The 57,324-nt window shown below is 72.9% G+C and carries 48 protein-coding genes (2 of these 48 running past the window's edge); 20 read left to right on the top strand and 28 right to left on the bottom strand.

The window, feature by feature from the left end; genetic code table 11:
• The 3 genes from ABT057_RS31335 to ABT057_RS31325 form a co-directional block, all read right to left on the bottom strand.
• Positions 1-558, bottom strand: partial view of a LacI family DNA-binding transcriptional regulator gene (locus ABT057_RS31335; protein ID WP_352347007.1) — the 5' portion only. It extends 441 nt beyond the left edge of the window; 558 of the gene's 999 nt are visible here — the first part of the coding sequence; it begins with the start codon at positions 556-558; its stop codon lies off the left edge, out of view.
• Positions 559-658: 100 nt separating this feature from the next.
• Positions 659-1,489, bottom strand: coding sequence for a class I SAM-dependent methyltransferase (locus ABT057_RS31330; protein ID WP_352347006.1), 831 nt, complete (start codon positions 1,487-1,489; stop codon positions 659-661).
• A gap of 196 nt (positions 1,490-1,685) precedes the next feature.
• Positions 1,686-2,537 carry a LysR family transcriptional regulator gene (locus ABT057_RS31325; protein WP_352347005.1) on the bottom strand — a complete coding sequence of 284 codons (852 nt, stop codon included), beginning with the start codon at positions 2,535-2,537 and terminating at the stop codon, positions 1,686-1,688.
• An 82-nt stretch (positions 2,538-2,619) separates the two neighbouring features.
• Between ABT057_RS31325 and ABT057_RS31320 the strand changes: the two genes are divergently transcribed.
• Positions 2,620-3,126: a cupin domain-containing protein gene (locus ABT057_RS31320; RefSeq protein ID WP_352347004.1), complete on the top strand. Its 507-nt coding sequence runs from the start codon at positions 2,620-2,622 to the stop codon at positions 3,124-3,126.
• Entirely contained in the window at positions 3,123-3,485 is a 363-nt protein-coding gene (locus ABT057_RS31315; protein WP_352347003.1) for a DoxX family protein, read from the top strand. Before ABT057_RS31320 ends, ABT057_RS31315 begins: the two co-directional genes overlap by 4 nt.
• A 25-nt stretch (positions 3,486-3,510) precedes the next feature.
• Here ABT057_RS31315 and paaE read toward each other — a convergent pair whose 3' ends face one another.
• The 12 genes from paaE to pdhA all read right to left on the bottom strand — a co-directional run bounded on the left by paaE (position 3,511) and on the right by pdhA (position 15,279).
• Positions 3,511-4,614, bottom strand: a complete 1,104-nt coding sequence (gene paaE, locus ABT057_RS31310; protein WP_352347002.1) for a 1,2-phenylacetyl-CoA epoxidase subunit PaaE — start codon at positions 4,612-4,614, stop codon at positions 3,511-3,513.
• A complete protein-coding gene (gene paaD / locus ABT057_RS31305; protein WP_352347001.1) occupies positions 4,611-5,126 on the bottom strand; it encodes a 1,2-phenylacetyl-CoA epoxidase subunit PaaD in 516 nt (171 codons plus the stop codon). Before paaD ends, paaE begins: the two co-directional genes overlap by 4 nt.
• Positions 5,120-5,977 (bottom strand): 1,2-phenylacetyl-CoA epoxidase subunit PaaC, encoded by an 858-nt coding sequence (paaC, locus tag ABT057_RS31300; RefSeq protein WP_352347000.1) that lies wholly within the window; start codon positions 5,975-5,977, stop codon positions 5,120-5,122. The genes paaD and paaC overlap by 7 nt, the downstream gene beginning before the upstream one ends.
• 9 nt (positions 5,978-5,986) lie before the next feature.
• Positions 5,987-6,280 (bottom strand): 1,2-phenylacetyl-CoA epoxidase subunit PaaB, encoded by a 294-nt coding sequence (gene paaB / locus ABT057_RS31295; protein WP_352346999.1) that lies wholly within the window; start codon positions 6,278-6,280, stop codon positions 5,987-5,989.
• Positions 6,277-7,215 (bottom strand): 1,2-phenylacetyl-CoA epoxidase subunit PaaA, encoded by a 939-nt coding sequence (gene paaA, locus ABT057_RS31290; protein ID WP_352347023.1) that lies wholly within the window; start codon positions 7,213-7,215, stop codon positions 6,277-6,279. Before paaA ends, paaB begins: the two co-directional genes overlap by 4 nt.
• 94 nt (positions 7,216-7,309) lie before the next feature.
• Positions 7,310-8,176, bottom strand: coding sequence for a 3-hydroxyacyl-CoA dehydrogenase family protein (locus ABT057_RS31285; protein WP_352346998.1), 867 nt, complete (start codon positions 8,174-8,176; stop codon positions 7,310-7,312).
• Positions 8,173-8,922 (bottom strand): enoyl-CoA hydratase/isomerase family protein, encoded by a 750-nt coding sequence (locus ABT057_RS31280; protein ID WP_352346997.1) that lies wholly within the window; start codon positions 8,920-8,922, stop codon positions 8,173-8,175. Before ABT057_RS31280 ends, ABT057_RS31285 begins: the two co-directional genes overlap by 4 nt.
• Positions 8,919-10,100 carry a thiolase family protein gene (locus ABT057_RS31275; protein WP_352346996.1) on the bottom strand — a complete coding sequence of 394 codons (1,182 nt, stop codon included), beginning with the start codon at positions 10,098-10,100 and terminating at the stop codon, positions 8,919-8,921. The genes ABT057_RS31280 and ABT057_RS31275 overlap by 4 nt, the downstream gene beginning before the upstream one ends.
• Positions 10,093-11,784, bottom strand: coding sequence for a phenylacetic acid degradation protein PaaN (gene paaN / locus ABT057_RS31270; RefSeq protein ID WP_352346995.1), 1,692 nt, complete (start codon positions 11,782-11,784; stop codon positions 10,093-10,095). Before paaN ends, ABT057_RS31275 begins: the two co-directional genes overlap by 8 nt.
• Positions 11,785-11,861: 77 nt before the next feature.
• Positions 11,862-13,136, bottom strand: a complete 1,275-nt coding sequence (locus tag ABT057_RS31265) for a dihydrolipoamide acetyltransferase family protein (RefSeq protein ID WP_352346994.1) — start codon at positions 13,134-13,136, stop codon at positions 11,862-11,864.
• Complete coding sequence (locus ABT057_RS31260) at positions 13,133-14,152, bottom strand: alpha-ketoacid dehydrogenase subunit beta (RefSeq protein WP_352346993.1); 1,020 nt, start codon at positions 14,150-14,152, stop codon at positions 13,133-13,135. The genes ABT057_RS31265 and ABT057_RS31260 overlap by 4 nt, the downstream gene beginning before the upstream one ends.
• A 5-nt stretch (positions 14,153-14,157) precedes the next feature.
• A complete protein-coding gene (gene pdhA / locus ABT057_RS31255) occupies positions 14,158-15,279 on the bottom strand; it encodes a pyruvate dehydrogenase (acetyl-transferring) E1 component subunit alpha (RefSeq protein ID WP_352346992.1) in 1,122 nt (373 codons plus the stop codon).
• 120 nt (positions 15,280-15,399) lie between these two features.
• On the opposite strand from pdhA, the gene ABT057_RS31250 reads away from it, so the two are divergent.
• Positions 15,400-15,900: an Lrp/AsnC family transcriptional regulator gene (locus tag ABT057_RS31250; RefSeq protein WP_352346991.1), complete on the top strand. Its 501-nt coding sequence runs from the start codon at positions 15,400-15,402 to the stop codon at positions 15,898-15,900.
• A 27-nt stretch (positions 15,901-15,927) separates the two neighbouring features.
• Here the strand turns inward: ABT057_RS31250 and ABT057_RS31245 are convergent, their stop codons facing one another.
• Together ABT057_RS31245 and ABT057_RS31240 are read right to left on the bottom strand one after the other, a co-directional pair.
• Complete coding sequence (locus ABT057_RS31245; RefSeq protein ID WP_352346990.1) at positions 15,928-17,595, bottom strand: aldehyde dehydrogenase family protein; 1,668 nt, start codon at positions 17,593-17,595, stop codon at positions 15,928-15,930.
• Between the two features lie 5 nt (positions 17,596-17,600).
• On the bottom strand, positions 17,601-18,647 hold the full coding sequence (locus ABT057_RS31240; RefSeq protein ID WP_352346989.1) for a histidinol-phosphate transaminase: 1,047 nt from the start codon (positions 18,645-18,647) through the stop codon (positions 17,601-17,603).
• 325 nt (positions 18,648-18,972) lie between these two features.
• On the opposite strand from ABT057_RS31240, the gene ABT057_RS31235 reads away from it, so the two are divergent.
• Together ABT057_RS31235 and ABT057_RS31230 are read left to right on the top strand one after the other, a co-directional pair.
• The gene (locus tag ABT057_RS31235; RefSeq protein WP_352346988.1) at positions 18,973-19,617 is read left to right on the top strand and encodes a hypothetical protein; all 645 of its coding nucleotides are present in this window, start codon (positions 18,973-18,975) and stop codon (positions 19,615-19,617) included.
• Positions 19,618-19,849: 232 nt separating this feature from the next.
• Complete coding sequence (locus ABT057_RS31230; RefSeq protein ID WP_352346987.1) at positions 19,850-22,747, top strand: helix-turn-helix transcriptional regulator; 2,898 nt, start codon at positions 19,850-19,852, stop codon at positions 22,745-22,747.
• Between the two features lie 7 nt (positions 22,748-22,754).
• Here ABT057_RS31230 and ABT057_RS31225 read toward each other — a convergent pair whose 3' ends face one another.
• From ABT057_RS31225 to ABT057_RS31210, 4 genes are all read right to left on the bottom strand, one after another.
• Complete coding sequence (locus ABT057_RS31225) at positions 22,755-24,935, bottom strand: bifunctional serine/threonine-protein kinase/ABC transporter substrate-binding protein (RefSeq protein WP_352346986.1); 2,181 nt, start codon at positions 24,933-24,935, stop codon at positions 22,755-22,757.
• A gap of 13 nt (positions 24,936-24,948) precedes the next feature.
• Positions 24,949-27,225: a bifunctional serine/threonine-protein kinase/ABC transporter substrate-binding protein gene (locus tag ABT057_RS31220; RefSeq protein ID WP_352346985.1), complete on the bottom strand. Its 2,277-nt coding sequence runs from the start codon at positions 27,223-27,225 to the stop codon at positions 24,949-24,951.
• On the bottom strand, positions 27,225-28,058 hold the full coding sequence (locus ABT057_RS31215; protein ID WP_352346984.1) for a hypothetical protein: 834 nt from the start codon (positions 28,056-28,058) through the stop codon (positions 27,225-27,227). Before ABT057_RS31215 ends, ABT057_RS31220 begins: the two co-directional genes overlap by 1 nt.
• An 88-nt stretch (positions 28,059-28,146) precedes the next feature.
• Entirely contained in the window at positions 28,147-30,543 is a 2,397-nt protein-coding gene (locus tag ABT057_RS31210) for an Orn/Lys/Arg family decarboxylase (protein WP_352346983.1), read from the bottom strand.
• Between the two features lie 369 nt (positions 30,544-30,912).
• On the opposite strand from ABT057_RS31210, the gene ABT057_RS31205 reads away from it, so the two are divergent.
• From ABT057_RS31205 to ABT057_RS31195, 3 genes are all read left to right on the top strand, one after another.
• A complete protein-coding gene (locus ABT057_RS31205) occupies positions 30,913-31,203 on the top strand; it encodes a DUF6355 family natural product biosynthesis protein (RefSeq protein ID WP_352346982.1) in 291 nt (96 codons plus the stop codon).
• Positions 31,204-31,367: 164 nt separating this feature from the next.
• Positions 31,368-32,102: an SDR family oxidoreductase gene (locus tag ABT057_RS31200; protein ID WP_352346981.1), complete on the top strand. Its 735-nt coding sequence runs from the start codon at positions 31,368-31,370 to the stop codon at positions 32,100-32,102.
• Positions 32,103-32,190: 88 nt separating this feature from the next.
• Entirely contained in the window at positions 32,191-32,367 is a 177-nt protein-coding gene (locus tag ABT057_RS31195; RefSeq protein ID WP_352346980.1) for a hypothetical protein, read from the top strand.
• Positions 32,368-32,386: 19 nt separating this feature from the next.
• Here the strand turns inward: ABT057_RS31195 and ABT057_RS31190 are convergent, their stop codons facing one another.
• Complete coding sequence (locus tag ABT057_RS31190) at positions 32,387-32,818, bottom strand: MarR family winged helix-turn-helix transcriptional regulator (RefSeq protein WP_352346979.1); 432 nt, start codon at positions 32,816-32,818, stop codon at positions 32,387-32,389.
• Between the two features lie 166 nt (positions 32,819-32,984).
• Between ABT057_RS31190 and ABT057_RS31185 the strand changes: the two genes are divergently transcribed.
• The 6 genes from ABT057_RS31185 (at position 32,985) to ABT057_RS31160 (ending at position 40,357) form a co-directional block, all read left to right on the top strand.
• Positions 32,985-34,379 (top strand): DHA2 family efflux MFS transporter permease subunit, encoded by a 1,395-nt coding sequence (locus ABT057_RS31185; protein WP_502973995.1) that lies wholly within the window; start codon positions 32,985-32,987, stop codon positions 34,377-34,379.
• 205 nt (positions 34,380-34,584) lie between these two features.
• Entirely contained in the window at positions 34,585-35,847 is a 1,263-nt protein-coding gene (locus ABT057_RS31180) for a PP2C family protein-serine/threonine phosphatase (protein WP_352346977.1), read from the top strand.
• A gap of 91 nt (positions 35,848-35,938) precedes the next feature.
• A complete protein-coding gene (locus tag ABT057_RS31175) occupies positions 35,939-37,480 on the top strand; it encodes a sensor histidine kinase (protein ID WP_352347022.1) in 1,542 nt (513 codons plus the stop codon).
• A complete protein-coding gene (locus tag ABT057_RS31170) occupies positions 37,477-37,926 on the top strand; it encodes a response regulator (RefSeq protein ID WP_352346976.1) in 450 nt (149 codons plus the stop codon). The genes ABT057_RS31175 and ABT057_RS31170 overlap by 4 nt, the downstream gene beginning before the upstream one ends.
• A 238-nt stretch (positions 37,927-38,164) precedes the next feature.
• Positions 38,165-39,283 (top strand): MFS transporter, encoded by a 1,119-nt coding sequence (locus ABT057_RS31165; RefSeq protein ID WP_352347021.1) that lies wholly within the window; start codon positions 38,165-38,167, stop codon positions 39,281-39,283.
• Between the two features lie 147 nt (positions 39,284-39,430).
• Positions 39,431-40,357, top strand: coding sequence for an endonuclease/exonuclease/phosphatase family protein (locus ABT057_RS31160; RefSeq protein WP_502973997.1), 927 nt, complete (start codon positions 39,431-39,433; stop codon positions 40,355-40,357).
• 120 nt (positions 40,358-40,477) lie between these two features.
• Here ABT057_RS31160 and ABT057_RS31155 read toward each other — a convergent pair whose 3' ends face one another.
• Positions 40,478-41,500 carry a LacI family DNA-binding transcriptional regulator gene (locus tag ABT057_RS31155; RefSeq protein WP_352346974.1) on the bottom strand — a complete coding sequence of 341 codons (1,023 nt, stop codon included), beginning with the start codon at positions 41,498-41,500 and terminating at the stop codon, positions 40,478-40,480.
• Between the two features lie 421 nt (positions 41,501-41,921).
• On the opposite strand from ABT057_RS31155, the gene ABT057_RS31150 reads away from it, so the two are divergent.
• From ABT057_RS31150 to ABT057_RS31130, 5 genes are all read left to right on the top strand, one after another.
• A complete protein-coding gene (locus ABT057_RS31150; protein WP_352346973.1) occupies positions 41,922-43,190 on the top strand; it encodes an ABC transporter substrate-binding protein in 1,269 nt (422 codons plus the stop codon).
• Between the two features lie 94 nt (positions 43,191-43,284).
• Complete coding sequence (locus tag ABT057_RS31145; RefSeq protein ID WP_352346972.1) at positions 43,285-44,157, top strand: carbohydrate ABC transporter permease; 873 nt, start codon at positions 43,285-43,287, stop codon at positions 44,155-44,157.
• Positions 44,158-44,189: 32 nt separating this feature from the next.
• Positions 44,190-45,116: a carbohydrate ABC transporter permease gene (locus tag ABT057_RS31140; RefSeq protein ID WP_352346971.1), complete on the top strand. Its 927-nt coding sequence runs from the start codon at positions 44,190-44,192 to the stop codon at positions 45,114-45,116.
• Between the two features lie 316 nt (positions 45,117-45,432).
• The gene (locus ABT057_RS31135; protein ID WP_352346970.1) at positions 45,433-46,284 is read left to right on the top strand and encodes a glycoside hydrolase family 43 protein; all 852 of its coding nucleotides are present in this window, start codon (positions 45,433-45,435) and stop codon (positions 46,282-46,284) included.
• A gap of 113 nt (positions 46,285-46,397) precedes the next feature.
• Complete coding sequence (locus ABT057_RS31130) at positions 46,398-48,875, top strand: carbohydrate binding domain-containing protein (RefSeq protein WP_352346969.1); 2,478 nt, start codon at positions 46,398-46,400, stop codon at positions 48,873-48,875.
• A gap of 46 nt (positions 48,876-48,921) precedes the next feature.
• On the opposite strand, the gene ABT057_RS31125 is transcribed toward ABT057_RS31130, so the two are convergent.
• Positions 48,922-50,256: a Gfo/Idh/MocA family oxidoreductase gene (locus ABT057_RS31125; protein WP_352346968.1), complete on the bottom strand. Its 1,335-nt coding sequence runs from the start codon at positions 50,254-50,256 to the stop codon at positions 48,922-48,924.
• A gap of 98 nt (positions 50,257-50,354) precedes the next feature.
• Positions 50,355-52,523, bottom strand: a complete 2,169-nt coding sequence (locus ABT057_RS31120) for an FUSC family protein (RefSeq protein WP_352346967.1) — start codon at positions 52,521-52,523, stop codon at positions 50,355-50,357.
• 370 nt (positions 52,524-52,893) lie between these two features.
• On the opposite strand from ABT057_RS31120, the gene ABT057_RS31115 reads away from it, so the two are divergent.
• A complete protein-coding gene (locus ABT057_RS31115; RefSeq protein WP_352346966.1) occupies positions 52,894-54,084 on the top strand; it encodes an MFS transporter in 1,191 nt (396 codons plus the stop codon).
• Between the two features lie 16 nt (positions 54,085-54,100).
• On the opposite strand, the gene ABT057_RS31110 is transcribed toward ABT057_RS31115, so the two are convergent.
• The 3 genes from ABT057_RS31110 to ABT057_RS31100 all read right to left on the bottom strand — a co-directional run.
• A complete protein-coding gene (locus ABT057_RS31110; protein WP_352346965.1) occupies positions 54,101-54,904 on the bottom strand; it encodes an SDR family oxidoreductase in 804 nt (267 codons plus the stop codon).
• Between the two features lie 125 nt (positions 54,905-55,029).
• Positions 55,030-55,989 carry an alpha/beta hydrolase family protein gene (locus tag ABT057_RS31105; RefSeq protein WP_352346964.1) on the bottom strand — a complete coding sequence of 320 codons (960 nt, stop codon included), beginning with the start codon at positions 55,987-55,989 and terminating at the stop codon, positions 55,030-55,032.
• Between the two features lie 160 nt (positions 55,990-56,149).
• Positions 56,150-57,324: the 3' portion of an MMPL family transporter gene (locus ABT057_RS31100; RefSeq protein WP_352346963.1), read on the bottom strand. It continues 949 nt past the right edge of the window; 1,175 of the gene's 2,124 nt are visible here — the last part of the coding sequence; the start codon falls outside the window, past its right edge — the gene reads right to left on this strand; its stop codon occupies positions 56,150-56,152.

The raw sequence follows: 57,324 nt of genomic DNA, 5'->3' as shown, positions 1-57,324 counted from the left end.
CAGCACGAGGCCGATGCGCTCGTGCCCGAGGGAGGTCAGATGGCGCCAGGCCTGCTCGACGGCGACCGTGTCGTCGCAGGACACCCCGGGCAGGCCCAGGTGCTCGATGGCCGCGTTGACCAGCACTACCGGGATGTTGCGGTCGGCCAGCAGCCGGTAGTGGTCGTGGGGCGCGTCGGCCTGCGCGTACAGGCCGCCGGCGAAGACGACGCCCGACACCTGCTGCTGGAGGAGGAGTGCGACGTAGTCGGCCTCCGAGACCCCGCCCTTGGTCTGGGTGCACAGCACCGGTGTGAGTCCGAGCTGGGCCAGCGACCCGCCGATGACCTCGGCGAACGCGGGGAAGATGGGGTTCTGCAACTCGGGCAGGACCAGGCCCACGAGCCGGGCGCGTTCGCCGCGCAGCTGGGTGGGCCGCTCGTAGCCGAGGACGTCCAGGGCGGAGAGCACCGCCTGCCGGGTGGCCTCGGAGACTCCGGACTTGCCGTTGAGCACCCGGCTGACCGTGGCCTCGCTGACCCCGACCTTCTTCGCCACTTCCGCAAGTCGTCGCGCCATGCGCGCAAGAATAGCGCAAGAAACGCAAGTAGCTTGCGAAACTCGGCGGGGCCGGTCGGAGGATGCGACGGGTGACCTGCCTCTGCCCGGCGCTCTGGTCCTACCGCCAGACGAACACCTCGGTGCTCGGCCGGCGTTCGGAGAACACACCCGACGCGGAGGCGTCCCGCAGCAGCCCGCGCAGGTCCGCCTCGAAGTCGTCGCGACGGGAACCGAACAGGTGCGGGGCCGAGTACGACATGGAGAAGACCCAGGCGACGACGTCGTCGGCCGTGCGGTCCAGGGCCTGTCCGCCGGGAACGACATGGCGCTGCGGACCGGAGAACCCCGCCCGGGCGAGCACCGCGGCCTCGTTGCCGGGTGTGCCCTGCGGAAGGGTGCCGCGGCCTGCTCGCCGTACCGGTCCGAGGTACCGCCGCACCAGGTCCTCGACGGCGGCGTGGGGCACCGCCGGGTGCTGAAGGCCGTCGACGGTCAGGGTCTCCGTCTGCAGGTCCGAGACCTGCACCCAGGCTCCGCCGGGCCGGAGCATGCCCCGCACGGTCGCCGCCACCAGGTCGCGGTCCATCCAGTGGAAGGACTGGCCGAAGGTCGCGACGGTGAACGTGCCCAGTCCCGAGGGCAGTTCCTCGGCCCGGGCCCGCACGAACCGTGCCTTCCCGCTCAGCCCCCGTTCCGCGGCGCCGCGTGCGGCCTCGGCGATCATCCCTTCGTCCGGGTCCACGCAGACGATCTCGTCGAAGAGATGCGCGAGCCTCAGGGCGAGGGTGCCCGGCCCGCAGCCCACGTCGATCAGACGCCCGTGCCCGTCGAGCCCCAGTGCCCCGGCGAGCACGTCCACCAGCCCGGGGGCGTACGGCAGCCGCCCCCGCTCGTAGTAGCCGGCACTGCCGGCGAACAAGCTGTCGTCCCACTCCCAGCCGGCCACCACGCCCGCTCACCGCCCTCACCGAGATCCGTAACGGCCCGGCCGACGATGATTCCACGGCACGACGGCCGACCGACACCGTGTTTCCGTGCCCTTCAACCGGAACCAGCGCGGCACGCGGCCCGAACGGCCGTCACCCCGCCGGGGTTCGGCCGATGACGGAATCCACCGGCAGGTGCGCCGTCTCTCCCCGGCCCGCTCAGCCGCGGTAGACCGCCGTCGCGATCCGGACGAACGAGCGGAGCACGGGGTTCGTGTCCGCCTTGTTCCACACGAGGACCACACGGCTCGGCGCCATGTCGACCAGCGGTACGACGGTCAGCCCCATGGGCCGGTCGTGCCCGAGCGGCGTCAGTCCGACCGTGCCGTTCCAGAGCACGGCCTGGAGGCACTCCTGGACGGCACGGACCACCGGCCCCTCGCGGGGCTCGCCGCCGTTCCAGTACGCCTGCCAGAGCGGATCGGTGCCCTCCGGGAACTGGAACCAGCGCCGGCCGGCCAGGTCGGCCAGACTCAGGCTGTCGTGGCGGGCCAGCGGATCGTCGGCGCGCAGCACCGCGCCGACCGGGTCGGCCTGCAGTTCGCACACCGCCAGGCCCGTCTCGTCGAACGGCCCCCGGGTCAGGGCGACATCGACGAGTCCGGCACGCAGCCCGCAGGTCGGATCGGTCAGATCGGTCTCACGGATGCGCACCTCGACGCCCGGATGCCGTCGGCGGTGGGCGGCGGCCAGCCGTTTCACGGCCGGATCGGTGCTGTCTCCCAGGATGCCGACGGTGAGGGAGGCGTCCCCGGCCGCCGCGGCGACCCGTGCGCGTGCCCGGTCGGCCTGGTCGAGCAGGGCGCGCGCCTCGTCCAGCAGCACGGCTCCGGCCGGGGTGAGCGTCACGCCGGCGGCCGAGCGGCGCAGCAGCGCGGCACCGACGTCGGTCTCCAACTGCTTGATCGCCCGGCTCAGCGGAGGCTGGGTCATGTGCAGCCGGGTGGCGGCCCGTCCGAAGTGGAGTTCCTCGGCCACGGCAACGAAATAGCGCAGCGTGCGCAGCTCCATGATCGGCGAAGATACCCGCACGGTATCGGCTGCACCTAATCGGTCCTGGACCGCCCCCGCGCCCGGCCGTTGAAATCGGAGCATGACAGACGAACCGATGACCAGCGAAGCCGCTGCTGCCGACCCGGCCGTGTCGGTGGTCGGTCCGGGCGGGGGCGAGACGATCCTGCTGGGCACCACCCGACTGCGCATCCTCGAGGACGGCAGCACCACGGGCCACCGGCTCGGAATCGGCGAGACCGTCCTCGCCCCGCACACGGACGGCCCGCCGCAGCACCGCCACGCCCAGCACGACGAGGGCTTCTACGTCGTCTCCGGCACCGTCCGGTTCACGGTCGGGCACCGGTCGTACGACGCGGTCGCGGGCACGCTCGTGATGGTCCCGCCCGGCGCACCGCACACCTTCGCCAACGTGAGCGACCAACCCGCCGTCATGCTCACCACGTTCACCCCCGACCTGTACGTGCAGTACTTCCGTGACCTGCGCGACATGATCGCCGGCGGACGGGAATCCATCCCGCAGGCAGGCCTCCGGACGATGGGCCGCTACGCCACCGAGCCCGCCACCGAGTACGGACGGACGTCATGACCGTCGCCTACTGGATCATCGCCGCCCTCCTCGCCCTCTTCTACGTCTACAGCGGCGGTATCAAGGTGATCCGGACCCGCGAGCAGCTCCTGCCGATGATGGCCTGGGTGGAGCGCACGCCGATGCCGGCCGTCAGGGCCATCGGGCTGCTCGAGGTGCTCGGCGCGTTCGGTCTCGTCCTGCCGCCCCTGACCGGCCTCGCGCCCGGCCTGGCCCTGGCCGCGGTCATAGGTTTCGTGCTTCTGCAGATCGGCGCGAGCGGGGCCCACCTCAGGCTCGGGGACCGCCGGATAGCCCTCAACGTCACGCTCCTGCTCGCGGCGGCGGCCGCCGTCTGGCCGGCGACCGGATGGCTTTGAACGGCCGTCCGGGCCGCACAGGACATCACGCGTCGAAGTCGACGGTGAGGGTGTCGGAGGCGGCGTAGGTCTGGCAGGTCAGGACGTAACCGGCGGAGACCTCCGCAGGTTCCAGTGCGTAGTTGCGGCGCATGTCGGCGTCGCCGTCGGTGACGAGGGCCCGGCAGGTTCCGCACACGCCGCCCTTGCAGGCGAACGGGAGGTCCGGGCGGGCCTGTTGGGCACCGTCGAGGATGCTGCGGTGGCGCGGCGCGGCGAACGTCGTCGCCCGCCCGTCGAGGACCACGGTGACCTCGCTCGCCGGGGCCCCGCCGGTGGCGTCGTCGGGGTCGGACGCGGGCGTGGCGGGCGGTTCCTCGTCCGCGTGGAACAGTTCCTGGTGGACGCGGTCCGCGGGCACGCCGAGTCCGGCGAGGAGCACACGGGCGTCGCGCACCATGCCGTGCGGGCCGCACAGCCACCAGTGGGAGACCTCGCGTACGTCGAGGAGGGCGTCCAGCAGCGCGGTGAGCCGCCCGCTGTCGAGACGGCCGGAGAGCAGCTCGGCCTCGCGCGGCTCACGGGACAGCACATGGGCGAGCTGGAAACTGGCGGGGTGGCGGTCCTTCAGGTCGGCGAGTTCGTCCGCGAACATCACGGTGCCGGCGCGCCGGTTGCCGTACAGCAGGGTGACACGTGCGGACTCGTCCGCGGCGAGCACGGACGCGGCGATGGACAGCATCGGAGTGATCCCGGACCCGGCGGCGACGAGCACCTGGTGGCCGAAACCGCCGTCGCCGGCCGGATCCGGGGTGAACGCCCCGGCCGGGGCCATGACCTGCAGGACGTCCCCGGGGCGCACGCCGTGCACGAGCCAGGAGGAGAACAGCCCGCCCGGCACCACCCGGACACCGATGCGCGGCGCGGTTCCGGCCGGTGAGCAGATCGAGTACGACCGGCGCTCGTCACGGCCGTCGATCTCGCGGCGCACGGTGAGGCACTGACCGGGCCGGAACGCGAACGCGTCGGCCAGCCGGCCGGGGACGTCGAAGGTGAGCGCGGCGGCGTCGGCGCACAGCGATTCCACGGCCGACACCCGAAGGGAGTGGAAGGCCGGGCGGCGGCGGGACCGAACGGGGGGCAGGGTCATGGCAGGTCCTTGACGTGGGGAAACGGCTCCAGACAGGTGCGACAGCGGCGAAGTGCCGTACAGGCCGTGGCGGCGAAGCGGGAGACCTCCTCGGTGTCGGCGGAGGCACAGCGCGGGCAGGGGACCTCGGCCGGCGCGGTCGTGAGGCTCAGCCAGACCGGGCCCGCCGCCGGATCCGGCGCGCCGCGCGGTCCCGGCGGTGCGATGCCGTGCTCCGTCAGCTTGCGGCGGCCCTCGGCGGTGATCCGGTCGGTGGACCACGGCGGGTCGAGCACCGTGATCACCCGCACCCCGGGGAAGCCGGCCGCGCGCAGCCGGGCCGCCACCTCGGCACGCATCTCGGCCACGGCCGGGCAGCCCGAGTACGTCGGGGTGAGCCGTGCGACGACGGTTCCGTCCGGTGTCACCTCGACGCCGTGCAGCACCCCGAGGTCGGCGAGCGTCAGCATCGGCAGTTCGGGGTCGGGGACCTCGGCGGCGATGCGCAGGGCATCCTCGAGCGCGGTCACCACGACGCGTCCGGGTGGGCGCGGGCGACACTCTGCAACTCGCTGAGCAGGGGCGCCAGATGCGGGGTGTGGTCCCCGCCGCGGCCCGAGCCCGGGACGGCCGGCGCCGGGACACCGGACCCGTCCAGCCGGGCCTCGGCGAGCACCGCGGACAGTTCGTCCCGGGTACGGGCGGCGACGGCGGCGGGATCGGCGCCGAAGCACCTCGCCACGCCGTCGGTCAGCAGTTCGTCCAGCCAGGGCGCGACGGTGTCCCACGCGGCCGCCGTACGCAGGCCCGACTCGGCCGTGCCGTCACCGAGCCGCAGCGTCCACTCCGCGGCCCAACGGCGGTGGTAGGCCAGCTCCTTGACGCTCTTCGCCGCGATCGCGGCCAGCACCGGATCGGCCGCCGCGGTGAGCGCCTCGCACACCGCCAGCCGCCACACCGAGAGCACCAGCAGCCGCACGACGGTGAACGCGAAGTCGCCGCCCGGAAGTTCGGCGAGGCGCACGTTGCGGAAGTCCACCGGGTCGCGGAAGTAGGCGTAGGCGTCCTCGCCGCGGCCCGTGCCGTCGGCCCGGCCCGCCCTGGCGTACAGCAGCCGGGCCTGCCCGAGGAGGTCGAGACCGATGTTGGCCAGCGCCAGTTCCTCCTCCAGCTCCGGGGCCCGGGTGCACCACTCGGCCAGCCGCTGCGCCGACACCAGCGCGTCGTCGCCGAGCGCCACACAGCAGGCGGCCAGTTCCTCCGCGTCGACCCCGTCGGGCACCGTCCGGCCGACACCGTGCAGCGGGTCGGTGAACCCGGTGCCGAACGCCCAGCGCGCGCTGTCGCCTTCGGCGTGGTCGGCGTACAGGTCCTCGTCTCTCATGCGCTGCTCCTAGATGTGCGGGACGTCGTCGGGGATGTCGTAGAAGGTGGGGTGCCGGTAGACCTTGTCGCCACTGGGCGCGAAGAAGGGGTCCTTCTCGTCGGGCGCGGAGGCTGCGACGGCGTCCGAGCGCACGGCCCAGATGCTCACGCCCTCGCCCCGCCGGGTGTAGAGGTCCCGGGCGTGCAGCAGGGCCATCTCGTCGTCGGCGGCGCGCAGGGAGCCGACATGGACGTGGCTGAGCCCCCGCCTGCCGCGCACGAACACCTCGTACAGCGGCCATCCCCGCTTGTCGGCGGTCATGCCGCGGCTCCTTCCCGCAGCCGGCCGGCCCGCTTCGCGGCGTGCGCCGACGCGGCCCGCCGTACCCACGCGCCCTCCTCGTGGGCGGCCCGGCGGCGGGCGATCCGCTCGGCGTTGCACGGTCCGTCGCCGGCGACGACCCGCTTCAGCTCGTCCCAGTCGGGGGCGCCGAAGTCGTGGTGGCCACGTTCCTCGTTCCACCGCAGCTCCGGGTCGGGCAGGGTCACGCCCAGCTTCTCGGCCTGCGGGACGGTCATGTCGACGAAGCGCTGCCGCAGGACGTCGTTGGAGTGCCGCTTGATCTTCCAGGCCATGGACCGCGCCGAGTTGGGGGAGTCGTCGTCGGGCGGCCCGAACATCATCAGGGACGGCCACCACCAGCGGTCCACCGCGTCCTGCACCATCTCCCGCTGTGCGGCGGTGCCGCGCATCATGGTCAGCAGCAGTTCGTAGCCCTGCCGCTGGTGGAAGGACTCCTCCTTGCAGACGCGGACCATGGCACGGCCGTAGGGACCGTACGAGGTGCGGCACAGCGGGACCTGGTTGCAGATGGCCGCGCCGTCCACGAACCAGCCGATCACGCCGACGTCGGCGAAGGTGCGGGTCGGGTAGTTGAAGATCGAGGAGTACTTCTGCCGGCCGTCTATCAGCTGTTCGGTGAGCTGTGTGCGGTCCGCGCCGAGCGTCTCGGCCGCCGAGTAGAGGTACAGCCCGTGCCCGGCCTCGTCCTGCACCTTGGCGAACAGGATCGCCTTTCGGCGCAGCGAGGGCGCCCTGGTGATCCACTCGCCCTCCGGCTGCATGCCGATGACCTCGGAGTGGGCGTGCTGGGCGATCTGCCGGACGAGTGTGGCCCGGTAGGCGTCGGGCATCCAGTCCCGGGGCTCGACGCGTTGGTCCCGGGCGATGGTGTCCTCGAAGACGGACGTGTTCATGGAGGTGGGTGCGCCTTTCACGGTGCTCCTTTCGCGGATGTCACGCCGGACGGCGTGGAGTGTTCGCCGACTGCTGTTCGTGCGCTGCTGCCGCTCACCGCCATCGGTAGAACCCCTGACCGGTCTTGCGGCCCAGCTCGCCGCGGGCGACCTTCTCCCGCAGCAGCCGTGGTGGCGCGAACCGCTCGCCGAGCGTCGCGTGCAGGTGCTCCGCGATGGCGAGCCGTACGTCGAGTCCCACCACGTCGGTCAGGCGCAGCGGCCCCATCGGATGGCGGTAGCCGAGGCGCATGGCCGTGTCGATGGCCTCCGGATCGGCGACGCCCTCCTCGGCCATGCGGATCGCCTCGAGACCGAGGGCGAGGCCGAGGCGGCTGCTGGCGAACCCGGGTGAGTCCTGGACGACGACGTCCTCTTTGCCGAGGGCGTGCGTCCAGCGGATCGCCGCGCCGAGGGCCGCCGCGCCGGTGTCGGGGGCCAGGACCAGTTCGACGAGGGCGGAGACGGGCACGGGGTTGAAGAAGTGCATCCCCAGGAAACGGCCGGGCAGCCTGAGGGCCGCCGCGAGTTCGGTGACGGACAGCGAGCTGGTGTTGCTGGCCAGCACGCATCCGTCGTGCACCGCCTGCTCGGCGGCGGCGAGCACCTCGGCCTTGAGAGCCGCGTTCTCGGGGACCGCCTCGACGACGAGATCGGCGTCGTGGGGCAGTTCGGCGATCGCCGGCACGACGGTCACCCGGTCCGGCACGCCGAGCTCCGACGGCCGGGCGGGCGTCCCGTGCTCGGCCGCCCGCCGCAGTCCCGCCGCGATCCGTTCCAGCGCGGCGGCCGCCGCGGAGCCGTCGCGCTCCACGACGACCACGCGTGAGCCGGCGGCCGCGAAGGACTGCGCGACACCGGCCCCCATTCGGCCGCCGCCGATCACCCCCACCACGGCGGGCGGTGCCGAAGCCGGGTTCATGTCCGGTCTCCCTTCTTCTCCAGGAAGCGCGTCATGCGTTCCTCCTTGTCGGGTGCCTCGAAAAGCACGGCCTGGGCGAGGTCGTCGGCCACCGGATGGGCCCCGGCGGAATCCGTGACGAGCTTGGTGAGCCGCAGGGCGAGCGCCGAGGACCGGGCCATCCGGTCGAGCAGCGCGTGTGCCTCGCCGAGCAGCCGGTCCGCCGGTACGACGTCCAGGACGAGCCCGCAGCGGAGCGCGGCCCCGGCGTCGAGGCGGCGCCCGGCGAGCAGGACCTGCTTGGCCACCGACTCGCCCACCAGTTCGCGCAGCCGCCAGCACGCACCGGCGGCGGCGAGGATGCCCAACCCCGGTTCGGGGTTGCCGAACACCGCGTCGGGACCGGCGATCCTGAGGTCGCAGGCGTACGCCAGCTCGGCGCCGCCGCCCAGCGCCCAGCCCGGCACGGCGGCCACGGTGGGCAGCGGCAGCCTGCGCACCCGCTCGAACAGGCGGCTGTTGATGCCGTGGAGGGCGTCCTCCCGGCGCCGGGCGCGGAGTTCTGCGATGTCGGCGCCGCCGGCGAAGACCCCGCCGTGGCCGGTGAGCAGCAGCAGGCGCGGGTCGCGCTCCAACTCGGCGCAGACGTCGTGCAGTTCGGCGATCATGCGGGCGTCGATGGCATTGCGGGCCTCGGGCCGGCGCAGGGTGACGACGAGGCGGTCCGCGTGCTCCTCGACGAGGAGGGTGGTGCACGAGGCGCTCACAGCCGCTCCACCAGCAGTGACACGCCCATGCCCACACCCACGCACATGGTCGCCAGGCCGCGGTGGCCGTTCTCGCGTTCCAGCCGGCCGAGCAGGGTGAGCACGATGCGGGCGCCGGAGCAGCCCAGCGGGTGGCCGAGGGCGATGGCGCCGCCGTCGGCGTTGACGCGGTCCTCGTCGAGCGCGAGCCTGCGGATCACCGACAGCGCCTGGGAGCCGAAGGCCTCGTTGAGTTCGACCGCGTCCAGGTCGCCGACGCTCCAGCCCGCCCTGTCCAGCGCCTTGCCGGTGGCCGGGACGGGACCGAGCCCCATCAGGCGGGGTTCGACCCCGGCCGAGGCGGCGGTGACGACCCGGGCCCGTGGCGTGAGGCCGTACCGGTCGACGGCCGCCCCGCTCGCCACCACCAGGGCCGCCGCCCCGTCGGACAGCGGCGAGGAGTTGCCCGCGGTGACGATCCCGTCGCCGCGGAAGGAGGTGCGCAGCCGGCCCAGCTGCTCCAGGGAGGTGGAGGGCCGGGGGCCCTCGTCCCGGGAGACCTCGCCGTCCTTCACCGGCACCGGGACGATCTCCCGGTCGAGGCGGCCCGCCTGCTGGGCGGCCACGGCCCGCTGGTGGCTGCGCAGCGCGAAGGCGTCCGCCTCCAGGCGGGTGATGCCGTCCAGGGCGGCGAGTTCCTCGGCGGTCTCGCCCATCGACAGGGTGGTGCCGGCGGAGAAGCGCGGGTTGGTGAACCGCCAGCCGAGGGGGGTGTCGTGCACCTCGCCCGGCCGGGCCCAGGGGGTGCCGGGCTTGGCCATGACCCAGGGGGCGCGGGTCATCGACTCCACCCCGCCGGCCACGACCAGGTCGGCCTCGCCCGCGCGGATCGTGTGGGCGGCGGACGCCACGGCCGTCAGTCCCGACGCGCACAGCCGGTTGACGGTGTGTCCGGGCACCGTGTCCGGCAGCCCGGCCAGCAGGGCCGCCATCCGGGCCACGTTGCGGTTGTCCTCGCCGGCCTGGTTGGCGGCGCCGAGGACCACCTCGTCGACGGCCTCGCCCGGGACCCCGGAGCGCGCCACCGCCTCGCGGACGACGAGGGCGGCCAGGTCGTCGGGGCGTACGGCGGCCAGGGCGCCGCGGTGGCGGCCGAGCGGGGTGCGGGCGCCGTCGATCAGATAGACCTCGTCAGACATGGAGGTTCTCCTCGGCGGGTGCGTGGCGGCGGGACTGCAGGACCGAGAAGCGGCCGGTGACGAACGCCGGGTCGGTCAGGGTCGCGTTCGCGGCCGGGTTGGCCGCGGTGCCGTGGAAGTCGCTGAAGGCGGCCGACTGGTTGGGGAACACCTCGCCGGTCAGGTTCTCCGAGAGGTGCACGCCCGCGTCCAGGGCCGTCGCCCGTGCCGCCCCGAGCACGTCCTCGCCGGTCGCGTACACACCGGCGGTGAGCGCGCCGTGGCGCCGTACGGTGTCGTGCAGGACGCGCAGGGAGTGCGCGGTGTCATCGGTGGCGATGACGAAGGAGACCGGCCCGAACCACTCGCTCGTGTAGGTCTTCTCGTCGGCCTCCGCGTCGAGCAGGGCCACCAGCGGGGTGCGCACCACGGCGTCCGGATGGTCGGGGTGCGCCACGGCCCGCGAGGGATGGGCGGTACGGCCCAGGGCGGCCGCCTCCTCCAGACGCGCGAGGACTCCGCCGTTCACGACCGCCCCCAGCGTGGCGGCGGCCCGGGCCGGGTCGGCCAGCAGGTCGTCCAGCGCGCGGCCCAGGTCGGCGGCGAACTCCTCCGCCGTGCGCGGGCCCCGGTCGGTGGGGAACCCGTCGCGGGGGACCAGGATGTTCTGCGGCGTGGTGCACATCTGCCCGCTGTAGAGCGACAGTGAGAAGGCGAGGTTGCGCAGCAGGCCGGCGTAGTCGTCCGTGGAGTCCACGACGACCGTGTTGAGCCCCGCCTTCTCCGTGTGCACGACGGCCTGGCGGGCGTTGGTCTCCAGCCAGTCGCCGAACTCGCTGGAACCGGTGAAGTCCACGATCCGCACGTCCGGGTGGGTGGCCAGGGCAGGGGCCGTGCGTTCCTCCGGGCGTGAGGCGGCCAGCAGCACCACGTCCGGGTCGAAACCGGCCTCCGCCAGTACCTCCCGTGCGATCCGCACGGTGATCGCCAGCGGCAGCACGGCCCGCCGGTGCGGTTTGACGATCACCGGGTTGCCGGTGACCAGACTCGCGAAGAGCCCCGGATAGCCGTTCCAGGTGGGGAAGGTGTTGCAGGCGACCAGTACGGCCACGCCCCGGCCGACCGGCGTGTACGTCTTGTCCATGACCAGCGGGCCGCCCCGGCGCCGGGGTTTGGTCCAGCGCGCGGTGGCCGGATGGCGCCGCTGCGCCTCCCAGGCGTACGCCACCGCTTCCAGACCACGGTCCTGGGCGTGCGGGCCGCCCGCCTGGAAGGCCATCACGAAGGGCTGGCCGGTGGTGTGCTGGACGGCGTGCGCGATCTCGAAGCTCGCCGCGTTCAGCCGGGCCAGGATCTCGGCCGCCACGCCCGCCCGGACGTCGGGGCTCGCGGAACGCCAGGCAGGGGCCGCCGACCGGGCCGTCGCCACGGCGGCCTCGGGCGCCAGATGCGGATAGCGGATCCCGAGCGGGAAGCCGTACGGCGACACCTCCGCGGCCGGGACGGTGCCGGTCGTCGGGTGTCCGTCGAGCCGGAAGGGGCGGTCGAGGAGGCCGCGGAAGGCCGCCTCGCCCGCCTCGGGCGCTCCGGCGCCGTACCCGGAGGCGCTCGGGATTTCTGGGTAGGGCGTCCAGTGGCCGCGGTCGGCGGTGCGGGCCACGGCCTGTTCGAGCAGGTCCGCGTGGCGGGCGTGGAAGGTTGACATGAGGACTCCAGGCCGAACGTTCGGTCGGTTTACGGGTGTGGTGCGCCGCGGCGCGGGGCGGGGGAAGCGCGGGCTCGTCAGACGTCGGCGAGCAGGATCGCCGGGCGTTCCACGCAGTCGGCCACGAAGCGCAGGAAGCCGCCGGCGGTGCCGCCGTCGCAGACGCGGTGGTCGAAGCTGAGCGACAGCTGCGTGACCTTGCGGACGGTGAGCGTGCCGTCCACCACCCAGGGTTTGTCGACGATGCGGCCGACGCCGAGGAGCGCCGCCTCCGGGTGGTTGATGATCGGCGTGGAGCCGTCCACGCCGAACACGCCGTAGTTGTTGAGGGTGAAGGTGCCCCCGGTCAGCCGGTCGGGCGGCAGGCTTCCGGTCCGGGCGAGCTCGGTCGACCGGGCCAGTTCCGCGGCCAGTTGGACCGTCGTCAGACGGTGGGCGTCGCGGACGACGGGGACGACCAGGCCGCGGTCGGTCTGGGCGGCGAAGCCGAGGTGCACCTCGTCGTGGCGCAGGATCTCCCGGCGTTCGGTGTCCACCGACGAGTTCAGCTCGGGGTGGCGGCGCAGACCGGCGACACAGATCCGGGCGAACAGGGCCAGCAGTCCGACACGGCGGCCGGGTTCGGCGGCCTCGAGAGCCTTCTTGGCCTGCAGGAGTCCGGTCGCGTCCACGTCGACCCAGGTCGTGGCGTCGGGGATCTCCGTGCGGCTGCGGGAGAGCTTGTCGGCGACGGCCTTGCGGACACCGCGCAGGGGGATGCGCACGGGGCCGTCCGAGACGATGACCGGGGCGGGTTCCGGCGTGTTGCCGACCACGGCCCGTTCCACATCCCGCCGCAGAACGACCCCGGCGGGACCGGTCGGCGCCAGCGCGGTGAGGTCGATCCCGTGGTCCCTCGCCAGCCTTCGCACCAGCGGTGAGATGACGCGGGGCGCGTGCTCCTCGGCCACCGGCGGGTGCGCGGCCGCCACCGGGGCGGTGGTGCGTCGGCGGCGACGGCGAGGTGCCGGATCGTGCCCGGTGCCGTAGCCGATCAGCACGTTGCCGGAGCCGGCCTGCTCCTCCTCGCGGTACCGCTCGGCGGCCGGCTCCGGCCCGCCCGCTCCCACCGTGATCAGCGGTTCCCCCACAGCCAGGGCCGTGCCCGCCTCCGCGTGCAGCCGCAGCACCGTGCCCGCGTACGGCACCGGCACCTCGACCGCGGCCTTGGCGGTCTCCACCTCGACCACGATCTGGTCGATCGTCACGGTGTCGCCGACGGCGACCTTCCATTCGACGATCTCCGCCTCGGTCAGCCCCTCGCCGAGGTCGGGCAGCCGGAACAACTGATCGGCCGGCGTCACGGTGGTCATGCGGCCGCTCCCTTCGACAGGTGCCGGGTGTCGGGCTCGTCCGCGAACTGCAGCCGGTCGACGGCGTCGAGGATCCGGTCGACGCCGGGCAGGTGCGCGTGCTCCAGCTTCGGCGGCGGATACGGGATGTCGAAGCCGGACACCCGCAGCACGGGCGCGGCCAGCGAGTGGAAGCAGCGCTCCTGCACCCGGGCGGCGATCTCCGCGCCGACCCCGGCGAAGCCCTGCGCCTCCTGGACGACCACGCACCGGCCGGTCCTGCGCACCGACTCGGTGACGGTCTCGTCGTCGAAGGGGACCAGCGTCCGCAGGTCCACGACCTCCAGTTCGATCCCGTCCCCGGCGGCGGCCTCGGCCGCGGCCAGGGCCACCGGCACCGACGGGCCGTAGGCGACGACGGTGGCGTCACGCCCCGCCCGCCGGATCGCCGCCCGCCCGAACGGAAGTGCCCCGCGCGTCCCGAGGTCGGTGTCCTCGCGCGACCAGTACAGCTTCTTCGGCTCGAGGAAGACCACCGGATCGGGGTCCGCCACCGCGTCCCGCAGCAGCCAGTACGCGTCCTCGGCGGTGGCCGGGGTGACCACCTTCAGGCCGGGCGTGTGGGCGTAGTAGGCCTCGCTGGAGTCGCAGTGGTGCTCCACTCCGCCGATGCCGCCGGCGTAGGGCACCCGGATCACCATCGGCAGGCCGACGCGTCCGCGGGTGCGGTTGCGCGTCTTGGCGACGTGCGAGGCGATCTGCTCGAACGCCGGATACGCGAAGGCGTCGAACTGCATCTCCACCACGGGCCGGAACCCGCCCATCGCCATGCCGACCGCGAGCCCGACGATGCCGGCCTCCGCCAGCGGGGTGTCGAAGCAGCGCTGCTCGCCGAAGTCGCGGGTCAGCCCGTCGGTGATGCGGAACACCCCGCCGAGCGGCCCGACGTCCTCCCCGAAGACGAGGACCCGTCCGTCCTCGTCCAGCGCGTCGCGCAGGGCGGTGTTCAGTGCCTGCGCCATCGTGACCTTGGCCATGGTCGTCAGTCCTCCTGGGCCTGGGTGGTTTCGGCGAGCTCGGCCGCCAACTGGGCACGTTGCTCGCGCAGTTGCGGGGTCGGCTCGGCGTAGACGTGGTCGAACAGCTCCAGCGGGTCCGCCGCGGAGTCCGCATTCAGGCCGGCACGCACCCGGGCCGCCAGCTCCTCGGCCTCCTCCCGCAGGGACACCACGTCCCCGTCGGTGAGCGCGCCGCGCGAGCGCAGGTAGGTCTCCAGCCGGTCCACCGGGTCGGCGGCCCGCCACTGTTCGACCTCGTCCTCCTCCCGGTAGCGGGTGGCGTCGTCGGCGTTGGTGTGCGCGTCCATGCGGTAGGTGTGCGCCTCGACCAGGACGGGACCGTGCCCGGCGCGGGCGTGCCCGACGGCCGCGTTCAGCACCGCCAGCACGGCGACCAGGTCGTTGCCGTCGACCTGCTCGGAGCGCACTCCGTAGCCGATGCCCTTGTAGGCGAGTGCGGGCGCCGCGGTCTGCCGGGCCAGCGGCACCGAGATCGCGTACTTGTTGTTCTGCACGAAGAACACGACCGGCGACCGGAACACGGCCGCGAAGTTCAGCGCCTCATGGAAGTCGCCCTCGCTGGTCGCCCCGTCCCCGACGAGTGCCATCGCCACGCCGTCCCCGCCCGTGCGGCGCAGGGACTCGGCCATGCCGGTCGCGTGCAGCACCTGGGTGGCCAGCGGGGTGCACTGCGGGGCGACCCGGGTGGCGGCGGGGTCGTAGCCGCAGTGCCAGTCGCCGCGCAGCAGCGTCAGCACCTCGACCGGGTCGAGGCCCCGGGTCACCAGGGCGACGCAGTCGCGGTAGGTCGGGAACAGCCAGTCGTCGGGGCGCAGCGCGAGCACGGCGCCGATCTGGCAGGCCTCCTGGCCGCGGCTGGACGGGTAGACGGCGAGACGGCCCTGCTTGGTGAGAGCGGTCGCCTGGGTGTCGAACCGGCGGCCCAGGACCATCCGCCGCCAGGCCTCGCGCAGGGCATCGACCGGGGGCTCGGCGTAGTCGGCCGGCGGCCTCGCGACGGGGGCGCCGTCCTCGGCCACGAACCGCACCGGCGTCAGGGACGGCAGGAGACCCTGCACCGTCTGGCGGAGGCTCTTCACAGACATGGAGGGCACTCGCTTTCTCTGGACACTTGACAGGAGAATGGTGGCCATAGCGGAATATGTGTTCAATAGCTCGGCCATATCGGCGATGAACTGCCGGTGTGAAAGGTCAGGGAGGGCAAAGTGTCCGAGGAAATCTCGCTGCCGGGGGTGCCGGCCGGACGAACTGCCGTCCCGCTCGACGACATCGACCGGCAGATCCTCAGCCGGCTCCTCGAGGACGGCCGGATCTCGGTCCGCGCCCTCGCCGAGCAGGTGCACATCTCCCGGGCCAACGCCTACACGCGCATCGGCCGGCTCGTGGCCGAGGACGTCATCACCGGATTCACCGCACAGCTCAACGCCCAGCGGGCCGGGCTGGGCACGAGCGCCTACGTCACGATGAGCATCGACCAGAACGCCTGGCGGGACATCTCGCGCGAACTGCGGGCGATCCCCTACGTGGAGCATGTCGCCCTGGTGACGGGCGACTTCGACGTCCTGGTGCTGGTGCGCGCACCGGACAACCTGGCGCTGCGCAGGGTCGTCCTGGAGAGCATCCAGGGGGTGCCGGGCGTGCGCTCCACCCGCACCTGGCTCGTCTTCGACGAGGTGCGGGGGCGCGGCGCCACCTGGACGGACTGAGGACCCGCCGAGGACGGACCGGGGCGGTCACACGTTGATCAGCTCGGCGGCCGCCACCTGCGGCGCGTGCCTGCGCGAGCGCACCACCCGGAACCGTCCGGTGATGAAATGGGCACCCCCGCCCGGCAGGTCCGCGAGCGCCGAGGACGGGTCGGCGGGCAGGTCGTCGAGGTTCTCCACCAGATGTACCCCGGCGTCCAGCGCCGCCGTCTCGGCGGCCGCCAGCACCAGCGGGTCGGTGGAGTGCACCGAGGCGTACAGCGCGCCGTGCCGCGCCACCGTGTGCCGCAGCAGCGCCAGACTCTGCGAGGTCGAGTCGGTGCCCACCAGGAACGAGATCGCCCCGGGCCACTCGCGCGTGTAGACCCGCTCGTCCGAGGCGCGCAGCCGCACCAGCAGCGGGCTGCGCAGGTCGGCAGCCGGATGGTCGGGGTGGGGCACGGATCCGGAGGCGTGCAGGACCGGGCCGTGACGCGCGGCCTCCGCCAGGGCGTCGCGGACCTCGCCGGCGGTGACCGCCCCCAGCACCCGCGCCGCGCGGACGGGATGTCCGAGCAGCCGGTCCACGGCGTCGCCGACGTCGGCCCCCAGATCCCGCAGCGTCCGGTGCCCCTCGTCGGTGGGGAAGCCCCCTTCGGGCACCAGGATGTTCTGCGGTGTGGTGCGCACCGTGCCGTTGCACCGGCACGAGGAGAGGGCGAGACCCCGCACCAGGCCCCGGTAGTCGTCGGTCGAGTCCACCACCACCGTGTTCAGCCCGGTCCGGTTGGCGAACACCGCCGCCTGCCGGGCGTGCTGCTCCAGCCAGTCGGCGAAGCGCGCGGAGCCCGTGAAGTCGACGATGCGCACCGCCGGGTCCGTGGCCAGCCGCCGGTGCACCTGCCGCTCCGGCTCCGCCACCGCCAGCGTCACGAGGTCAGGGGAGTGACCGGCCTCCGCGAGCACCTGCCGGGCGACCCGCACCGTGATCGCCAGCGGCAGCACCGAGCGCGGATGCGGGGCCACGACGACCGGATTGCCGGTCACCAGGCTGGCGAACAGCCCCGGATAGCCGTTCCACAGCGGGAAGTCGGGACAGCCGACGAGCAGGGACACCCCGCGCGGCACCAGGGTGCAGGTGCCCCGCAGCGCGAGCGTCCGCCCACCCCGTTCGGCGCTCTCCCAGCGCAGGTCGGCCGGGACCCGTTCCGACTCGGCGAAGGCCTGCGCCACGGCTTCCAGGGCACGGTCCTGGGCGCGCGGACCGGCCGCGCGGAAAGCCGCCTGGAGGGGCTGACCGGTGGTGTGGTGCACCGCGAGGGCCAGCTCGTGACTGCGGGTGTTCAGCCGGCGCAGGATCTCCACGGCCACCCCGGCGCGCTGGTACGGCCCGGCCGTCCGCCAGCCGGCCGCGGCCCGCCCGGCCGCCGCGACCAGTTCCGCGGGATCGCAGCGCGGGTAGGAGATGGCCAGCGGGACGCCGTACGGCGACGACTCCGTGCGCACCCGGCCGAGCTCACCGGGCTGCCCCAGGTCGAAAGACCGCCCCAGCAGCGAACGGAACACCTTCCCCGCCGTGCGGGTCGATCTCATGCCCGCGTCGGCCGCGTCCTGACCGGTCGCCTCGGTGAAGGGGCGGCGGCACTCGCCGGCGGCGATCGCGCGCACCACGCTCTGCAGCAGTTCGCGGTGGCGCTCGTAGGGACCGGGGCGCATGGCCGTCAGCCTCTCCGGCTCGCCGCGAGCGCGAGCAGGGCGTCGTTCTCCTCCGGCAGCCCGATCGTCACCCGCACCCCCTCGCCGAGGAACGGACGGACCATGACCTTCCCGTCCGCGCAGTGCAGGGCGAAGTCCCCGGTGTCGCCGCCCAGCGGCAGCCAGACGAAGTTGGCCTGGGAGTCGGGCACCTCGTGGCCCAGCGCCCGCAACCGCCCGGTGACCCGGTCGCGTTCGGCGACCGTGAGAGCGGCCCGCCGGGCGACCTCCGCGCGCTCGCCGAGGGCGACGACGGCGGCCCGCTCGGCGAGCGCGCTCACACTGAAAGGGACCTGCGTCCGGCGCACGTGCGCGGCGATCCCGGGGGGCGCGACACAGTAGCCGACACGCAGTCCCGCCAGGCCGTACGCCTTCGAGAAGGTCCGCAGCACCGCCACGTTCGGCCGGTCCCCGAGCAGGGCCAGACCGTCGGGGACCACTGCGGGGTCGGCGTACTCCCGGTACGCCTCGTCGACCACGATCAGCACGTGGCGCGGCACCCGGTCCGCGAACTCCGTCAGAGCCCGCGCTCCGACCGCCGTGGACGTCGGGTTGTTGGGGTTGCACACGAAGACCAGCCGGGTCCGGTCGGTGACCGCCGCGGCCATGGCGTCGAGATCGAGGGCGTGGTCGCGCAGGGGCACCCGCACCGCCGTACCGCCCGCCACGGCGGTGAGGATCGGGTACGCCTCGAACGACCGCCAGCCGAAGACGACCTCGTCACCGGGCCCCACGACCGTGTGCAGCAACTGCCCGCACACCTCGGAGGAGCCGGCGCCCACCGCGATCCGCTCCGGCTCGACCCCGTGGTGCGCCGCCAGCGCCTCGACGAGCGAGGCGGCGTGCAGATCGGGGTACCGCGACACACCGCCGGCGGCTTCCGCGAGGGTGTCGGCCACCCCGGGCAGCAGGCCGTAGGGGGACTCGTTGCTCGCCAGCACGACGGACCCGGGCGGTTTGCGGCCCGGGACATAGGCGGGCAGCTGGGACAGGGACGCACGGACACGCACCATGCTGGACTCGCTTCTGCAGCGCTGGGGCCCGAGGCCTGGGCGTCGGGCACTTGACAGGGAAATCGTGAAGAGTGGACGACAATCGCTCAACTGTTTGGCGAATTCGGCTACGAATCGCCGAACATGGACCATCCGATCGGCAAACCGTCTTCCGGCGGACGCCTCGGGACCTTCGGTACGAGACGGACGGCGGGCCGTCCGCAGGGCGTCTCGCCGTCTCCATGATCACGGGACGGACACAGCGGGCCCTCGACGCCCCCGGCGCGGGCGGGGCCGCACCAGACTGCTCGCCGCCCGACCCGCCCCGTTCCGATCGAGGGAGACCATGCACAACACCCGGACCCGCCTGCGCCCCGGAGCCCTGACGGCGTGCGCGGCGGCTCTCGCGCTGTTCACCGCCGGCTGCTCGAAGGCCTCCCCGGACGCGCAGACCGGCGGCTGCCGGGCCGACGGCCACTGGTCGGGACGGGAACAGGCGGGGTGGCTGCGAAGCGCGGTGACCTTCAGCGGCACGGCCGGCGGGACCGACCCGTCGTACGAGGACGCGTCCGTCACCGTCCGGACACCGCGCACGGGCGATGCCCGGCCGCTGTGCGAGCCGCTCGCGGTGCAGGTCGAGTTCTGGACCCTCACGACGACGACGGCGGGCACGGAGACGTCCTCCGTCATGCGCTACCGGCTGGCCACGGACGGCGGCAGGACCCGCACCGTCGGCTTCCCCTCGGGCCTTCCCGCCGGACGGGAGGCCGCCTGCGTCGGCGTCCTGGTCGCGGTGTACGCGGGCGCGCCCCTGACCGGCGCGGAACTGCCGCGGAGCTCGCCGGACGGAGACGTGCGGTTCGCGACCGGGCGGATCGGCGCGTACCGGCTGCTCGGCCCGCGGGAGCCCGCCGCGGACTGCGCGGCGGACCGGCCGGCCGCGAGCGCCTCGCCCACCGGCTCGGGGAAGTGGGACGTCCACCATCCGTGACCGGCGCTCCTTCCCTCGGTGCCGGGGGAACCGCGCGCTCGCTTCCCGTCGTGATGCACCTACGGGCGTCCACACTCGTGGTCCCACAGGAGAGCAGAGGGGAGCGGTGTGGGGTGATTGGGCAAGATATGACGGGTCCATGAAGACATCGCCCGCTTGCGCGGGTACGGTCACCCAGGGGCGGCCGCCCGGAAACGATCACACGGCTTCGGCGGGGAATGGAGAGGCGCTGGTGCCAGCGTTGGACGGGACGACGACGATGCTGGTCGGCAGGGCCGAGGAGCTCCAGCGGCTCGACTCGGTGATCGGGGGCCTCGGGCAGGACGGCGTTCCCGCCGTGATCGACATCGTCTCGGACGCCGGCATGGGGAAGAGCCGGCTGCTGAGCGAGTTCTGCGCACGGGCACGGCGGCGCGGGCTGACCGTGCTCCGCGGCAGGGCCACGGAGTACGAGCGGCACACGCCGTTCCAGACGTTCACCGACGCGTTCGCCGACGCCGACCGTGCCTTTCTCGACTCGGAAGCCGTCCCCGAGGCGGCGGCGCCGGTGCTGCGCGGCGCCGACGGAGCCCGGACCGCCACGCCGGGCGCGGACCACCGCGACCGGTTCGGCCTCTACCGTGCCGTCGCGGACGTGCTCACCGGGCTCGGGGAGCGCGGCGGCCTGGTGATGGCCCTGGACGACCTGCACTGGGCGGATCCCGCGTCCCTGGAGTTGCTGGACCACTTGATCCGGCACCCCGTGAGGGGCCGGGTGCTGCTGGTCGTGGCCCGCCGGGAACGGCAGACACCGCACTCGCTCGCCGCCGCCCTGACCCGAGGCGTCGACACCGCGGCCGTACTGCCCATGGCGCTGCGCCCGCTGCCCGAGACGGAATCGATCGAGGCGCTGGCCCCCGACCTCCCCCCGGCCGACGCCAAGGAGATCTACGCGTCCAGCGAGGGAAATCCGCTCTGGCTCCTGTCGCTGCTGCACGCGTACCGGCACGGCACGCCCTCGCGCGGCACCACCGTCCGGACCCCGGGCGACACCGTGTCCGGGGTGCCGAGCGGGCTGGGAGCGCTGCTCCTGGACGAACTGACCGCGCTGACCGCCGCGCAGCGCCGCACCGTCGAAGCGGTCGCGGTCCTCGGCGACCACGCCACACCCGCGATGCTGGGTCTCACGGCCGGACTCCCCACGGCGGAGGAACTCGACGACTGCGTCGACGCCCTGGCGCGGCGCGATCTGCTGCGCCGGGCATCCGACGGCCGCTGGACGCTGCGCCACCCGCTGCTGCGGGCACTGGTCTACGAGAACACCGCCGCATCGCGCCGAACCGGGATCCACCGCGGCGCGGCGGACGAACTGGCCCGGGCCGGCGCCCCGGCCGCCGAGCGGGCCCATCACATCGAGCGGTCGCTGACCGGCTGGGACCCCGCGGCCGCGGCCGTGCTGAGCGAGGCCGCCGCCCAGTTCGCGCACACCGCGCCCGCGACCGCCGCCCATCTGCTGGACGTCGTCCTCCGGCTCATGCCGGACACACCCGTGTTCGCACAGCGGCGCGGGGAGCTGACCCTCGCCCGCGCCAGAGCCCTCGGCGTGGGCGGCAGCCTGCGGGAGAGCCGCGATCTGCTCCACACACTGATCAGCCGGTCCGAGCCGGACGGCACATCGCTGCGCGGGGACGCGATAGCGCTGTGCGCCATGATGGAACGCCACCTCGGACACTCCCCGGAAGCGATCGCCCTGCTGCAGCGGGAACTGGTCCGCCGCCCCGGACCCGAGCCCCGCCAGGCGGTCTCCCTGGGGCTGGCCCTCGGCATGGCCGCCCTCAACACCGTCTCCTACCCCGACGTGCGCGACGACATCGAGCGGACGCTCGCGGTGGCCCGTACCCACGGCGACCTCATGGGAGAGACGGGGACCCTGGCCCTGGCAGCGCTGGGAGAGGCCTACGAAGGGCGGACGGCGGCGGCCCGGGAGTTCGCCGACGCCGCGGCCGCGCTCGCGGACGGTCTGACCGACCCCGACCTCACCGGACCGTGCGAGTCGCTGGTCTGGCTGGCCTGGGCGGAAGCCCTGCTGGAGCGGTACTCCGACGCGGAACGCCACGCCGAGCGGGGCCTGGACATCGCCCGTCGCAGCGGCCAGGTCCATGTCCTGCCCCACCTGCTGAGCAGCAGGGCCTTCGTGCACCTGAACACCTGCCGGCTGCCGTCCGCCCTGGAGTCCGCCGAGGAGGCGGAGTCCGTCGCACGAGCCGTCGGCAGCAGCGACCTGCTGGCCTTCACCCTGTGCTTCAAGTCGCTCATCCTTCTCCTGCGCAGCCCCTTCGGGGACACCACCGCCCTGACGACCGCGGAGGAGGCCGTGGCCGCGGCAGGCGCGAGTGACCACTGGTGGGCCTCGCTGGCCAGGTGCGTGCTCGGCCACACGGCGTTCGTGAGCGGCGACCCGCACCGCGCCCAGGACACCATCCTGCAAGCCGGCGGCCCCGAACTGCTGGGGTTGCAGCCGTCCACCCGCCCCGGCCAGCTCGACACCCTCGTCGGCACCGCCCTCGCACTCGGCGACGCCGAGCAGGCCGCCCGCTGGGCCGCGCGAGCCGGCGCGGAAGCCGACCGGATCGGTCTGCACGGACAGCGCGCGGCGGCACTGCGCGCCGAGGCGGCGCTCGCCCAGCACCGCGGGGACAGCCGCGCCGCCGCACGCCTCTTCGAACGCGCCGCGCAGGCGTACGCCCCGTCCGGCGCGACGCTGTGGGAGGCGTACTCCCTGCTGCTGGCCTCCGTCCAGGCACAGGCCGCGGGCGACCGTCCGGGCGCCCTGGCGATGTGGGAGCGGGGCCGCCGTATCGCCGACGGCGGCGGTGCGCGCCTGCTGTCCGACCTCGCCGCACTCGTGCGGCCCGAGACCGAGGAGGCCTCGCACGTGCCCACCGAGCTCGACCAGCTCACCGCACGCGAAGGGGAGATCGCCGAACTCGTCGCCGAAGGACTCAGCAACCAGGCCATCGCGACGAAGCTGTACCTCAGCCGCCGTACGGTCGAGACCCACCTCTCGGCCATCTACCGCAAGACGTCCGTGTCGTCCCGTTCGGCGCTCGCGGGCCTCATGACGCGGGCCGCCCTCGGCCGGCGGGCCTGAACGGATCTCAGGCCGTGGCGTCCCGGTACTCGCCGAGCCAGCGGAACGCGCCCCCGCTCGCCCGGAACAGGTACATCGCGTCCGTGTAGCGGTAGGTGTGGGAGTCGTAGCGCAGTCGTTTGGTGATCCCCCGGTAGTCGGTCTCGCGCAACCGGCCCGTGATCGCGCCCCGCTCCGCACCCGACGCGCCCAGCTCGGCCATCGCCTTGGCCACGAACAGCGTCGCGTCGTACGCCTCGGCGGCATACCAGGGCGGAGCGGTGCCGAAACGCGCGCGGTAGGCGGCGACGAAGGACTTCGCGGCCGTCACCCGGGCCGGATCGAGGAAGGCGGTGGCGAACACCCAGCCCTCGGCCGAGTCGCCCGCCGAGGCGAGGAAGCGGGGGTCGAGCGCGCGCTGAGTGGCCAGCCGCGCACCGGAGTACCCGGCGGAGCGCAGCGCCCGGGCCAGCCGCGCCGCCCGCGCGTACCCGCCCCCGAACACCACCGCGTCCGCGCCCGCGGCCGTCACCGACTTCGCGAGGGCACGGAAGTCACCGTCCGTGTCGTCCCCGGCGGCGAGGGTGCGCCGGACCGTGGTGCGCTGCCCGGACCGCACCGCGTCGGCGACGCCCGAGCACAGCCGCCAGCTGAAGTCGCCCTCGGCCGCGTCGTCGACCAGGACCGTCGTGCGGGCCGCGACGGTGCGGACCAGGTACGCGACGACCGGCGCCGCCAGGGTCGCGTCATTGGGGCGGGTGGCCGCGTACACCCGGTACGTGGTGGGGGACACCTCGTCGAGTCCGACCGACACGCCGACCATCGGCAGCAGCGCCTGCTGGTAGAGCCCGAGAGTGGCCTTCGCGCAGGCGTCGGCGGTCGGCCCGAGCACCGCCCGGACCCGGTCGTCGGCCGCCAGCCGCCGGGCGACCCGCTGTGCGCCGGTCGTGCCGCCCTCGTCGTCGTGCACCTGCAGCGCCAGGTCGAAGCCGCGGCCGGACCGGGAGTTGAGGTGGCCGACGGCGAGCCGGACGCCGTTCTCCTGGGCGCGTCCCGTCGTACGGCCGCTGCCGGACAGGTCGGCGTGCAGGGCTACGACGAGCCGCGGGAGCCGGGTTGCGCCTCCCTGTCCCGAGGTGCGGCCGGGACCGCGTGTCGTCCACCAGGCCGCCGTTCCACCGGCCGCCGCGACCCCGGCGGCCGAGCCCAGCACCAGGAACCGGCGGCGCGTGGCACCTCCGCCGCGTACGGGATCCGTGTCGACCGCCGTCGTCGCCCCGGCCGCCCCGGACACCTCGGTCGCCGTGACGGCGGGCAGGGCGAGCACGGCGGCCGAACGCCGCGCGATCAGCCGGGTCAGCGGCTCCGGCAGCCAGCCCTCGGCCTCGCCCGCCCCGGCCTCGCCCGCTCCGTCCAGAGCGCGCCGTATCCCGGCCACGGCCGGCCGGGAGCCGGGATCCTTCGCCAGGCACGCCCGCAGCAGCGGCAGCAACGGCTCCGGCACGCCGTCCAGGTCCGGCTCGTCGTGGACCGTACGCATCAGCGTCTCGGCGGCGGAGCCGTGCCCGAACGGGCGCTCGCCCGTCACCGCGTACGCCAGCAGACAGCCGAACGAGAACACGTCACTGGCCGGCCCGATCTCCCGGCCCCTGCCCTGCGCCTGTTCGGGGGAGAGGAACCCGGGGGAGCCGACCACCATCCCGCTGGCGGTGAGCGCGGTGTCCTCCGGCATCCGGGCGATGCCGAAGTCGATCATCCGGGGCCCGTCGACCGCGAGCAGTACGTTGCCCGGCTTGACGTCCCGGTGCACCAGACCCGCCCCGTGCACCGCGTCCAGCGCCTCGGCCAGCCGCGCGCCCAGGACGCGCACGGACCCGTACGGCAGCGGCCCGCACTCCGCCACCGCCTCCGCCAGCGACGGCCCCGGCACGAACGCCGTGGCGAGCCAGGGAGACTCCGCGTCCGGGTCCGCGTCGAGCAGCGGTACCACCCAGGCGTCGACGACCCGGCCCGCGGTCTCCACCTCGCGGCGGAAACGGGCCCGGAATCCCGGGTCGTCCGCGTGCGGCGCGCGGATCACCTTCACCGCGGCCAGCGCACCGCCGGGGGAGCGGGCCAGGTACACCACGCCCATGCCGCCCGCGCCCAGCCGGAGCAGCAGCCGGTAGCCCCCGATCCTGGCGGGGTCGGCTCCGCGGAGCGGCTCCATCAGCGCCGCCGCGTCACGTCGACACCTGGTACGGCGCCACGCCCTGGTAGGCGAACCGGCCGCCGTCGACCTTCCACAGGTAGACGCCGCTGCCGTCGATGACCAGTGCCCCGGTCGTCCTGTCGAACGCGAGGTTCCTGCTGATGCCCTTGTAGGTGGCCGAGCGCAGCGCCGTCGTCAGGTTCTGCCGGGTGCGGCGCCCGGCGGTCAGTCCGCCCAGAGTCCGCAGGGCGAGCTGCGCGACGTCGTACGTCTCCACGGCGTACCGTGCCGGATCCGCGTCGAAACGCTTGCGGTACGCGGCGGTGAACGCCTTCGCCTCGGGCGCCGCGGTGGCGTCCATGACCGGGGCGACGATCGCCCAGCCGTCGGCCGCGTCCCCCGCTGCGGACAGGAAGCGGTCGTCGAGCACCCCTTGGGCGGCGGTCCGGGCCCCCTTGAACTCACGACTCGTCAGCTCCCGGGCCAGCAGCGCGGCCCGGTCGTGGTAGCCGGCGAAGACGACGGAGTCCGCGCCACCGGCGAGCAGGGCGTCCAGGGTCGGCCCGAAGTCGGTGCGCAGGGCGCTGACCACCTTCGGCACGGCCGGCTGCCGTTCCTTCCGCAGGATGTTGGCGAGGGTGCTGCTGATCTCCCAGCCGTAGGTGTCCGCCGCCCGGTCGTCGACGATCCCGACCGTGCGCGACTTCGCGGTGCCGCGCAGATACGCGTCGAGGTAGAACGGCAGGATCGTGTCCGTCACCCGGGCGTGCAGGAAGGACCGGCTGCCCATCACCCCCAGCACGGTCGCGCCGGGCGACACCGCGATCAGCGGCAGCGAGGCGGCGTCGTACGTCGCCAGCGCGGCCAGGGCGGTGGCGTCCGTGGTGGGACCGATCACGGCCAGCACGGAACGGTCGGCGACCAGCTTTTTGGCCGCCGCGACCGAGCGGGCCGGATCGCCGCCGTCGTCCACTGTCTTCACGGCGAGCGTGAACGGCTTGTCCGCACGGGAGTTGAACTCGTCGACCGCGAGCCGCAGCCCCCGCTCCTGAGCCCGGCCGACCGTCTTCTGGTCGCCGGACAGGTCGGCGTGCAGACCGAGGGTGTGCACCGGACCGGTGGCCGCCGGGGTCGGTTCGTCGTTCCCGCCGTCACCGGAGAACGCCGCCCACACGGCCGCTCCGCCCCCGGCCGTGACGGCCGCGGCGCCTGCCGTCAGCAGGAGGAACCGGCGTCTGCCGACGCCACGGGACGCCGACTGCGAGGCCGTGCCGTCCGCCGGTGTGGCGCCGCCGGAGGCGGTGCCCCCGCCCGAGGTGCCGGCGGACGCGGGGTCGACCTCGGTGTCGTCGATCGAGGGCAGCGCGAGCCCGGCGGCCGACCGCTCCGCGATCAGCCGGACCAACGGCCCGGGCAGCCAGTCCTCTTCGCCGGGAACCGCGTCCTCGGACGCTTCGGGGCGCACGGCCCGCAGGGCCTCGCGCGGATCGGGAGGGGAGGCGGGTGCGCTCGCCGTGAGGGCCTCGGACAGCGATCCGGCCGTGGGCCGCAGCTCCGGATCCTTCTCGAGACAGCCGCTCACCACCTCGGCGAGCTCCGCCGGGACACCCTCCACGTCCGGCGCGTCGTGCACCGTGCGGTACAGCAGCGCGTCGATCGTCCCGGTGCCGAACGGAGGACGGCCGGTCGCCGCGAAGGCCAGCACACAGCCCAGGGAGAAGACGTCTCCGGCCGCTCCCGGGTCCCGCCCGCCCCGCGCCTGTTCCGGCGGCAGGAACCCCGGCGTGCCGACCACGACACCGGTCGAGGTGAGCGCGGGGTCCTCGGGATCGCGGGCCACACCGAAGTCGATCAGCCGTGGTCCGTCGAGCGCCAGCAGCACGTTGCCGGGCTTGACGTCCCGGTGCACGAGACCGGCGGCATGCAGTTCCCCGAGCGCCTCGGCGAGCCGGGCACCCAGCACCCTGAGGCTCGGCGCGGGCAGCGGACCGTGCGCGGCGACGGCCTCACCCAGCGAGGGGCCGGGGACGAACGCGGTCGCGAGCCAGGGCTGATCCGCCCCGGGATCCGCGTCCACGAGGGACGCCACCCACGGGCTGGTCATCCGGCGGGCGGTGTCCGCCTCGCGCCGGAACCGCTCCCGGAAGTCGCCGTCCTCGGCGTACTCGGCCTGGATCACCTTCAGCGCGACCAGGGTTCCGCCGGCCGAGCGGGCCAGGTACACCACACCCATGCCGCCCGCGCCGAGCCGTCCGAGCAGCCGGTAGCCCGCCAGCCTGGCGGGGTCGGAGGTACGCAGCGGCTCCATCACTTCCCTTTCAGCCGCTGCTCGACGCGCGTCAGCATCTGAGCCAGGGCCTTGCTGCCCAGTTCGTTGAGTTCCTGATCGGTGTGCCCGGTGCCGCCCGTCACGGAGACGGCCACGACGACCGTGCCCAGCCGGGCGACCATCCACCGGTACGACTGCGCGGTACCGCCGTCCTCGGCGAACTGCCCCGCCTCCAGCACGGAGTCGTCGGCGTACTCCTGCTCCCGGGCGCCGAAGGGCGTGCCCAGCGACATCAGACCCGTGATCCGCTCGCTGGACCGGGGCCGCTGTTCCGGGCAGCGCAGCACCTCTTCGAGGGTGGTGCTCAGCTGTTCGTCGGCGCCGAGGACGGAGGCGTGCACGCTGGCGACGGCCGTCACCTTGACCGCGCTCCTGCCTCCTCCCGCCGGCAGCCGGCTGTAGCGGGACGTGCTCGCCAGCACCCCGCGCGGCAGCTTCTCCCGCTCCCACCGGCAGCTCTCGTCCAGCACGGCCCAGGTCCCCGGCGTGCTCTCGGCCGGATCCTGGGCGACGAAACCCCGGCCCCAGTCGGCCGGGGCGAGCACGACCGACCCGGCCAGCCGGCCCCCGTCCTGCGAGGTCCGGGGGACGAGGGAGGCATCGGGCGTGAACACGGAGGAGGCGGGGGAGGAGGCGGACGCGCCGCCCGACGGGGTCGCCGCCCCGGCGCCCGGCGAGGCAGAGGCCGTCGCCGCGTCGCTCTGCCGGGAGGGCCCGCTGCCGGTCGCCTGGGCCGAGCATCCGGCCAACAGACTCCCCGCCACCAGCCAGGTCGCCCAACTACTTCGTGTTCCCCGGGCGTTGCCTGTCACTCAGTCCCCTCAACACCGTGCGCCGCTTCCGAAGATCACAACCTAGACGTCGGGCGGGCAACGAACCTCAGTAGAACCACGTAACCGGCTACGTATTCCGCCACTTCGGCTGCCCGCGCTGAGCCGGTGGCACGGTGCGGCGGGCCCGCCCCACCGGCCCTGACACGGCGTCGGCCGTCGGGCGCAGACACTCGATGAGGTAGTCGCCGCTGTCCGGGTCGAGGGTCACCCCATGGGTCTCGCTGCGGAAACCGGGGAAACGACGGTCGAAGGACTCCAGGGCGCAGAGGTAGCGCAACAGCGGGCCGTCGGGTGCGCCGACGCTCTCGCCGGGCATGAGGACGGGAATGCCGGGCGGGGTGACGGTGACCATGGCGGCGGCCACCTGCCCTGCCGCGTCGGCGAGCCGCACCCGGTGCGTGCCGCCGCGGATCAGCCGCTGGTAGCACAGCTGGGGCGGGGCGACCGGCTCCGGCAGCTCCCGGAACGCGCTGTCCAGCAGCTCGACCAGGCCGGTCGAACGCAGCTGGTCGTGCATCTCCTGGCACAGCTCGCGCAGGGTCAGCCCGGCGTAGCGCCGGGGGTGTTCGGCGACCAGCGCGGGCAGCACACGGTCGAGGCGGGCGTTCTCGTCGTGGAGGGCCTTGAAGTCCATCAGGGCGTCGAGGAGGGTCCCCCACTTGCCCTTCGTGATGCCCATGGAGAAGAGGACGAGCGTGGTGTAGCTGTCGGTCTTCTCCACCACGATGTTCCGCGTGGCCAGATACGCGGTGAGCACCCGGGCCGGGATGCCCCGGTCGGCGGTCTCCCCGGTCGCGTCGATGCCGGGGCAGGTCAGGGTGACCTTGATCGGATCGAGCAGGCAGTAGCCGTCGGTCAGCCCCGGGAACCCGTGCCAGGCGGCGCCGGGCTCCAGCTGCCAGCACGACGGCTCGGTGCGCAGCAGGTCGGCGGGGGCCTCGTCGAAGGGCAGGCGGGCGCCGGTGCCCGGGTCGGTGACCGTCTCGGGCTGCCACACCCCGAAGAACCACGGCGGCCGGTCGCCGGCCTCCTCGATCCTGCGCCGGATGCGGACCATCTCCTGGCGGAACCGGACCGCCTCGGTCACGGCCTCGTCGAGCAGCCAGTGGCCCTGCGGACCGTCCATCATGGCGGTCGCCACGTCCAGCGAGGCGATCATCGGGTAGAGCGGGGAGGTGGTGCCGTGCATCATCAGCGCCTCGTTGAACCGGTCGTGTTCGACGGGCGCCCTGGGGGCGGGCCTGACGTGGATCATCGCGCTCTGCGAGAGGGCGGCCAGCAGCTTGTGGGTGGAGTGCGTCGCGAAGACCGTCGGCCGGTCGGGGCCGGGGAAGGTGTCCTCGTCCACCGACATGCCGTACCGGCCTGCGTAGAGCGGGTGGAACCGGGCGTACGCGAACCACGCCTCGTCGAAATGCAGCCGGGGGGAACTCGCGGCGAGCGCCCGCGCCGCCGCCGAGGCGTCGTAACACAGGCCGTCGTAGGTCGAGTTGGTGAAGACGGCGTACTGGGCGTGCGGCGGCGCGGCCTGCCCGGTCAGCGGGTTCGCCGCGATCCGGGCCGCGACCGAGTCCGCCGCGAGCTCCGCCGGGGGGAGCGGTCCGGCCAGCCCGTAGCCGTTGCGGGTGGGGACGAGATAGACCGGGCGCGCACCGGACACGACCAGCCCGTGCAGCACCGACTTGTGGCAGTTGCGGTCCACCAGCGCGATCTCGTCACGGGTTGCGCTGAAGTGGCCGACCACGCGGTTGCAGGTGGAGTCCCCGTGCAGCACGAAGTAGGTGAGGTCGGAGCCGAACACGCGGGCGGCGTTGCGCTCCGCCTCACCGATCGGGCCGGTGTGCTCGAACAGCGAGCCGAGTTCACCGACGGAGATCGACAGGTCGCTGCGCAGCAGCCGCTCCCCGAAGTAGTCGTGGAAGGCCCGCCCCGCGGGAGACTTCAGCAGGGCGACACCGCCGGAGTGGGCCGGGGTGTGCCAGGAGTACTCGTGGGCGTCGTCGAAGCGGCGCAGCGCCCGGAAGAAGGGCGGCAGGACGGCATCCCGGTAGGTCCTGGCGGCGGTGGTGATCCGGCCCGCGATGAACCCCGGCGTGTCCTCCAGCGGCCACACGTATCCCACCACCGACTCCGACACCCACAGCGGCAGGTCCCGTACGCCGTCGTCGGTCATGACCAGGAAGACCGGCAGGTCCCGGAACCGCCGGCCGATGGAGCGCAGCACCCCGGCACCACCGGGCTCGCCCTCGCGGCGCCCTCGGTCCGGAAGGTCCCAGGCGACCAGCGCCGCGGTCAGCCCGGCCTCCGTGCGCAGCACCGCCTCCGCGTCGGCGACGTCGACCGCCCAGCGGACGTCGAACCCCCGCGTCTCGATCGCCGTGCGGATGCGCACCAACTGCCGGGCGCCGGCGCTCTCGTCCCGTGGATGCTCCGGTACCGCGACCAGAATCCCGCTGTCCGCCATGCGTCCCCCTCCTCCCGGCGCCGGCGCGCCGCCCCGCCCAGTCTGCGAGCGGACGGGCCGCACACGCGTCGGCCCGGCCCCAAACCACCCGCAGGACGGAACGAGGCCGACCGCGGCTGACCACGTCGGCAGGACAGGCCCCGGTCTCCGGTCACAGGCGTCGGGTGGTCCGCGGCCAGGGCGTGACACCCTGACCCGGGCCGCACTCACCGGAATGGCGTAGCGCCGAAACGATCCACTGGGTGAACGGCGCCCGTTTCGGCCAACAGCCGGTGGCCGGGCGAACATCCTGGGGCGGATGTCCGATCGGCCTGCGGATCCGGGTTTCCCCCGGGACGCGGGTTCCCCATCCGGTTGAGGAGTTCTGTCATGCGTGTTCGCCGATTGATGACGGGTGTTCTCGGTTCCGCCGCCCTCGTGTTCACGTCGCTGGGCGCGACGACCGCCGCCGCGGGTCCGGCGGCCGCCAACCCGTGCGGCTTCTACGAGACCGCCTCCGACGCCTACTACAACCACTGCACCTCCGACGGCTCACGGGTCGTCATCAAGGTGGACGTCGCCTGGGCGTCCGACTACGAGCGATGCGTCGGCCCGGGCACGACGTGGCTCGGTTCCGCCGACAAGATCCAGGGCGCCCACTACGTCGGCCGCACCTGCTGATCTGCCGTCACCCGAGGGGCAGGCACGGAGGAGGGGGCCGGGCCGCCGCGTCTGTGCTGCCTGGGTGCACCGCACCCAGGCAGCACACGTCCTGGTGGGCGGTCACCGATCCGCCGAGACTCGGTGCCGTACCGAACGTGCCCCACCGAAACGGGAGAACAGGCATGACGCACGCAGGCAAGGTCGTCGCGGTCACCGGAGCGAGCAGCGGGATCGGAGAGGCGACCGCCCGCCGGCTCGCCGCCGACGGCCACCGACTCCTCCTCGGAGCGCGGCGCACCGATCGTCTCGAGACGCTCGCCAAGGAGATCACCGCCGCGGGTGGCACCGCGCACTACCGTCGGCTGGACGTCACGGACGCCGCCGACGTGCGGTCGTTCGTGGCCGCCGCCCGCGAGCGCCACGGCCGACTGGACGTGATCGTCAACAACGCCGGCGTGATGCCGCTCTCGCCGCTCGACGCGCTGAAGGTCGACGAGTGGGACCGGATGATCGACGTGAACGTGCGCGGTGTACTGCACGGCATCGCCGCCGCGCTGCCCGTGATGCGCGCCCAGGGCGGCGGGCACGTCGTGAACATCGCCTCCGTCGGCGCGTACGAGGTCTCACCCACCGCCGCCGTGTACTGCGCCACCAAGTTCGCCGTCCGCGCCATCTCCGAGGGGCTGCGGCAGGAGTCCGCCGGGGACATCCGGGTCACCCTCGTCTCGCCGGGCGTGACCGAGTCGGAACTCGCCGACGGCATCTCCGACGCCGCGGCCCGGGAGGCCATGAAGTCGTACCGCGCGGTGGCCCTGCCCGCCGCCGCCGTCGCGGACGCCATCGCCTACGCCGTGTCCCAGCCCGCAGAGGTCGACGTCAACGAACTCGTCGTGCGGCCCGCGGCAAGCGCCCAGTGACCGTGGAAGGGCCGGTGTGTTCCGCCGAGTCGGGGGCAACCGGACTTCACGCGGTACGACGGCTCGGCCGAAAGACGGGACGGACACCATGCTGGCGATCATCTCTGCGATTCTCTTCTTCTTCGCCTTCCTGATCAACGCGGCGGAGATCTCGACGAACGACACCTTCACCTCGACCAACGTGATGCTGCTCGGACTCACCGTCCTGGCCCTGCACCTGGCGGGCGTCGGCAGCGGATGGTCGGTGCGCGGCCGCAGACACTGACACCCCGGCACCGGCACCGTCAGGAAGTGGCCTCACGGATGCGGGTCAGGAGGGTGCGCAGCTGGGCGCGGTCATCCGCGCTCAGCGCGGCCGTCGCCTCGGCGAGCGCGAGGCGGTCCACCTCCTCGGCCTCGCGGTGGCATTCCAGCCCCTTTTCGGTCAGGCGCAGCAGGAACGCCCGCCGGTCGTGCGGGTGGCGGACCCGTTCGACCAGGCCGTCGCGTTCCAGGCTGTCGACGATGCTGGTCGTCGTCCGTGCCGCGACGCCCGTCATCTCGCTCAGGTCCCGCATCCGAAGGGGCTCCTTCGCCCGCGCGAGCATCCGCATGGCGCGCAGCCGGGCGACGGACGCGCCACCGGTCCGCAACCGGGCCTCCACGAACCGGCGGAGCTGGTGGGTGGTCTCGTAGAGCTCGTCGACCAGGACGTCGCTGCTGCCTTGCACTGCCATGCCGCTCCCCGTCTCCCCGGTCCCCGGTGCACCGGAAACCCGATTCTATGAGCATCCACATAGTGAGTATGCTCAGCATGTGTCGCCGTTCCCTCACCGTCCCCGCCCCTCCATACCCTCCCTCCGTCTCGGCCAGCGGCTGGTCGTCCCCGTCATGTGTGTCAGCGTGACCTTCATCGCGATCGTCGACGGAGCGATCACCACCGTCGCGCTTCCCTCGATCGCCCGCCAGTTCCGGCTGACCACGGCCGCCCTCGACGGGGTGGTCGTCGTCTACCCCGTCTGCCTGGCCATGGCCATCCCGGCCTCCGCCTGGCTGGTGGAACGATTCGGCGGCAAACGTGTCCTGCTCACCGCGCTCGCCGCCTTCCTCGGCTCGTCCCTGCTGTGCGGCACGGCCGCCGGTCTCGCCCAACTCGTCGCCTTCCGCGCGGTCCAGGGACTGTCCGCCGGCGTCCTCTTCCCGGCCTCCGCGGCCCTGCTCTTCGCCACCTTCACCTCGTCCGAACAGGTGCGGATCTCCCGCTACATGATCGTCCCGCAGCAGATGGCCCCGGCCGCGGCTCCCGTCCTCGGCGGGCTGCTGGTGGACCACCTGTCCTGGCGCTGGGTCTTCTACGTCAACCTGCCGGTGGGTGTCCCGGTGGTGCTGTTCGGCATGCTGTTCCTGGCCGAGCACCGCGGCCGCCCGCCCGGCCGCTTCGACCTGACCGGGCTGCTGCTGAGCGCGGCGGGCCTGGGAGCGGCGATGTTCGGCCTCTGCGAGGGCCCCAACCGAGGCTGGTCGAACGGCGTCGTGGTCACCGCACTGGTCCTCGGCGCGGTCCTGCTCGCCGCCGCCGTCACCTTCGAACTGCGCACCACCGAACCGCTCCTGAAGCTCCGTCTCTTCGCGGACCGTCTCTTCCGCGACACCAACCTGATCAACCTGGTCGGTCTGATTCCGATCCTCGGCGCCATGTACCTCGGCCCGCTCTTCCTCCAGCAGGCGCAGGGCCGCACCGCTCTCGAATCCGGCACCACCACCTTCCCCGAGGCCTTCGGCGTGCTGCTGACCGTCCAGGTCGCCGGCGTCCTCTACGCCCGCGTCGGTCCGCGGATCATCGTCGGCTGCGGCCTGGCGGGCGTGAGCGTGGTCCTGCTGCTCTTCGCCACCTGCGACCAGGACACCGGCCTGTGGACCTTCCGCGTCTACATGTTCCTGCTCGGCATCGCCATGGGCGGGGTGTTCATGCCGACGACCGTGGCCTCGCTCGCCAACATCGCCCGGGAGGACCTGGCCCAGGCCTCCACGCTGAACACCGTGGTGCGCCAGACCGGAGGGGCTCTCGCGCCGGCGGCGGTGACCACGGCCCTGGTCCTGGGCACCCCGGCCGCGGCCGCCACGGATCCGCCCGTCGCCGCCTACCAGCACGCCTATCTCGCCCTCGCGGCCATCGCGGCGGTGACATCGGTCTTCGCCTTCACCCTGCCGGACGCCCCGGCCCGCGCCGCCGCGGGCGGCACCACCGTCTCGAGCCGGTCCGCCCGTCCCCGGCCCCGCCATGAGAAAGCCGGCTGACGGGTCGTGACGGCTCCAGGGCGTCCGGATGCCGACGCCCGCCCCTTCGCGAACATCCCGTCACAGCGGCACCATGGGCATCGGCCGGCGTGCCGTACTCCCGGCCGGCGCCACGCGGTGAGCGGGCCGCGGGCGCGAGTATGCTCATGACAGTTGTCGGTCGGCAACAAAAGGGTTGGGCGCGCAGGGTGGGGAAGCCGGGACAATGGTGACGTCGCAACCGCAGGCCGCAGGCGCGGCCGCCCCCGGCATCGACGGCGCCGGGCTGGTGCGGCAGTGGCGCGAGCCGTCCGTCCTGCTGGTCGAGGACGATGCCGGCGACGCGTTACTGGTGGAGGAACTGGTCGCCGACAGCGCTCTGACGATGCGTCTGCGGTGGGTGCGCTCGATGGCAGAGGCCCGCGCTGTGCTGGCCCGGGAGACGCCCGACTGCGTGCTGCTGGACCTGCACCTTCCGGATGCGCACGGGCTTGAGGCGGTCTCCCGGATCCGGACGCACGCCGACCAGGTCGCGGTGGTCGTGCTCACCGGGACGGCCGAGGAGGAGACCGGACTGGCCGCCGTGGCGGCGGGCGCCCAGGACTACCTGGTCAAGGGCCGGGTCGAACCGGACCTGTTCGGGCGGGCCGTGCGCTACGCCATCCAGCGCAAGCAGGCCGAGCTGGCGGCCGTGGCCCTGCAGGCCAGCCAGATGCAGGCCCAGGAGAACGCTCGCCTGGAACGGGGCCTGCTGCCGCGTCCGCTGCTGCGCGGCGACGGCGTCGAAGCCGTGGCCCGCTACCGTCCCGGCCGCTCCCAGGCCCTGCTGGGCGGTGACTTCTACGACATCGTGCAGAGCACGGACGGCACCGTCCACGCGCTGATCGGGGACGTGTCGGGGCACGGGCCCGACGAGGCCGCCCTGGGAGTGGCCCTGCGGATCGCCTGGCGCACCCTCGTGCTCTGCGGAGTGACCGGCGCGCAGCAGGTGACACGGCTCGAGGAGATCCTCGTGGCCGAGCGGGCCCGGACCGAGGTCTTCGCCACCCTGACCAGCCTCACCGTGACGCCGGGCGCCGGGCATGTGCGGATCACGCGAGCCGGACATCCGGGGATGCTGCTGCGCACGGCGTCCCACGTGGAGTGGGTGGAGGTACCGGCCGGGCCCGCGCTCGGCGTGCTGCCCGGCCGCGCCCGCTGGCCGGTCGAGGAACTGCACGTGCCGGACAGCGCGGCCGTGGTGCTGTTCACCGACGGTCTGTTCGAGGGGCATGTCGGCCGCGGCACCGAGCGGCTGGGGGAGGAGGGCCTGCTGCGCCTCGCGCGGGACGTGGGCGCGCTGGGGCCCGAGGCCTTCGTCGACGGGCTGATCGAGCGTGCGGAGGACCTGGCGGAGGGGCAGGGCGGCCTGGACGACGACGTGGCCGTCCTGCACCTGCGCTGGAACACGGGACGGCCGCAGGCAGGACGGGGTCGGAGAACAGAGTGAGCGGAGCACAGTGAGCAGGGACGAGACCCGCCGGACGTGGAGCGGCCGCCGGCTGACGGTCCAGGGGTGGTTCCACCTGGTGCTGTCCCTGATGATGCTGCTGGTGGTCGCCGGCAGCCTGGTCGGGGCGGGTCTGCTCGGCCGGACCGCGGACACCAGCGACCAGTTGGCCGACCGGGTCCTGCCGGCCCGGACCGAGGCCTACCGCCTGCAGTCGGCCCTGGTGAACCAGGAGACCGGCGTTCGCGGTTACGCCATCGCCGCCGACCCCCAGTTCCTCGAACCGTACTCCCAGGGCAGACGCGACGAGGCCCGCTCGGCCGCCCGGCTGCGCACCCTCGTCGGTGACCACACGACCCTCCTCGCCGACCTGAAGGCGGTCGAGGAACAGGCCGCCCACTGGCGCCGCACCTACGCCGAACCCCTCGTCGCCGGTGTCACCGTGGGGCACCCGGGGACCATCGACACCGCGACCGCCGAACGGGGCAAGAAGGCGTTCGACCGGCTGCGCGCCCTGGCCGCCGCGCAGGACGCCGACCTGGCGCGCACCGTCCGCGACGGCAAGGACCGGCTGGAGCGGTCACGGACCCTCCGCACCGTGATCCTCACCGCCATGGTCGTGACCTTCCTGCTGACCGGCGCGGTCCTGGCCGTACTGGTCCGGCTGCTGGTGGCCAGGCCGCTCGCGGCACTGCGCGAGTCCTCCCGGAGGGTCGCTCGCGGCGACTTCGGCCATGTCATCACCGGCGGAGGCCCCAGGGACCTGACCGCGGTGGCGCTGGACGTGGAGTACATGCGGCAGCAGATCGTCGCCGAACTCGACGCCTCACGCCGCCGGCGGGACAGCCTCACCCGGCAGGCCGAGGCCCTCGACGCCCAGGCCGTGGAACTGCGGCGCTCCAACGCCGAACTGGAGCAGTTCGCCTACGTCGCCTCCCACGACCTGCAGGAGCCGCTGCGCAAGGTGGCCTCCTTCTGCCAGCTGCTGGAGAAACGCTACGGCGAGAAGCTGGACGACCGCGGCCGGCAGTACGTCGACTTCGCCGTCGACGGCGCCAAACGCATGCAGGTGCTCATCAACGACCTGCTCACCTTCTCCCGCGTCGGCCGAGTCAACGACGCCCGACTGCCCGTCGGCCTCGACCAGGCGCTCGACCGGGCCCTCGGCAACCTGGACACGGCGGTGACCGAGGCCGGTGCCACGCTCGAACGGCCGGAGAAGCTGCCCGAGATCGTCGGGGACCCCCTGCTGCTCGCCATGCTCTGGCAGAACCTGGTCGGCAACGCCGTCAAGTTCCGCCACCCCGACCGCACTCCGCACATCCGCATCACATGCGAGGAGCATCCCGAAGACGCCGGCACCTGGCTCCTGAGCGTCACCGACAACGGCATCGGCATACCGCAGGAGTTCGCCGAGAAGGTCTTCGTCATCTTCCAGCGGCTGCACAGCCGGGACACGTACGGCGGCACCGGCATCGGCCTCGCACTCTGCAAGAAGATCGTCGAGTACCACGGCGGCCTGATCTGGATCGACACCGTCAACGGCGAGGGCACCCGCTTCCGTTTCACGCTCCCGGCCGTCGCACAGACGCCGGACGCCCCGCACGACACCGAGGAAGAGGCCCTGGAATGACCACACCCGCCGCCACCCCGATCGACGTCCTCCTCATCGAGGACGACCCCGGCGACGAGCTCATGACGCGCGAGGCGTTCGAGGACAACAGGATCGGCAACACCCTCCACGTGGTCCGCGACGGCGAAGAAGCACTCGACTTCCTCTACCGGCGCGGCGAACACACCGACGCGCCGCGGCCCGATCTCGTCCTCCTCGACCTGAACCTGCCCAAGTACGACGGCCGTCAGGTGCTCGAGAAGATCAAGTCCGACCCCGACCTGTCCCACATCCCCGTCGTGGTCCTCACCACCTCCGCCGCGGAGGAGGACATCCTGCGCAGCTACAAACTGCACGCGAACGCCTACGTCACCAAGCCCGTCGACCTCGACCAGTTCATCGCCGCGGTGCGCCAGATCGACGACTTCTTCGTCCAGGTCGTCCGTCTGCCCCGCATCCACCGCTGACGACGTCCCGCGATCCGGTCCACCGAGGGCTTCGCCGGGCGCGCTCCTCATCCCCGTCACCGCGGCCGCAGTCGAGACCTTCCCGGGGAATCCGGTTGCGGCGGACCCCTGTGCCGGGTGAGCCACCCGCATGGAGGAGACCACCGGGCCGGCGCAGCGGACGGGGCCGCGGCGAGCCGACCGGGTGGTCACGACGCGCCCGGATCGACGGCACGGTCCGGCCGTGCTCGCGGCCCTGATGCCGGCCGCCTTCACCTTCAACACCGCGGAGAACCTGCCGGTCGGTCTCCTGGAGCTGATCTCCGGGAACCTGGGCGTGTCGGTGCCGGCGGTCGGTCTGCTGGTCACCGGCTACGGAGTGACGGTCGCCGTCGCGTCCGTGCCGCTCGCCCACGTCATGCGGGCGGTGCCCCGGCGGCATGTGCTCACGGGCGTGCCGGCGGCGCTGGTGGTGTCCAGTCTGGTCGCCGCGGCGGCCACTTCCTACGGTCTGCTCCTGGCGGCCAGGCTGCTGACCGCGCTCGCGCAGGCGCTGTTCTGGGCCGTGATGGGGCCGGTCGCGGTGGGTCTGTTCGCGCCCGGCGTCCGTGGACGCGTGGTCGGCGCGCCGTCCGTCGCCGGTTCGCTCGCCCTCGTGCTCGGCGTGCCGGCCGGGACCTGGCTGGGCCGGCACAGCGGCCGGCCGGTACCCGTCGCCGTGCCGGCGGCGCTGGGACTGCTCTCTCTGATGACGATCGCGGTCCGGCTGCCGACGACGCCTCCGCGGGAGGAGAGCGCCGCCTACGGAACGGCTCCCGACGTCCGCCGGTTCGGGACCGTGCCGGCGGCCGGGGCCCTGTCCGCCACGGGGGCGTTCGCCGGATACACCTACATCGTGAAGTTCCTGGGCGACGTGCGCGGATTCGCCCCGGGCACGGTCAGCGCGCTGCTCGTGGCGTTCGGCACCGCGTGTCTGGCCGGGGTGGGCATTGCCGGGGCACTGCTGCACCGGTTCCCGCAGGGCGTGCTGGGCGCCGCCGTCGCCACGCAGGCGGTGGGCATGCTCGGCCTGTACGCGGCCGGCACCGATCGCGTGGCGGCGGTGGGGTTCCTGGTGTTGACGGGCGGTGCGCTCGGGCCGGTGTTCATGGCCGCCCAGAACGCGATGCTGCACTGCGCACCCGGCCGGACGGAGATCGCGCCGGCGGCGAACTCCGGTTCCTGCAACGCGGGTATCAGGGCGGGCGCGGCGATCGGGGGAGCGGTCCTGCCGCTCGCCGGTGTGCGGGGCGCCTTCCTCGTCGGCGGGCTGCTGACCGTCGGCGCCTGCGCGGTGCTGCTCGGCGGGCGTGCGCCGGTGAGGCGCACGGCGCCGTGAACGCGTGCGGGGAGCGGAACTGTCCCGCCCGCGGGGTTCGTCTTCGGGTGGACGGGATCAAGGGGTGGGAGTGGCATGGCGGAGCGGGTGGGACCGTGGGGTGCCGGTGGGGCCGCGAGGTGGCGGCCGGTCCGGGAGCGGGGGTGGGTGACGGCCGCCGTGGCGGTGCTGACGGCCGGACTGCTGGTGTTCCCCAGGGCCGTGCCGAACTCGGCGGGCCGTCCGGGAAGTCTGCTGGAGGCCTTTCTCCCGTGGCTGGGTCTGGTGGTCGCGGTGCTGTTCGTTCTGGCCCTGCTGCGGCGCTCGCCGCCCGCCCTGGTGGCCGTGCTGCTGCCGGTGGCGGCTTGGACGCACGCCTTCGGGGGACTGCTGCTGCCCGGGGCGGAGGGCGGCGGGCGGGACCTGGTGGTGGCGCAGCACAACGTGAGCGACGACAACACCGATCCCGCGGGCACGGCCCGCGCCCTGGCCGGCGCCGGGTCCGATCTCATCGCGCTGGAGGAGCTGGTGTCCCCGGCGCTGGAGGTCTACGCGAGGACCCTCGCCCCCGAGTATCCGTACCACGCAGTCCGGGGCACGGTCGGACTGTGGTCGAGGCATCCGCTGAGCGGTGCCCGGCGGGTGGACATCAGACCCGAGGGGATCACGGGGGCGTGGAGTCGCGGACTTCGGACGGCGGTCCGCACGCCGTACGGCGAGGTCGCGGTGTACGTCGCCCACCTGCCCTCGGTCCGGGTCGGGGCCGGTGGCCTGGCGTCCTCGAGGCGCGACGAGAGTGCCCGCCTGCTGGGCGGCGCCGTCGCCGCCGAGAAGCTGGGCACGGTGATCCTGCTGGGCGATCTCAACGGCACGGTGGACGACCGCGGGCTGGCCCCGCTGACCTCCCGGATGAACGTGGCGGAGCGGGGTTTCGCCTTCAGTTTCCCCGCCGCCTTCCCGGTGGTCCGGATCGATCAGGTGATGGCCCGTTCGGCCACCGTCGGCCAGATCCGTACCCTGCCCGCGACGGGCAGCGACCATCTGCCGGTGGTCGCCCGGATCACCCTTGTGCGGCCGGGGCGGGGCGGTGGGTGAAGGCGACGGATGCCGACGCGGGACCTCCTCGACGGCGCCACGGCCGAGAGCGGTGTGACAGCGGTCACTCGGCCCGCGGGCTGAACCCCGGGCGCCGGGCGTGGCGCCCGGCCCGGCGGGTCACACCCCGGTGCCCCCGGACGGCGGAGCGGTGGAGTTGCGGACCACGAGCTCGGTGCCCACCTCCATGTGCTCCATGAGCAGCCGCTGCCCGTCGATGACGGACAGCAGCGCCCGGGCCGCCTTCTGGCCCATGTCGTGCAGCGGCTGACGCACGGTGGTCAGACCGGGGAAGCTCTGCGCCGCCTGCGGGAGGTCGTCGAAGCCGACGACGGAGAAGTCGGTGGGCACGGTGAGTCCGCAGGCCCGCGCCGCGTCGATGGCGCCGAGTGCCATCAGGTCGGCCCCGGCGACGACCGCCGTCGGACGGTGATCGGTGATCAGGCGGGACGCGGCGCGGAAGCCGCTGGCGTAGGAGAAGTCGCACGAGGCGACGAGCTGTTCGTCGACCTTCAGCCCGGCGATCCGCATCGCGTCCTCGAAGCCCTGGAAGCGGATGGACGTGCTCTCGAGGTCCTCTTCGCCGCGCAGGTAGGCGATCCGGGTGTGCCCCAGGTCGATCAGGTGCTGGGTGCCCTGGCGCATCCCGTGGTAGTTGTCGACGCTCAGCCGGGGCAGCGGTACGTCCAGCCGCCGGGGGTCGATGATGACGCAGGGCAGTTTCTGCCGGCGCAGCAGTGCGACGGTCTCGTCCTCCAGGACGGGCGCGATCATGAGGACGCCGTCGACGAGGCCGCGGGCCAGGAACTCGATCCGGTCCTTCTCCCGCACCGCGTCGTGGTACGAGGCGTTGACCAGCAACTCCTGTTCCGCGCTGGCCAGTTCGTCGGCGACGCCACGGAGGATCTCCAGGCCGTACTGGCTGGTGAGATCCAGGGCGATGAGGCCGACGAGGCCGCTGCGGCCGGCCTTGAGGTTGCGGGCCGAGACGTTCGGCCGGTAGCCGAGCCGCCCGGCCACCTCCATGACACGGCGCCGGGTCTCCTCGGAGGCCCCCGGCTTGCCGTTCATGACGTTGGACACGGTCATCGCGGAGACACCGGCCTCCTCGGCCACCTGCGCGATGGTCACCCGCCCTGCCACCCCAACTCCTTCTGCTCGGTCCGCGAAGACATCGGAGCCAGCGCAGACATTAGAGCCTGCGGCTCGGCATCCTCGCCACCTACTCGGGGAAACTTTAACGATAAGTTGCGTAGGGCGTCAATGAACGCCCAAGTGGGAGCGGGATTCGACCCTTCGAACAGGGCGTGCGCGAGGGTCGCGGGGATGGGTACCGGCCAGGCGCGGCAAGCCTGACGAGGGCAGACGGCCACGGAAAGTTACGTATAGATGTCCGCTAAGTTTTGCGTTACAGTCCCGGCCAACGGCGCGTAACGTTCGCCGCAACTCGGGTCGACCGGCCCCTTTCCGTACGTATCAGCGCTGTACCCACCCGGCGCGGGCTGATCGTCCACAACCCCTTCAGACATGACAAGTCGGTCCGTACCGACAGGTGAGGTGTGCAATGAAGCGCTCTGGGAGACGTCTCGCGGTCGCCACCACGGTCGCCGCCATGGCGATGTCGCTGGCCGCGTGCGGCGGCGGATCGTCCGGTGCGTCCGCCGACGGCACCGTGACCATCCACGTGGAAGCGTGGAAGGGCGGCGGGGCGGAGCCCGCGAACGTGGCGGAGATCAACAAGGCGTTCGAGAAGGCCAACCCGAAGATCAAGGTCGACTTCGAGTACATCACCGCGAACGACACCTACACGCAGAAGCTCCAGCCCGAACTGCTCGGCGGCAAGGCCGGCGACGTCATCATGGTCGACACGGACAAGATGAAGAAGTGGGGCGCCTCCGGCTACCTCGCCGATCTGTCCGAGGAGTCGTGGGCCAGCCGGATCACCCCCGACGCCAAGGCCTTCGCGCAGTCCGACGGCAAGACCCTCGCCATGCCGATGGAGCTGATCGGCATCGGCCTGTACGCCAACATGGACCTGCTGAAGAAGGCCGGCATAACCGAGGTCCCCGCCGACTGGCCGACGTTCCTCGCGGACCTCGCCAAGGTCAAGAAGGCCGGCATCGACCCCATCGCGCTGCCCGACAAGAGCGGCTGGACCGGCAGTTCCGTCTTCCAGGCCGCCGGGTCCACCCTGGTCTACCAGCAGAACAAGAAGTGGGACGCCGACTTCCTGGACGGCAAGGCGTCCTTCGACCCCGACTGGAAGGCTTCGCTGGAGGAGCTGAAGACCCTGGAGGACAAGGGGTACGTCGACTGGAAGAACGAGCTCGGCGTCGACGAGTGGGCCCAGGGCCCGCAGGACTTCAGCGCCGGCAAGAGCGCCTTCTGGTACCAGGGCGCCTGGCAGGTCTCCAACATCAAGAAGGCCGGCTTCCCGGTCTCCTTCGCTCCCTGGCCGGGCGGCGCCGCGGGCACCAAGCCCAACGGGATGCTCTTCTCCGGCACCATGTGGGCCGTCAACTCCCAGTCCAAGCAGGGTGACGCGGCGCGTGAGTACGTCAAGTTCTGGTCGCAGAACCAGAATCTGTCCAAGTACCTCGAGGCCGAGCACGCGGAGTCGCCCTTCACGGGCGGCCTGACGCCGGAGAGCACCGAGACGACGGCCTTCACCACGGCCTTCAAGGACGGGCGTTACCGGATCCTCCCGTCCGACTCCTGGTACGCCGCCGCGGCCGAGACCGCCATCGGCTCCAAGATCCAGGCCTACCTGCCGGGCAAGGCGTCCGCCGCGCAGACGCTCAAGGACATCCAGACCGCGGCGTCCGCCAAGTAACCGGCCACCCCCTGGTCAGCCGTGGTGGGGGTGCGGGGTCAGCGGCTCACTGACCGCCCCCACCACGGCCCTTCAGGGCAAGAGGAGGATCCCCGTGTTCCACCGACGGCGTGCCACCATGGCCGCCTTCCTGCTTCCGGCGATCACCGTGTACGGCGTGTTCATGCTGTACCCGCTGGCCCGCGGCGTCTACCTGAGCATGACCGACAGCCTCGGCGGCCCGATCGCCGACTTCGTCGGCACCCGGCAGTACCGTGCCATGGCCGACGACCCGGCCGTCTCCGCCGCCCTCTGGCACACCGTGCTGTACGCCGCCGTCGTCGTGGTCGTGCAGAACGGCCTCGGCCTGCTCTTCGCGAGCATGCTGTTCCGCCGGCCGAAGGTCCGCAAGTCGCTCAGTGTCGTCCTGCTGACACCGACGCTGATCTCGCCGGTGATGGCCGCCTTCATCTGGTCGTACCTGTTCGCCCCGACCGGCGGCATCAACGCCCTCCTCGACCTCGTCGGACTGCACGGTCTCAACCACGTCTGGCTCGGCGACACCTCCACCGCCCTGTACTCGGTGGCCGCCGTCAACATCTGGATGTTCACCGGCTACTCCTGCGCGATCTTCCTCGCCAGCTACATGAGCATGCCCACCGAACTCCTCGAGGCGGCCGCGCTGGACGGCGCGGGCGGCTGGCGGCGCTTCCGCAGCGTCGAGTGGCCGCTGCTCGCCCCCGCGCTCACCGTCAACGTGACCCTCAGCCTGATCGGCTCGCTGAAGGTCTTCGAGTTCCCGCTCGTCCTGACCAACGGCGGCCCGGCCGGAGCCACCGACACACTGACACTGCTGGTGTACCGGAACGTGTTCGGCGGCGGGAAGTTCGCCTACGGCGTCGCGCTGTCGGTCGTCCTCCTGGTGACCGTGGTCGTCCTGTCCAGCGCCACCTCCTCCCTGCTCCGGCTGCGCGAGCGACGCATCTGACGGCCTCTCAAGGAATCTGACGGATCGCCACCATGACTTCAGACATCACCACGCCGGACGCCCCGCCGGTCTCCGGGCCCCGGACCGCGACCCGCCTCCCCGCCGGCGGTACGACATCCAGGGCGCCCCTCGGCCGGCTCCGCCGTCTGGCCGGCGGCCTCGGCACCGTCCTGCTCTGCCTGGGCACGCTCCTGTTCGTCCTGCCGTTCCTCTTCACCGTCGTCACCTCGCTGCGCACCGCCGCGGACGTGGCCCGCTCCCCGCTGGGCCTCCCGCACTCGCTGACCCTGAAGAACTTCTCGGACGCCTTCAGCCAGATCCACTACGGGCCCAGCACCCTCAACACCGTCCTCATCACCGGCCTTTCGTGTGTGGCCATCACCGTGATCGGCTCGCTGGCCGCCTATCCGCTCGCCCGGATCACCCAGCACTGGTCCACCGCGGTGTACCGGCTGTTCATCCTCGGCACCTCGGTGCCCGTGTTCGTGGTGGTGGCGCCGCTGTACCTGCTGATGCGCGACCTCGGCCTGCTGGACACGTACGCAGGCGTCGTCTGCATCTACACGGCCCTGAACCTCCCGGTCGCCGTGTTCTTCTACACCAGTTTCATCCGCTCGATCCCGGTCGACCTGGAGGAGGCGGCGGCCCTCGACGGCTGCGGCGCCTTCCGTACCTTCTTCACGATCCTCCTCCCGCTGCTGCGGCCGGTCACCAGCACGCTGCTGACCTTCGTCTCCCTGCAGATCTGGAACGACCTGCTCGTCCCGCTGGTGTTCCTGCAGGACCCCGGCAAGCGGACGGTCATGGTGAACGCCTACTCCTTCATCGACCCGCACACCGTGCAGCCGACCACCCTCTTCCCGGCCGCCCTGCTCGGCGTCCTGCCGCTGCTGGTCATCTTCGTCTTCTTCCAGCGCCAGGTGGTCGCCGGGATGTCCGCCGGGGCGGTCAAGTCATGAATCCCCCGGACCCGGGCCGAGCGGGGAGCCCGCGACGGACGCACCTGCCGCCCGCCCTCCGCCGGAACATCTCGCCGACGACCCGCAGGTCCTGCCGCTGACCCGAGCGACCACTCCGCACCGCACCGGCGGCCTCCGCACCCGGCCTTCCGCACCCGGCCCTCCCGCACCCGGCGTCGTCCCCGCACCGGCCCTCCCGTTCCCACCGCCCGCCGCGCACGTCCGGCCTGCCGGTCCGCGGCCGCCGGCGATCCCACGACCTCACCGTCCAAGGGGCCCCGACCCCTGCCCGCTGTCCTGGAAGGACCATCCACCGATGTACGTGGTCTCCTACTTCACCGACGCCGACGAGGCGCTGCACCTGGCCTACAGCCACGACGGCCACGCCTTCGTGACCGTGAACGGCGGCCGGCCCGTCCTGCGCGGCACGGTCGGCACCGGCCGGCTGCGGGACCCGTTCATCGGGGTGGGCCCCGACGGCCGGTTCCATCTGCTGGCGACCGACGGCTGGACGAGCCCCCACATCGTCCACGCCACCTCGGCCGACCTGCTCACCTGGTCGCAGCAGGAACTCCTCCCGGTCATGGCCGGCGTCGAGGGAGCGCTCAACGCCTGGGCCCCGGAGTTCTTCCTCGACCGCGGGACCGGGCTGTACCACGTCATCTGGTCCTCGGTCGTCGAGGCCGGGAGCACCGCCGAGGGCCGCGACTTCGAACACGTCGGCCAGAACCACCGCATCTGGCACTGCACCACCGAGGACTTCCGGACGTTCTCGTCCCCCGGTCTCTTCTTCGACCCCGGCCACTCGGTCATCGACGCCACCGTGCGCGAGCGGGTCGGCGGCGGATTCCTCATGGCCTACAAGGACGAACGCGGCACCAACGACCTCGGCACCGTGCACAAGGACATCCACCTGACCACCTTCGACGTCCCCGGCGGCCCGTACGCCCCGTCGGTCGGACCGGTCACCCCGTCGGTGGTCGAAGGCCCGTCGATCTTCGACCGCGGCGGCGAACTGGTCATGATCTTCGATCACTTCCTCGAAGGGAGGTACGGGGCGACCCGCAGCAAGGACGGCGCCGACTGGGAGCCCGCCTCCCTGGACCTGCCCCCGGGCATGCGGCACGCCTCGGTCCTCGAAACGCCCCTGCCGACCGCGCTCCCGTAGCGGCCCGGCAGAGACTCCGGGCGCATCCGCTTCGGCCGGCCCGCCCGGTGCAGGAAGACCCGCGTCGCGTCCCGCGGCGCGGAGGACACATCCACCGACCAAGGAGCGTCGCAATGAAGCGTCGCAGATCGGACCGCCCGGGCGTCCGGGCGTCCCGCATCCTCACCCTGCTCGCCACCCTGGCGGGCGCCCTCCTCCTCCCGGCCCACACCGCCCTGGCCGCCGGCACCACCTACTACGTGAACTGCTCAGCCGCGTCCAACGGCAGCGGCACCCAGGCCAGCCCCTGGAACTCCGTCAGCAGCGTCAACGCCACCACCTTCGCCGCCGGCGACAGCATCCTCTTCGCCGCCGGCACCACCTGCACCGGCCAGCTCACCCCCGGCGGCTCCGGCGCCTCCGGCAGCCCCATCACCATGGGCTCCTACGGCAGCGGCGCCAAGCCGGTCATCAACGCGAACGGCGCCACCGGCCCCGTCATCCACCTGCTCAACCAGCAGTACTGGGAGATCGGCGGCCTGAACCTCACCAACGCCGCCTCCTCGCCCGCCTACCGCTCCGGCGTCCTCGCCGAGAACAGCTCCGGCGGCATCCTGCACCACATCCGGGTGCACGACATGAACATCCACGACATCACCGGCTACGGCGGCGGCTGGTACGCCACCAACGCGGGCGTCGGCGTCCAGACCGACCACACCACACCGGTCTCCACCTGGGACGACGTGGTGGTCGAGAACAACACCTTCGACCATGTCGACCGCATCGCGGTCGCCGTCACCCCGGACGGCGACGGGCAGGGCACCGGCCTGACCACGGGCACGGTCATCCGCGGCAACACCATGACCTACGACGGCGCCGACGACATCCTCGTGGTCAAGAACGACGGCGCCCTCATCGACGGCAACAAGGCCGGCTACGGCGGCGCGAAGAACACCTGCCCGCCCTCCGGCCAGTACTGCAACGGCGCCTCGGCCGGCATCTGGATGTCCGGCAGCTCCAACACCGTCGTCCAGAACAACGAGGTGTACTGCCATGTCAACGGAGCCGACGGCACCGGCTACGACGTCGACTGGGGCAACCACAACACCACCTTCCAGTACAACTACAGCCACCAGAACCTCGGCGGCTTCATGCTGGTGATGCCGCCCTTCACCATCGCCAACGAACCCACCTCGACCGTCCCCAGCGACGGCACGGTGATCCGCTACAACATCAGCGAGAACGACGGCACCAACTCCGGCTGCCCCGCCTCCGGGACGCCCACCCACGGCACCGGCGTCTTCCACTTCGTCGGCAACATCCCCAACCAGAGCGGCAGTTCGGTCGCCGTCCCGCTCATCTACAACAACAGCGTCTACGTCAACCAGAGCGGCCTGAACACCCCGATCCTGTACTCGCGCAGGGGATCGAGCGTCACCGGCACCCTCTCCTTCCGCAACAACGCGGTCTTCAACTACGGCACCGGCGGCTACTTCACCACCAGCTCCGGATCCGTCTACTCCAACAACCTCTTCTACGGCACCCACCCGTCCTCCGAGCCCGCAGACTCGGCCAAGGTGGTCGCCGACCCCGAGTTCCGCAACCCCGGCAACGCCAACACGTCCTCCTCGTACACCGGCGCGGCCGCCTACCAGGTCCACCCGTCCTCGCCCGCGATCCGGGCCGGCGCGGTCATCAGCGGCAACGGCGGCAAGGACGCCTTCGGCAACGCCGTCTCCGCCACCGCGGCGCCCAACATCGGCGCCTACAACGGCACCGGCGGCAACCTGGTCTCCAACGCAGGCTTCGAGACCGGTTCGATGAGCCCCTGGACCAACAGCGGCGCCGCCCCCTCCGTCACCGCGTCGGGCGCCCGCACCGGGGGCTACGCGCTGACCACCCAGGCCAGTGGCAGCGGCGCCAACCAGAACCTGACCGGACTCACCCCCAACACCACCTACCTCCTCACCGGCTGGGCCAAGGTGGCCAACGCGGGGGAGACCCTCGCCATCGGCGTCAAGAACTACGGCGGCACGGAGACCTTCACCAACGTGGCGACGGCGTCGTACTCCCAGGCGGCGGTGCTGTTCACCACCGGCAGCAGCAACACCTCCGCCCTGATCTACTGCTGGAAGAACACCGGCGGCACCGGCACCGGAAACTGCGACGACCTCGCGGTCGAGCCCCTGTCCTCCGCCGCCAACGCGGTCACCAACCCGGGCTTCGAGACCGGCGCCCTGACCCCCTGGGCCCAGAGCACGGGTACGGCGTCCAGTGTGGTCGCGTCGAACGCCCGCAGCGGAACGTACGCCCTGCAGACCGGGGCCAGCGCCAGCGGCGCCATCCAGACGGTGAGCGGGCTCACCTCCGGCGCCACCTACCTGCTGGCCGGCTGGGCCAAGGCGGCCACCGCCGGTGAGGAAGTGGCGGTCGGCGTGAAGAGCTTCGGCGGTACGGAAACGTATCTGCGTACCTCGACCACGTCCTACGCCCAGCAGCCGATCTTCTTCACGACGGGCGCGTCCACCACCTCGGCCGCCGCCTACTGCTACAAGAACGCGGGCTCGGCCGCCGGTTACTGCGACGACTACACCCTGGTCAAGCTCCCCTGACCGCTCAACCCTGGTGGGCGGGCCGGCACGTCCGGCCCGCCCACGGTCATGTCCGGCCGGAACCGATGCCGAGTTCGTCGACGCGCACGACGGCGCCGCTCCGCAGCGACCGGTTGCCCGCCAGACCCACGACGACGGACCGCACGCCGTCCTGCCAGGAGGCCGCGTGACCGAGGGGGTCCTCGCCGGCACCGACGAAGAGATCGCGCAGCAATGCGGTGTCCCCGCCGCCGTGCCCCCCTTCCGCCTCCGGGATCGGCACCTGCCGGGCCCTTTCGAAGTGACGCTGCACCACGAGCCGTTCGCCCACGGGACGTTCGGTGTCGTCCGTGTCGGTGATCACGTGGCCGTCGGCGTCCGTGGTCACCGCCCCCCGCTCGACGACGGCGAGTTCGGCGCGGCCCTCGGTGCCGTTCACTCCGACGACGTACCCCTCCCACGGTGAGTGGGCGTTGAGCGCGTAGGTCATCGAGGCGCCCGAGGCGTAGTCGACGATCAGGGAGAGGTTGTCCTCGATCGTGATGCCCGGGCCGAAGACGTCCTGGTCGCGCCGGTAGCCGTCGAGATGCTCGTTGTCCAGGTAGAGGGCCTTGTACCAGGGCTCGTGACGCAGGTCGAGGCTGAACGCGTCGCGCAGCGGCGAGTCGGTCGTACCGCGCTCCGGACGCGGCCCGAGACCCCGGCCGGCGGCCGCCCGGTCGCCGTAGAACCGCAGACCGCCGCTGGCGAAGACGCGGGTGGGCACACTGCCCAGCCACCAGTTGACCAGGTCGAAGTGGTGCGAGGACTTGTGGACCAGCAGGCCGCCGGAGTTCTCCTTGTCCCGGTGCCAGCGCCGGAAGTAGTCCGCGCCGTGGGCGGTGTCCAGCAGCCACTCGAAGTGCACCGAGGTGACCCGGCCGATCTCGCCCGAGGCGATGACCTGCTTCAGGGCGGTGTTGCGGGGGGAGTAGCGGTAGTTGAAGGTGACGGTGACCTGCCGGCCGGTGCGTTCCGCGGCCTCCGCGATGCGGCGGACCCCCTCCTCGGTGGTGGTCAGCGGCTTCTCGACGACGGCGTCGGCGCCCGCCTCCAGGGCGGCCACGACGAGGTCGGCGTGCGTGTGGTCGGGCGTCGTCACGACGACCCGGTCGATCCGGTGCTCGTCCACCGCCTCGGCCAGCGCGCCCGGGGCGAACCGTGCCGGCACCGCCGCGCCGGCCTCGCGCACGCGCCGCTCGTGGACGTCGAGCCGGCCGGGGTTCGTGTCGCTCCACGCGACCAGATCGGCGACCCGCGCATGGACGCCCGTCATCGCGTCGATGTACAGCCGCGCACGTGACCCGGTGCCGACCAGGGCGTGGCGCAGCGGGGAGGCAGGAGGGGTGACGGAGGGGGACATGGTGACCCTTCGGCTGAGCGGGCGGAGGCCTGGACGGCTCCACCACACCGGAGGTTCCCGCCCTGATCAAGCCCTGCCGGTGTCGACCAGGCCACGGGTCAGCGCGCCCGGCTCCCGCGGCCGTCCACGCCGGGCAGGCCGGCCTCGACGCGGGTGAGCTGGGACGTCACGCTCGTCAGCCAGGCCTCGAGGTCTACCAGCGTCGGCACCGGTGGCGTGGGCGGTCGTGCGTGCTGTGGCCGGATCCGGTCCGGTGGCGGCCGGTACCCGGCGCACAGGGCGGCCAGCCGGTCGGTGGTCTCGGCCGCCTCCCGGGCGGCTGCCCGGGCCTGTTCCGCGGCTTCCGGCGGCAGGGCGGCAGCGGGCAGGTCGAAGCGGGGGAGCCAGTGGGAGCCGAGCAGGACCTGGTGGGCCGCGATGAGCAGACCGTGCCAGTCGGCTCCGGCGGAGGCGGCGGCGTCCGGTTCGCTGCGGAACTGGGCGTAGGCCGACTCGGCCAGGCGCATCCGGTGCAGGACGGCAAACGTCGGCGGGGGCGGCGCCGAGCCCGGCGGCACGGCCGTCAGGACCGCGACGGTGCCCTTGATCAGCGGCCCGCACTCGCGCAGCAGCCCCGCCACGGTCCTGCGCACCTCCCGCCGGGCACCGGCCGGCCAGGCGAGCATCGCGCACAGCAGACCGACGGCGCTGCCGGTCACCACGTCCACGATCCGCGCCTCCGCCAACTGCCAGGACGCCGGCGCGATCTGGGCGAACGCGGTGGCCACCACGAGCGTGAACAGACCCTGCGCCCAGGCGACGCCGAGCAGCGGGCCGAGCGCGAAGGCCGGCAGCATGCCCAGCGCGAGGATCCCGGCGTAGGCCCCGGTGTGCTGTCCGACACCGATGAGCAGGGCGCCCGCGGCGACGGCCCCCACCAGGTTGCCGGCCACGGCCTGGCGAACGGCCGCCCAGGTCTCCCCGACGGTCGTCCTGCTCAGTGTCAGCACCGCGAGCAGGACCCAGAACCCGTGGGCCAGGTCGAGCGTACCGGCGACCAGCCGAGCCGCGCCCAGGGCCAGCGCGATCCGCACGGCGTTGTGGAACTGCACCGAGCGGAGCGTCATGTTGCCGACGAAGCGGCGCAGCCACAGCCGCGGGGTGCTCGCCTCCGTGTACCAGAACAGGTCCCGTGGCTCGATCGGCGAGGTGCGCCGCCCGTCGAGGGCCACCCGCACGGAGATCTCCAGGACCCGCACCGACTCGGCGACGGCCAGCAGCGCCGCCTGCCGACGCAGGTCCGCCGCCAGGTCCGGCCGCTCGTCGTCCCGCTCCGCCGCCTGCCGCAACCGCATCTCCTGGAAGGCGCGGATCCCCTGGTCCAGGCGCGGCGGCCCCGGCGCGGACCGGCCCGCCCGCAGTGCGGCGGCGGTGTCGTCGCAGAGGGACGCCACCCGTGGCAGCAGCCACCGGGATGCGCCGTCCGCCCGGCCCCCGTCACCGGCACCCACAGGCCCGTCGTGCCTGTCCTGCCCGTCGTGGATGCCGTACCGGACGAGGTCGTGCAGGCGGCCCGTCTCGGTCAGATGGGCCAGCTGTTCCAGCAGTCGGCGGGCCGCGGAACCCGCCTGGGCGAGACCGCGGACCGCACGGCCCGGCCCCGCGGGGCGTTCCGCGGGCGGGATGTGCGACAGCCGCAGCCGTGTGCCGGCGGCCCGCAGCACCTCGGGCGGGGGACCGGCACGCGCGGCGAGGGTGTCGCCCGCGAGCGCCACGGCCTCCGCGAGGCTGCGGCGGTACGGCCGGCCCGCGGGCGGCGGCAGCACGAACAGCTCGCACAGCGCCAGCAGCAGCACGCCCACGCTGAGCCCGGCCAGCCGCAACCCCAGGGTCCGCGGCTCGTACGGCGGGAAACAGGCCAGGATGTAGAAGAGCTGGAGGCCCGGCGCCGCCCCGGCGGGCCGGGGCCCCGCGACGGCCGCGAAGGAGAGGAGGAAGCCGACGACGAGCATCCCCAGCACCGCGGCCCAGGTCCGCACCGCCAGGGCGGTCCCCAGCGTCACCAGCACCAGGCCCACCGGCAACGCCTTCAGCATCACCGCCGCCCGCTGCCGTCCGGACCCCGGGACCGAGGACAGCAGTCCGAGAGCGATGGGGGCGAACAGCGCGTACAGGGCCAGTACCGGTTCGTCGAGTCCGTAGAGGAAGACGTAGAAGCCCGCTGACGCCGACACGGTCACCCGCACCGACCGGCGCAGGATCTCGGTCCGCTCGGCGCCGCTCTTCACGGCGCGCCTCCGCCTCGCGCCGCACGCACCCGCAGGTCTCGGGACGCCCCGGCGTCGAGGGGCCCGCTCAGGGCCGCGCGCACCGGGAACAACACCCCGCCCGCCCCCACGCCACCGGCGGACAGGGTGAGCACACGGACAGCGAACCCCGCGAAGCCTCAGCGCGCATGGCGACGTTCCTCTCGGTCCGACGCCGCCGCGGCGTCGAGGCAGGGACAGGCAGACACCCCGCCCTCATTGTCGACCGCCCCCGCACCCACCGCAGCCCGGCCCACCCACCCGTGGTCGTGGCGTGCGGGCACCGTTCACTCGTCTTCCGCGCGGGGGCGTCGGGCCGGGCCGAGCGGGCTCGGCGGTTACCGTCGGCGGCATGGACGCTGACAACCGTGGATGGCTCAGGTGCGTGCTCGGCGGGGCGGTGTTCGCCGTGTGCATGGCCGGCACCACGCTGCCGACCCCGCTCTACAGCCTGTACCAGGAGAAGTTCGGGTTCTCCGAGCTGACGGTCACCGTCGTGTACGCCGTGTACGCGTTCGGAGTCATCGGCATGCTGCTGCTGGCGGGCAACGCCTCGGACACCGTGGGCCGGCGCCCCGTACTCCTGTGGGGCCTGGGATTCGCGGCGGCGAGCGCCGTCTGCTTCCTGTGCGCCACCGGCCTGGGCTGGCTGTACGCGGGGCGGCTGCTGTCGGGGCTGTCCGCGGGTCTGTTCACCGGAGCGGCCACGGCCTACGTGATGGACCTGGCGCCGGCCGGCGGCGCCTCCCGGGCCACGTTCGTGGCGACGGCCGCCAACATGGGCGGGCTGGGCTGCGGTCCGCTGCTCGCCGGAGTCCTGGCACAGTACGCCCCCTGGCCGCTGTACCTGCCGTTCGCCGTCCACCTCGCCCTGGTGGCCTGTTCGGCCGCGGTCGTGGTGTGGCTTCCGGAGACCGTCCGGGAGCGCAGTCCGCTGAGCGCCGTTCGGCCGAGCCGGCCCGCTCTGCCCCCGCAGGTGCGGACGGTGTTCACACCTGCGGCGATCGCCTCGTTCGTGGGGTTCGCGCTGTTCGGGGTGTTCACTTCGGTCAGCCCCGCGTTCCTCGCGGAGTCCCTGGACGTGCACGACCACGCCGTGAGCGGACTGATCGTCGCGCTGGCCTTCTTCGCCTCCACCGCCGGACAACTGGCCGTCCCCCGCGTCGGTGTCGGCCGGTCGCTGCCCGTGGGCTGCGCGACGCTCCTCGCCGGGCTGGCGCTCCTCGCGGGCGCGCTGCGCTGGGACCTGCTGCCCCTGGTGGTGCTGAGCGCGGTGGTCGGCGGGGCCGGGCAGGGGCTGGCGTTCCGCGGCGCGCTGTCCGCGGTGGCCGCGGCATCGCCCGCGGACCGGCGCGCGGCCGTCATCTCGGCACTGTTCGTGGTGGCCTACGGGGGCATCTCGGTGCCGGTCATCGGCGTGGGCGTGCTGACGGGTCCCCTGGGGCTCGAGGGGGCGGGGCTGGTGTTCATCGCCTGCATGGCCCTCCTCGTCTCGATCGCCGCCGCCTACCTGCTGCGTCGCCCGGTACCGGCCCGGCCGTGAACGACGGACCGGCGCGCTAGGCGAAGCCCCCGTTGCTCATCAGCAGCTGGCCGTTGACCCACCCTCCTTCCGGGGAACACAGGAAGTCCACGAGGTGCGCGGTGTCCCGCGGAGTGCCCAGACGGCCGAGCGGGGTGGCGCGGACACAGTGCTCCCGGACGTCGTCGGACATCCAGCCGGTGTCGACCGGGCCGGGGTTGATCACGTTGGCGGTCACGCCGAGGTGGGCGAGTTCGCGGGCGGCGGCCAGGGTGATGCGGTCGAGGGCGCCCTTGCTCGCCCCGTAGGGCAGGTTGCCGACGGTGTGATCGCTGGTGAGGGCGATGATCCGGCCGGTTCCCGGGGCTGCCGCGAAGCGGCGTCCGAACTCGCGGACGAGCAGCCAGGAGGCGCGCGCGTTGACGGCGAAGTGCCGGTCGAAACTCTCGACCGTGGTGTCGAGCAGACCGGAGTCGACCGACTCGCAGTGACACATCACCAGCGCGGTGACGCCGCCCAGCCGTTGTTCCACCTCGTCGAACACGCGGGCCGGTGAGTCCGGGTCGGCGAGATCCGCCTCGATCGCCGCGGTGGACGCACCGTGTGCGGCGAGGTCCCGGCTGGTCGCGTCGGCCGCTCCGGACTCCCGGCCCCAGGGCATGCGGTCGTCGTAGGGGGTCCAGTAGGTGAAGGCGACGTCCCAGCCCGACGCGGCCAGCCGCCGGGCGATTCCCGCTCCGATGCCGACGGTGCGTCCCACGCCGGTGATCAGCGCGAGCGGGCGTGCGGCGGGAGGGATCCGGTCGTGGACGGACTCGTCCTGATCGTTGCTGATCGTCACGGTCCGCGATCGTCCACGACCGGCTCCGGAGCGGCAACCGCTTTTCTCGGCTCGCCGGGATCCGTGTCGCCTCGTTCCGTACTGCCCGATCCGGCCTGTTCGGATCCGGCGTGTTCGGAGTCGGCCTACTTGGACTCGACCCGTCCGAGCGGGTCGGGGCCGGACGTCAGCGCGTCACACGCCGTCTGCCAGGCGGGGTCACCGGGGTGGAGCTCGGTGCGGAGGTAGGCCCAGGTGAGCCGCTGGACCGCGGCCACGCGCTCGGGGTTCTCGTCCGTGGTCTCGGCGACGTCGTATCCGGAGACCCCGCCGAGCCCGTGCTCCGCGTCGAACAGGGTGAGAAGGGACTTGCGGCCCGGGGAGAGGACGTACGGATCGGCGTGCCAGTCCGCGCCGTTGACCGTCAGATGCGTGGAGGTGTCCTTGTCGCCGGCGACGACGAGGGCGGGTGTCGTCATCGTGGAGAAGTCCGTGGTCAGGAAGAAGGCGAGATTCCGGGCCGCGAACTCGCTGAGGGCGTCGCCGCCTCTGCCGGGCGCGGCGAGCAGCACGCCCGCCTTGATCCGGGGCTCTGCCAGGTTCACTTCCGTCCCGTCGTCCGGATCGGTGAGCCGCGCACCCAGCAGCAGGCTCGCGGTGTGCCCGCCCATCGAGTGCCCGGCAACGGCGACCCGGTCCCGGTCCAGACGGCCGCGGAGCTGCGGGACGGCGGCCTCGATCGCGTCCAGCCGGTCCAGGATGTGCCGCATGTCCTCGGCCCGCGACCGCCAGTACAGCGGCGCACCGGGCGTGTCGGGAGCCAGGCTCAGCGTCCTCGAGCTCAGGTGGGTCGGCTGGATCACGACGAAGCCGTGCGCCGCCCAGTAGTTGACGAGGGGTGCGTAGCCGTTCAGCGAGGAGAGGTGGTTCGAGTAGCCCTGGCCGTGCGAGAGGAGCACGACCGGCAGATCGCTCCCGGTCACGGGAGCGGAGACCCGCACCTCCAGGTCCACGGCTCGGCCGGGTACCGACAGCACCACCGGACTGACCGAGAGGACGGGAGCGGGCGGGCCGAAGGGGTCGGCTGTGTAGGTCGATTCACTCATGGGGTGGAGGTCCGTTCGTGCGTACGTCTGGTCAAGGGCCTCCGCCGCCGGTCTTGTCCGGTCCGGCGGTGGGGGAGGCGAGGGCGACGTCCGGCCCGTATCAGCGAGAACGGAAACGGGACGTCGTTCCACTTAATATACGGAACGCTGTTCCGCTTTGTCAACGGAGCCTGTCTGGGAGGGCGGGTTCGAGCTCGTGTTCTTTCGTCGGCGGCAACGGCTCGTCGTGACGCCGGAAGAGTGTGCCGGGCCACCACATCCACCGTCCCACGTCGAGGGTCAGCGCGGTGACCAGCACCGAGCGGACGACCAAGGTGTCCAGCAGCACACCGAACGCCACCGCGAACCCGAGTTCGGCCGCGAACACCAGCGGCAGCGAGGCCATCGCCGCGAACGTGCCGGCCAGCACCGCACCCGCCGAGGTGATCACACCGCCCGTGGCGGACAGACCCGTCAGCGCGGCGCGCCGGGTGCCGTGCCGCGGTGTCTCCTCGCGCACCCGGCTGACCAGGAAGATGTTGTAGTCGATGCCGAGGGCGACGAGGAACACGAACGCCAGGAGCGGGAACGAGGCTTCCGCCCCCGCGAACCCGAACACGTGAGAGAACATCAGACCGCTCACGCCGAGGGCCGCCCCGAACGACAGCACCACCGTCGCCGTCAGCAACAGCGGTGCGACGACCGCCCGCAGCAGCAGGGCCAGGACGAGGAACACCACGACCAGCACGACGGGGATGACCACCTTCGAGTCACGGGCGGCCGCCTCGCGCGTGTCCAGCACGACCGCCGTGCTGCCGCCGACACGGGCGTCCGCACCCTCGACCGCGTGGACCGCGGCTCTGGCCCGCTCCACGGTGCGCAGGGCGGCCGTACCGCTGGGATCGACCCCGAGTTCCCCGAGGACGACGGCCTCCCCGTCCTTGACGATCGGCGTCGAGACGTCGGAGACACCCGGGACGCCCGACAGCGCGGTCCTCACCTGTTCCGCGAAGGCGGCCCGGGCCACGACGTAGACCGGGTCTCCCGACCCGGCCGGGAAGTGCCGGGACCGGATCTCCTCGCCGACGGCCATCTGCGGTCTGCCGGTGAACTGGTCCTTGTCGGAGAGCCCGTCGGCCCTGAGCCCGAACACCCCCATCGCCATCGCGCCGAGGGCGAGGGAGGTGCCGATCCACACGATCCGCGGCCGCCCCGAGACGGCGGTACCGACCCGGGTCCAGACGCCCTCCGCGGTGGTCGCCCCGGCGGTCGATCCGGACGACGGTTTCACCGGCCAGAAGATCCAGCGGCCGCAGACGACCAGCAGCGCCGGCATCAGGGTGACCATGGCGAGCA

Origin of the sequence: Streptomyces sp. NPDC002588 (genome assembly GCF_040295925.1) — a bacterium.
Taxonomy (GTDB): domain Bacteria; phylum Actinomycetota; class Actinomycetes; order Streptomycetales; family Streptomycetaceae; genus Streptomyces.
This window is presented reverse-complemented; position numbering and strand designations above follow the sequence as displayed.

What these genes read in the sequence shown, in the direction of transcription:
- ABT057_RS31220 (WP_352346985.1), bottom strand. Translation starts at nt 27,225, where the DNA reads ATGGAGCCGCTGCGTACCTCCGACCCCGCCAGGCTGGCGGGCTACCGG.
- ABT057_RS31200 (WP_352346981.1), top strand. Translation starts at nt 31,368, where the DNA reads ATGACGCACGCAGGCAAGGTCGTCGCGGTCACCGGAGCGAGCAGCGGG.
- ABT057_RS31210 (WP_352346983.1), bottom strand. Translation starts at nt 30,543, where the DNA reads ATGGCGGACAGCGGGATTCTGGTCGCGGTACCGGAGCATCCACGGGAC.
- pdhA (WP_352346992.1), bottom strand. Translation starts at nt 15,279, where the DNA reads ATGTCTGTGAAGAGCCTCCGCCAGACGGTGCAGGGTCTCCTGCCGTCC.
- ABT057_RS31175 (WP_352347022.1), top strand. Translation starts at nt 35,939, where the DNA reads ATGATGCTGCTGGTGGTCGCCGGCAGCCTGGTCGGGGCGGGTCTGCTC.
- ABT057_RS31135 (WP_352346970.1), top strand. Translation starts at nt 45,433, where the DNA reads ATGTACGTGGTCTCCTACTTCACCGACGCCGACGAGGCGCTGCACCTG.
- ABT057_RS31285 (WP_352346998.1), bottom strand. Translation starts at nt 8,176, where the DNA reads ATGAACCCGGCTTCGGCACCGCCCGCCGTGGTGGGGGTGATCGGCGGC.
- ABT057_RS31275 (WP_352346996.1), bottom strand. Translation starts at nt 10,100, where the DNA reads ATGTCTGACGAGGTCTATCTGATCGACGGCGCCCGCACCCCGCTCGGC.
- ABT057_RS31105 (WP_352346964.1), bottom strand. Translation starts at nt 55,989, where the DNA reads ATGAGTGAATCGACCTACACAGCCGACCCCTTCGGCCCGCCCGCTCCC.
- ABT057_RS31260 (WP_352346993.1), bottom strand. Translation starts at nt 14,152, where the DNA reads ATGGCCAAGGTCACGATGGCGCAGGCACTGAACACCGCCCTGCGCGAC.
- ABT057_RS31165 (WP_352347021.1), top strand. Translation starts at nt 38,165, where the DNA reads ATGCCGGCCGCCTTCACCTTCAACACCGCGGAGAACCTGCCGGTCGGT.
- ABT057_RS31225 (WP_352346986.1), bottom strand. Translation starts at nt 24,935, where the DNA reads ATGGAGCCGCTCCGCGGAGCCGACCCCGCCAGGATCGGGGGCTACCGG.
- ABT057_RS31125 (WP_352346968.1), bottom strand. Translation starts at nt 50,256, where the DNA reads ATGTCCCCCTCCGTCACCCCTCCTGCCTCCCCGCTGCGCCACGCCCTG.
- ABT057_RS31325 (WP_352347005.1), bottom strand. Translation starts at nt 2,537, where the DNA reads ATGGAGCTGCGCACGCTGCGCTATTTCGTTGCCGTGGCCGAGGAACTC.
- ABT057_RS31140 (WP_352346971.1), top strand. Translation starts at nt 44,190, where the DNA reads ATGACTTCAGACATCACCACGCCGGACGCCCCGCCGGTCTCCGGGCCC.
- paaN (WP_352346995.1), bottom strand. Translation starts at nt 11,784, where the DNA reads ATGTCAACCTTCCACGCCCGCCACGCGGACCTGCTCGAACAGGCCGTG.
- paaC (WP_352347000.1), bottom strand. Translation starts at nt 5,977, where the DNA reads ATGAGAGACGAGGACCTGTACGCCGACCACGCCGAAGGCGACAGCGCG.
- ABT057_RS31315 (WP_352347003.1), top strand. Translation starts at nt 3,123, where the DNA reads ATGACCGTCGCCTACTGGATCATCGCCGCCCTCCTCGCCCTCTTCTAC.
- paaA (WP_352347023.1), bottom strand. Translation starts at nt 7,215, where the DNA reads ATGAACACGTCCGTCTTCGAGGACACCATCGCCCGGGACCAACGCGTC.
- ABT057_RS31150 (WP_352346973.1), top strand. Translation starts at nt 41,922, where the DNA reads ATGAAGCGCTCTGGGAGACGTCTCGCGGTCGCCACCACGGTCGCCGCC.
- ABT057_RS31195 (WP_352346980.1), top strand. Translation starts at nt 32,191, where the DNA reads ATGCTGGCGATCATCTCTGCGATTCTCTTCTTCTTCGCCTTCCTGATC.
- paaB (WP_352346999.1), bottom strand. Translation starts at nt 6,280, where the DNA reads ATGACCGCCGACAAGCGGGGATGGCCGCTGTACGAGGTGTTCGTGCGC.
- ABT057_RS31190 (WP_352346979.1), bottom strand. Translation starts at nt 32,818, where the DNA reads ATGGCAGTGCAAGGCAGCAGCGACGTCCTGGTCGACGAGCTCTACGAG.
- ABT057_RS31235 (WP_352346988.1), top strand. Translation starts at nt 18,973, where the DNA reads ATGCACAACACCCGGACCCGCCTGCGCCCCGGAGCCCTGACGGCGTGC.
- ABT057_RS31240 (WP_352346989.1), bottom strand. Translation starts at nt 18,647, where the DNA reads ATGGTGCGTGTCCGTGCGTCCCTGTCCCAGCTGCCCGCCTATGTCCCG.
- paaE (WP_352347002.1), bottom strand. Translation starts at nt 4,614, where the DNA reads ATGACCCTGCCCCCCGTTCGGTCCCGCCGCCGCCCGGCCTTCCACTCC.
- ABT057_RS31245 (WP_352346990.1), bottom strand. Translation starts at nt 17,595, where the DNA reads ATGCGCCCCGGTCCCTACGAGCGCCACCGCGAACTGCTGCAGAGCGTG.
- ABT057_RS31115 (WP_352346966.1), top strand. Translation starts at nt 52,894, where the DNA reads ATGGACGCTGACAACCGTGGATGGCTCAGGTGCGTGCTCGGCGGGGCG.
- ABT057_RS31320 (WP_352347004.1), top strand. Translation starts at nt 2,620, where the DNA reads ATGACAGACGAACCGATGACCAGCGAAGCCGCTGCTGCCGACCCGGCC.
- ABT057_RS31265 (WP_352346994.1), bottom strand. Translation starts at nt 13,136, where the DNA reads ATGACCACCGTGACGCCGGCCGATCAGTTGTTCCGGCTGCCCGACCTC.
- ABT057_RS31170 (WP_352346976.1), top strand. Translation starts at nt 37,477, where the DNA reads ATGACCACACCCGCCGCCACCCCGATCGACGTCCTCCTCATCGAGGAC.
- ABT057_RS31180 (WP_352346977.1), top strand. Translation starts at nt 34,585, where the DNA reads ATGGTGACGTCGCAACCGCAGGCCGCAGGCGCGGCCGCCCCCGGCATC.
- ABT057_RS31130 (WP_352346969.1), top strand. Translation starts at nt 46,398, where the DNA reads ATGAAGCGTCGCAGATCGGACCGCCCGGGCGTCCGGGCGTCCCGCATC.
- ABT057_RS31205 (WP_352346982.1), top strand. Translation starts at nt 30,913, where the DNA reads ATGCGTGTTCGCCGATTGATGACGGGTGTTCTCGGTTCCGCCGCCCTC.